50 protein-coding genes (1 of these 50 running past the window's edge) are annotated in these 57671 nt (G+C 47.6%); 30 read left to right on the top strand and 20 right to left on the bottom strand.

Features of this window, described 5'->3' with window-relative positions; translation table 11 throughout:
- A protein-coding gene (locus M4J38_RS19065) for a hypothetical protein (RefSeq protein ID WP_251761405.1) crosses the window boundary here: on the bottom strand, nucleotides 1–9 show its 5' portion. The gene continues 492 nt to the left of window position 1, outside the view; the window shows 9 of its 501 coding nt (coding positions 1–9); its start codon is at nucleotides 7–9; its stop codon lies off the left edge, out of view.
- 99 nt (nucleotides 10–108) lie between these two features.
- Between M4J38_RS19065 and M4J38_RS19060 the strand changes: the two genes are divergently transcribed.
- The 4 genes from M4J38_RS19060 (at nucleotide 109) to M4J38_RS19045 (ending at nucleotide 3835) form a co-directional block, all read left to right on the top strand.
- Nucleotides 109–1143, top strand: coding sequence for an LD-carboxypeptidase (locus M4J38_RS19060; protein WP_251761404.1), 1035 nt, complete (start codon nucleotides 109–111; stop codon nucleotides 1141–1143).
- Between the two features lie 9 nt (nucleotides 1144–1152).
- Nucleotides 1153–1596: a dUTP diphosphatase gene (dut, locus tag M4J38_RS19055; RefSeq protein ID WP_251761403.1), complete on the top strand. Its 444-nt coding sequence runs from the start codon at nucleotides 1153–1155 to the stop codon at nucleotides 1594–1596.
- Nucleotides 1597–1703: 107 nt separating this feature from the next.
- Entirely contained in the window at nucleotides 1704–2438 is a 735-nt protein-coding gene (locus M4J38_RS19050) for a DUF4292 domain-containing protein (protein WP_251761402.1), read from the top strand.
- Between the two features lie 26 nt (nucleotides 2439–2464).
- Nucleotides 2465–3835, top strand: coding sequence for a murein hydrolase activator EnvC (locus tag M4J38_RS19045; RefSeq protein WP_251761401.1), 1371 nt, complete (start codon nucleotides 2465–2467; stop codon nucleotides 3833–3835).
- 5 nt (nucleotides 3836–3840) lie between these two features.
- Here the strand turns inward: M4J38_RS19045 and bshA are convergent, their stop codons facing one another.
- Nucleotides 3841–4971: an N-acetyl-alpha-D-glucosaminyl L-malate synthase BshA gene (bshA, locus tag M4J38_RS19040; protein WP_251761400.1), complete on the bottom strand. Its 1131-nt coding sequence runs from the start codon at nucleotides 4969–4971 to the stop codon at nucleotides 3841–3843.
- A 211-nt stretch (nucleotides 4972–5182) separates the two neighbouring features.
- On the opposite strand from bshA, the gene M4J38_RS19035 reads away from it, so the two are divergent.
- The 7 genes from M4J38_RS19035 (at nucleotide 5183) to M4J38_RS19005 (ending at nucleotide 12302) form a co-directional block, all read left to right on the top strand.
- Nucleotides 5183–5557 (top strand): hypothetical protein, encoded by a 375-nt coding sequence (locus tag M4J38_RS19035; protein ID WP_251761399.1) that lies wholly within the window; start codon nucleotides 5183–5185, stop codon nucleotides 5555–5557.
- Nucleotides 5558–5562: 5 nt separating this feature from the next.
- Nucleotides 5563–6486: an LD-carboxypeptidase gene (locus M4J38_RS19030; protein ID WP_251761398.1), complete on the top strand. Its 924-nt coding sequence runs from the start codon at nucleotides 5563–5565 to the stop codon at nucleotides 6484–6486.
- Nucleotides 6487–6915: 429 nt separating this feature from the next.
- Nucleotides 6916–7857, top strand: coding sequence for a hydrogen peroxide-inducible genes activator (locus M4J38_RS19025; RefSeq protein ID WP_251761397.1), 942 nt, complete (start codon nucleotides 6916–6918; stop codon nucleotides 7855–7857).
- Between the two features lie 65 nt (nucleotides 7858–7922).
- A complete protein-coding gene (locus M4J38_RS19020) occupies nucleotides 7923–8534 on the top strand; it encodes a trimeric intracellular cation channel family protein (RefSeq protein ID WP_251761396.1) in 612 nt (203 codons plus the stop codon).
- 80 nt (nucleotides 8535–8614) lie between these two features.
- Complete coding sequence (locus tag M4J38_RS19015; protein ID WP_251761395.1) at nucleotides 8615–9469, top strand: polysaccharide deacetylase family protein; 855 nt, start codon at nucleotides 8615–8617, stop codon at nucleotides 9467–9469.
- A gap of 153 nt (nucleotides 9470–9622) precedes the next feature.
- Complete coding sequence (locus M4J38_RS19010) at nucleotides 9623–11506, top strand: TlpA disulfide reductase family protein (protein ID WP_251761394.1); 1884 nt, start codon at nucleotides 9623–9625, stop codon at nucleotides 11504–11506.
- A gap of 130 nt (nucleotides 11507–11636) precedes the next feature.
- Nucleotides 11637–12302 (top strand): Uma2 family endonuclease, encoded by a 666-nt coding sequence (locus M4J38_RS19005; RefSeq protein ID WP_251761393.1) that lies wholly within the window; start codon nucleotides 11637–11639, stop codon nucleotides 12300–12302.
- Between the two features lie 112 nt (nucleotides 12303–12414).
- On the opposite strand, the gene M4J38_RS19000 is transcribed toward M4J38_RS19005, so the two are convergent.
- From M4J38_RS19000 to M4J38_RS18970, 7 genes are all read right to left on the bottom strand, one after another.
- Complete coding sequence (locus M4J38_RS19000) at nucleotides 12415–13209, bottom strand: TIGR00266 family protein (protein ID WP_251761392.1); 795 nt, start codon at nucleotides 13207–13209, stop codon at nucleotides 12415–12417.
- Nucleotides 13210–13236: 27 nt separating this feature from the next.
- Nucleotides 13237–15498, bottom strand: coding sequence for a DUF3857 domain-containing protein (locus M4J38_RS18995; protein ID WP_251761391.1), 2262 nt, complete (start codon nucleotides 15496–15498; stop codon nucleotides 13237–13239).
- 9 nt (nucleotides 15499–15507) lie between these two features.
- On the bottom strand, nucleotides 15508–17382 hold the full coding sequence (locus M4J38_RS18990) for a transglutaminase domain-containing protein (protein ID WP_251761390.1): 1875 nt from the start codon (nucleotides 17380–17382) through the stop codon (nucleotides 15508–15510).
- 65 nt (nucleotides 17383–17447) lie between these two features.
- Nucleotides 17448–21038 carry an efflux RND transporter permease subunit gene (locus M4J38_RS18985; protein ID WP_251761389.1) on the bottom strand — a complete coding sequence of 1197 codons (3591 nt, stop codon included), beginning with the start codon at nucleotides 21036–21038 and terminating at the stop codon, nucleotides 17448–17450.
- Nucleotides 21039–21065: 27 nt separating this feature from the next.
- Nucleotides 21066–22229, bottom strand: coding sequence for an efflux RND transporter periplasmic adaptor subunit (locus tag M4J38_RS18980; protein ID WP_251761388.1), 1164 nt, complete (start codon nucleotides 22227–22229; stop codon nucleotides 21066–21068).
- Nucleotides 22230–22279: 50 nt separating this feature from the next.
- Nucleotides 22280–23704 carry a TolC family protein gene (locus M4J38_RS18975; RefSeq protein ID WP_251761387.1) on the bottom strand — a complete coding sequence of 475 codons (1425 nt, stop codon included), beginning with the start codon at nucleotides 23702–23704 and terminating at the stop codon, nucleotides 22280–22282.
- Nucleotides 23676–24329 (bottom strand): TetR/AcrR family transcriptional regulator, encoded by a 654-nt coding sequence (locus M4J38_RS18970; RefSeq protein ID WP_251761386.1) that lies wholly within the window; start codon nucleotides 24327–24329, stop codon nucleotides 23676–23678. The genes M4J38_RS18975 and M4J38_RS18970 overlap by 29 nt, the downstream gene beginning before the upstream one ends.
- Nucleotides 24330–24517: 188 nt before the next feature.
- Here M4J38_RS18970 and M4J38_RS18965 point away from each other — a divergent pair, with 188 nt between their 5' ends.
- From M4J38_RS18965 to M4J38_RS18930, 8 genes are all read left to right on the top strand, one after another.
- Nucleotides 24518–25168, top strand: coding sequence for a DUF502 domain-containing protein (locus M4J38_RS18965; RefSeq protein WP_251761385.1), 651 nt, complete (start codon nucleotides 24518–24520; stop codon nucleotides 25166–25168).
- A gap of 75 nt (nucleotides 25169–25243) precedes the next feature.
- Nucleotides 25244–26437 (top strand): hypothetical protein, encoded by a 1194-nt coding sequence (locus tag M4J38_RS18960; protein ID WP_251761384.1) that lies wholly within the window; start codon nucleotides 25244–25246, stop codon nucleotides 26435–26437.
- Nucleotides 26438–26538: 101 nt separating this feature from the next.
- Nucleotides 26539–27615, top strand: coding sequence for a zinc dependent phospholipase C family protein (locus M4J38_RS18955; RefSeq protein ID WP_251761383.1), 1077 nt, complete (start codon nucleotides 26539–26541; stop codon nucleotides 27613–27615).
- 160 nt (nucleotides 27616–27775) lie between these two features.
- Nucleotides 27776–28843, top strand: a complete 1068-nt coding sequence (gene serC / locus M4J38_RS18950; protein ID WP_251761382.1) for a 3-phosphoserine/phosphohydroxythreonine transaminase — start codon at nucleotides 27776–27778, stop codon at nucleotides 28841–28843.
- Nucleotides 28844–28894: 51 nt separating this feature from the next.
- Nucleotides 28895–30124, top strand: a complete 1230-nt coding sequence (locus M4J38_RS18945) for a DUF1015 domain-containing protein (protein ID WP_251761381.1) — start codon at nucleotides 28895–28897, stop codon at nucleotides 30122–30124.
- Nucleotides 30125–30361: 237 nt separating this feature from the next.
- Nucleotides 30362–31357: a lipopolysaccharide assembly protein LapB gene (locus tag M4J38_RS18940; protein ID WP_251761380.1), complete on the top strand. Its 996-nt coding sequence runs from the start codon at nucleotides 30362–30364 to the stop codon at nucleotides 31355–31357.
- Between the two features lie 142 nt (nucleotides 31358–31499).
- On the top strand, nucleotides 31500–32138 hold the full coding sequence (locus M4J38_RS18935) for a YceI family protein (protein WP_251761379.1): 639 nt from the start codon (nucleotides 31500–31502) through the stop codon (nucleotides 32136–32138).
- A gap of 248 nt (nucleotides 32139–32386) precedes the next feature.
- The gene (locus M4J38_RS18930) at nucleotides 32387–34171 is read left to right on the top strand and encodes a long-chain fatty acid--CoA ligase (protein WP_251761378.1); all 1785 of its coding nucleotides are present in this window, start codon (nucleotides 32387–32389) and stop codon (nucleotides 34169–34171) included.
- 2 nt (nucleotides 34172–34173) lie between these two features.
- On the opposite strand, the gene M4J38_RS18925 is transcribed toward M4J38_RS18930, so the two are convergent.
- Nucleotides 34174–35373, bottom strand: a complete 1200-nt coding sequence (locus M4J38_RS18925; RefSeq protein WP_251761377.1) for a DNA recombination protein RmuC — start codon at nucleotides 35371–35373, stop codon at nucleotides 34174–34176.
- 178 nt (nucleotides 35374–35551) lie between these two features.
- Here M4J38_RS18925 and M4J38_RS18920 point away from each other — a divergent pair, with 178 nt between their 5' ends.
- Nucleotides 35552–36925: a sensor histidine kinase KdpD gene (locus tag M4J38_RS18920; RefSeq protein ID WP_251761376.1), complete on the top strand. Its 1374-nt coding sequence runs from the start codon at nucleotides 35552–35554 to the stop codon at nucleotides 36923–36925.
- On the opposite strand, the gene M4J38_RS18915 is transcribed toward M4J38_RS18920, so the two are convergent.
- A complete protein-coding gene (locus M4J38_RS18915) occupies nucleotides 36926–37813 on the bottom strand; it encodes an AraC family transcriptional regulator (RefSeq protein ID WP_251761375.1) in 888 nt (295 codons plus the stop codon).
- Nucleotides 37814–38040: 227 nt separating this feature from the next.
- Here M4J38_RS18915 and M4J38_RS18910 point away from each other — a divergent pair, with 227 nt between their 5' ends.
- From M4J38_RS18910 to M4J38_RS18880, 7 genes are all read left to right on the top strand, one after another.
- A complete protein-coding gene (locus M4J38_RS18910; RefSeq protein WP_251761374.1) occupies nucleotides 38041–41187 on the top strand; it encodes a TonB-dependent receptor in 3147 nt (1048 codons plus the stop codon).
- A 30-nt stretch (nucleotides 41188–41217) separates the two neighbouring features.
- A complete protein-coding gene (locus M4J38_RS18905) occupies nucleotides 41218–42795 on the top strand; it encodes a RagB/SusD family nutrient uptake outer membrane protein (RefSeq protein ID WP_251761373.1) in 1578 nt (525 codons plus the stop codon).
- Between the two features lie 22 nt (nucleotides 42796–42817).
- A complete protein-coding gene (locus M4J38_RS18900; RefSeq protein WP_251761372.1) occupies nucleotides 42818–43897 on the top strand; it encodes an IPT/TIG domain-containing protein in 1080 nt (359 codons plus the stop codon).
- A gap of 79 nt (nucleotides 43898–43976) precedes the next feature.
- The gene (locus M4J38_RS18895; protein WP_251761371.1) at nucleotides 43977–45266 is read left to right on the top strand and encodes a cellulase family glycosylhydrolase; all 1290 of its coding nucleotides are present in this window, start codon (nucleotides 43977–43979) and stop codon (nucleotides 45264–45266) included.
- Nucleotides 45267–45272: 6 nt separating this feature from the next.
- The gene (locus M4J38_RS18890) at nucleotides 45273–47096 is read left to right on the top strand and encodes a sodium:solute symporter family protein (RefSeq protein ID WP_251761370.1); all 1824 of its coding nucleotides are present in this window, start codon (nucleotides 45273–45275) and stop codon (nucleotides 47094–47096) included.
- Between the two features lie 25 nt (nucleotides 47097–47121).
- Nucleotides 47122–48312, top strand: a complete 1191-nt coding sequence (locus M4J38_RS18885; RefSeq protein ID WP_251761369.1) for a glycosidase — start codon at nucleotides 47122–47124, stop codon at nucleotides 48310–48312.
- A 24-nt stretch (nucleotides 48313–48336) separates the two neighbouring features.
- Nucleotides 48337–49260, top strand: coding sequence for a tyrosine-type recombinase/integrase (locus M4J38_RS18880; RefSeq protein WP_251761368.1), 924 nt, complete (start codon nucleotides 48337–48339; stop codon nucleotides 49258–49260).
- Nucleotides 49261–49263: 3 nt separating this feature from the next.
- Here the strand turns inward: M4J38_RS18880 and M4J38_RS18875 are convergent, their stop codons facing one another.
- On the bottom strand, nucleotides 49264–49890 hold the full coding sequence (locus M4J38_RS18875) for a viroplasmin family protein (RefSeq protein WP_251761367.1): 627 nt from the start codon (nucleotides 49888–49890) through the stop codon (nucleotides 49264–49266).
- 44 nt (nucleotides 49891–49934) lie between these two features.
- Nucleotides 49935–50678 carry a TIR domain-containing protein gene (locus tag M4J38_RS18870; protein WP_251761366.1) on the bottom strand — a complete coding sequence of 248 codons (744 nt, stop codon included), beginning with the start codon at nucleotides 50676–50678 and terminating at the stop codon, nucleotides 49935–49937.
- 134 nt (nucleotides 50679–50812) lie between these two features.
- On the opposite strand from M4J38_RS18870, the gene M4J38_RS18865 reads away from it, so the two are divergent.
- Both M4J38_RS18865 and M4J38_RS18860 read left to right on the top strand, forming a co-directional pair.
- Nucleotides 50813–51142 (top strand): transposase, encoded by a 330-nt coding sequence (locus M4J38_RS18865; protein ID WP_251761365.1) that lies wholly within the window; start codon nucleotides 50813–50815, stop codon nucleotides 51140–51142.
- A gap of 22 nt (nucleotides 51143–51164) precedes the next feature.
- Entirely contained in the window at nucleotides 51165–52049 is an 885-nt protein-coding gene (locus M4J38_RS18860) for an IS3 family transposase (RefSeq protein ID WP_251761364.1), read from the top strand.
- 51 nt (nucleotides 52050–52100) lie between these two features.
- Here the strand turns inward: M4J38_RS18860 and M4J38_RS18855 are convergent, their stop codons facing one another.
- The 5 genes from M4J38_RS18855 to M4J38_RS18835 form a co-directional block, all read right to left on the bottom strand.
- Nucleotides 52101–52577, bottom strand: a complete 477-nt coding sequence (locus M4J38_RS18855; protein WP_251761363.1) for a hypothetical protein — start codon at nucleotides 52575–52577, stop codon at nucleotides 52101–52103.
- Between the two features lie 162 nt (nucleotides 52578–52739).
- Nucleotides 52740–53693 (bottom strand): Fic family protein, encoded by a 954-nt coding sequence (locus tag M4J38_RS18850; protein WP_251761362.1) that lies wholly within the window; start codon nucleotides 53691–53693, stop codon nucleotides 52740–52742.
- A gap of 193 nt (nucleotides 53694–53886) precedes the next feature.
- Nucleotides 53887–54276: a type II toxin-antitoxin system VapC family toxin gene (locus M4J38_RS18845; RefSeq protein ID WP_251761361.1), complete on the bottom strand. Its 390-nt coding sequence runs from the start codon at nucleotides 54274–54276 to the stop codon at nucleotides 53887–53889.
- Nucleotides 54261–54488: a hypothetical protein gene (locus tag M4J38_RS18840; protein WP_251761360.1), complete on the bottom strand. Its 228-nt coding sequence runs from the start codon at nucleotides 54486–54488 to the stop codon at nucleotides 54261–54263. Before M4J38_RS18840 ends, M4J38_RS18845 begins: the two co-directional genes overlap by 16 nt.
- A gap of 183 nt (nucleotides 54489–54671) precedes the next feature.
- Nucleotides 54672–54854 (bottom strand): SymE family type I addiction module toxin, encoded by a 183-nt coding sequence (locus M4J38_RS18835; protein ID WP_251761359.1) that lies wholly within the window; start codon nucleotides 54852–54854, stop codon nucleotides 54672–54674.
- Nucleotides 54855–54948: 94 nt separating this feature from the next.
- Here M4J38_RS18835 and M4J38_RS19730 point away from each other — a divergent pair, with 94 nt between their 5' ends.
- Complete coding sequence (locus M4J38_RS19730) at nucleotides 54949–55170, top strand: helix-turn-helix domain-containing protein (RefSeq protein ID WP_251761346.1); 222 nt, start codon at nucleotides 54949–54951, stop codon at nucleotides 55168–55170.
- 256 nt (nucleotides 55171–55426) lie between these two features.
- On the opposite strand, the gene M4J38_RS18825 is transcribed toward M4J38_RS19730, so the two are convergent.
- Both M4J38_RS18825 and M4J38_RS18820 read right to left on the bottom strand, forming a co-directional pair.
- The gene (locus M4J38_RS18825) at nucleotides 55427–56266 is read right to left on the bottom strand and encodes a lipopolysaccharide assembly protein LapB (protein ID WP_251761358.1); all 840 of its coding nucleotides are present in this window, start codon (nucleotides 56264–56266) and stop codon (nucleotides 55427–55429) included.
- A gap of 165 nt (nucleotides 56267–56431) precedes the next feature.
- Nucleotides 56432–57436 carry a YhcG family protein gene (locus tag M4J38_RS18820; RefSeq protein WP_251761357.1) on the bottom strand — a complete coding sequence of 335 codons (1005 nt, stop codon included), beginning with the start codon at nucleotides 57434–57436 and terminating at the stop codon, nucleotides 56432–56434.
- Nucleotides 57437–57671: the final 235 nt, after the last annotated feature.

Below are 57671 nucleotides of genomic sequence, written 5' to 3'. Positions count from 1 at the left end.
AGGCTTCATACTGATGGTTTTATGGTGATGTATTGATACAATTGTGTGTTCATCCGTATTTTAGTATTCCTGAAAGCAGTTTCGCTTTTAGCATCTTAAACGCCGGTTATGCTTCGTTCCGACTTTCTGCTCCGTTTTTTCACTGGTATTCCCTTCCTGAAAAAGGCGGAAGCGCTCCTTCCCTCCACCATTTTTTCGGAAACCGGTTCATGCGTTCAGCCTCCTTTCCTGCAAAAAGGGGACCAAATCGGCATTCCCAGTCCGGCTGGTTATATGTTCCCCGAAGAACTGGTTCCCGCGATGCGACTCATGGAAAGTTGGGGTTTCCGGACCGTGCCCGGAAAAGGCATCGGGCAACAATGGGGCAACATGGGCGGGCAGGATTTGATGCGGAAGAACGACTTCCAGGAAATGCTCGACAACCCTGAAATTAAAGCCATTCTCTGCGCGAGAGGTGGTTATGGACTGATCCGGTTCATCGATAAACTAGACTTTTCCGCTTTCAGGCGCCATCCCAAGTGGATCATAGGTTTCAGCGATATCACCGTGTTACATGCCCACCTGAACAAGCAGGTGCGGGCAGCCGCCATCCACGCCAAAATGTGCAACAGCATTCCTGCGGCATTGGCCGATGCGGACCCGGATGTACGAAAATCCATCCTGGCACTCCGGCCATTGCTTACAGGAGAAAGAATACCTTATGACGGGCCCATGCACCCCGCCAATGTTCCGGGGAAAGTCAGGGGCGAACTGGTCGGGGGCAACCTATCCGTATTGTATGGCATGATCGGCTCCGTTTCCATGCCTTCCACCCGAGGAAAAATCCTGTTCCTGGAAGACGCAGGCGAATACCTCTACCATTATGACCGGATGTGCTGGAGCCTCGAACGCGCCGGTATCTTCAAAGGATTAGCCGGGTTAATACTGGGCGGATTCAGGGTGAAGCCATCAGAAGACCCCAAAGAAGAGTTCCCGCTTTCCCTGCCGGATATCATGCTTGAAAAGGTGAAAAAATACCATTTCCCGGTGGCATTCGATTTTCCTATAGGCCATCAGAAATACAATATGCCCCTGAAATGCGGGGCTGTGCATGAACTGGTGGTGACCCAAAACGGGAGCCGATTACAGGAAATTTTACTTTAGTTTTGCCACATGCGTACACTTTCTGTAAAAATCATCAACCAATCCAAATACGATCTGCCCTCGTACGCCACTTCCGGCTCCGCCGGGATGGACCTCAGGGCAAACATAGAAACAGCGCTTGTACTTCAACCCATGGAGCGCCAACTGGTACCCACAGGCCTTTTCATGGAACTGCCCGACGGCTACGAGGCGCAGGTGCGGCCACGCAGCGGACTCGCCATCAAACAAGGATTGACCTGTCTCAACAGCCCCGGCACCATTGATGCCGATTACAGGGGAGAAATAAAAGTGATCCTGGTAAACCTGTCGGGGGAACAACAGACCATCCAACCCGGGGACCGTATTGCACAAATGGTGGTACAACCCGTTACACGCGTGGAATGGGAACCCGTGGCAGCCATCAATGAAACGGAACGCAACGCGGGTGGATTCGGTCACACCGGCAAGGCCTGATTTTTTAAGTTAGTACCATAAAAATGCTTCGTATAAAAAGGTTCCTGCTATTCTTTTGTTGTGTAACCGCGGTTTTCAGTTGCCGCTCCGCACGGAAACTACAAAACGTGATCGTACCACCGGATTCAACGGTGCGTATCCCCACGGGTAGCGCCCAAGCCGATTCCTCAGCCTTTATCAGAGAAGTATATGCGCGGCTCGGAGAGAAAAAGATCGATTTTGAACGTTTTTCCGCCAAAATAAAAGTGGACTTTACCGCTTCGGATGGAAAGAAAAATGAAGTGAACGCATTCGTGCGCATTCTCAAAGACAGCGCCATCTGGATATCCATCAACGCGGCGCTGGGCATCGAAGCGTTTCGTGTACTGATTACGCCGGATAGTGTAAAGGTGATGGACAAACTCAATAAAGAAGCTAAGATCCGTTCCCTTTCCTTCCTGCAGGAGATCACCAATATCCCCTTCGATTTCAATACCGTTCAAAACATACTGGTGGGCAACCCCGTTTTCCTGGATAGTAATATTCAGTCCTACAGCACAACACCCGACCAGGTATCCCTGTTGTACATTGGAAGCTGGTTCAAGAACCTGCTCACCGTTTCCAACCCGCAATTCCTGGTACTCAGCAGTAAAATCGACGACCTGAATACTTCCAGGAACCGCACCTGTGCCGTAACTTACAGTAATTACGAAGTGAAGGACGGAAGGTATTTTTCCACTTTCCGGAACCTGACCCTGGCAGAAAAAAAGAAGCTGGACATAAAGCTCGACTTCAAACAATATAGTTTTAACGAAGCTTTATCATTCCCTTTCAACGTGCCGAAAAATTATTCCGTCAATTAAGCGTTCAACGTTTATAAATCTATACTATGCCGGTTAAAATCTTGTACGTATTCGGATTCTTACTGCTCGCCTTTACGGCCAGCGCTCAGAAAACACGCAGCGAACTTGAAAAAGAACGCGCGTCCATACAACAGGAAATTGAAAATATCCGGAAAACACTGAACGAGACCACCAAGAACAGAAAATCATCCCTTGCGCAACTGGCGCTGCTTCAACGCAAACTGAAGCTTCGTGAAAAAGCGGTTTCCAACGTAAACCAGGAAATTCGGGTGATCAACAACGATATGTACCTCTCCGCCCTGGAGATAAGGAAACTGAAAGGAGAGCTGGATACTTTAAAGGCGCAATATGCGGAAAGCCTGGTGTATGCTTATAAGAACAGGAGCAACTACGATTTCATGAACTTCCTGTTCTCCGCCACCAACTTTAACGATGCGGTTAAAAGGGTCGCATACCTTAAATCATACCGCTCCTACCGGGAAAAGCAGGCAGAAAATATTGCCAATACACAAAACCTGCTTCAATCGAAGATTGATGGGCTGAAAAATACCCGTAAGGAGAAAGACGAAGTACTGGCCGCCGCCACCAAAGAAAAAGAAGTTCTGGCGGAAGAAAAGAAAGAACAGGATAAAGTGGTGGCAGGTTTCCGCTCCAAAGAAAAAGAGCTGAACCGTGAGATCGCGAACAAGCGGGCACAGGATAAAAAACTACAGAGTTCAATTTCCGCGGTGATCCGAAGGGAACTGGAAGCCGCGCGCCTGGAAGAAAGGAAAAGACAGGAAGAAGCGAAAAAGCTGGCCGCCGCTAAAGCAGCAGCGGAAAAAGCCGCCAATGCGGGAACGTCTAATTCAAATGCCACTAAGGATGTGGCGAAGAATGAAGTGCCGGAGAAAAAGACCAATCCCGTTACCAATACAGAATCCTCCGCGCCCAAACGCGCCCGCAGTGATTTCGAAATGACCCCCGAAGGCGTTATTTCCTCCACCAACTTTGAAAAGAACAGGGGTTCACTGCCCTGGCCGGTAGAAACAGGCACCCTGGTATATGGATTCGGAACACAAACATTGGCGGGTACACCCGTAACTTTCGTGAACGACGGTTATACGATTCATACCCCCATCGGCGCACCGGTAAAAGCCATTTTCGATGGTGAAGTGAGTTCGGTATATTTCGTGGACGTAAACACCAACTCACAGGTGGTGATCGTAAAACACGGTAAATACTTTACCGCGTATGGCGGCGTTACCAATCCTACGGTGAAAGCAGGGCAGGCGGTAAAAACCGGTCAAACGCTGGGACGCGTAGTCACCAACGACGAAGGCGTAGGTGAACTGGAATTCCGTCTCATGATCGAGTCAAAATTCGTGAACCCGGCCCAGTGGCTGAAAAGCAAATAAAAAAGTTAGGGTAAACATTTCACGAAGCGGTTGTACAACCGTTCGTATTGTGGAACGATATTACCGATATCGAATTGTTCCGCCTGTCCACGCGCATTCTGTCTGAATTGCTCCAGCATTTCTTCGTTGCTGAGTAGCTCGATGGCGAAGCCGCTCATTTCTTCCACATTACCGATGTTGCTGAGGAAGCCCGTTTTGCCATGGATATTGATTTCCGGCAGGCCTCCGGCATTCGTGGAGATCACAGGCACTCTTGTGGCCATGGCTTCCAATGCCGCCAAACCAAAACTTTCATACTCGGAAGTAAGGAGGAAAAGGTCGGAAATAGCCAGGATCTCTTCAATCTGTTCCTGCCTTCCCACGAACCGCATATCATCACAAAGGTTTAGTTCGCGGCACATGTTCTCTGCCATGGGGCGCTCAGGGCCGTCGCCAACGAAAAGTAATTTGCTGGGCACTTTCTCCCTGATCTTCGCGAAAATGGCCACCACATCCTGAACACGTTTGATCTTCCTGAAGTTGGAGGCGTGCAGGATGATCTTTTCGCCGTTCGGCGCGATCACTTTCCGGAAAGCATCGATCGGCTTTTTGGAAAAGCGGCTCACGTCCACGAAGTTGTGGATCACATCTATCTCCTTTTCAATTTTGAAGGAACGGTAGGTTTCGTCCCGGAGATTCTGAGATACCGCCGTGATGGCATCGCTCTCGTTGATGGAAAAAGTCACCACGGGCGCATAGGTTTTGTCCCTGCCCACCAGCGTAATATCGGTTCCATGCAGCGTGGTAATCACGGGAATATTCTTGCCGCTTTTCAGCAGAATCTGTTTCGCCATAAAAGCCGCGGATGCGTGGGGAATGGCATAATGCACGTGCAGCAGGTCTATGCTGTTGTTCGTGATCACATCCACCATCGTGCTGGCCAGTGCCGTTTCATAAGGAGGGAAATCGAACAACGGATACGTGGGTACCCGAACTTCGTGGTAAAATATATTTGCGTTGAATTCTATAAGCCTGACCGGTTGCTGGTAAGTGATGAAATGAACCTGGTGTCCCTTATCCGCCAAAGCCTTTCCTAATTCCGTTGCCAGTACGCCGCTCCCACCAAAAGTGGGGTAACAAACTATTCCTATGCGCATTTTTACAAATTGAGAGGGTAAAGTAAGTACAATTTTCAATACAAAATGTTCGGAACCCGCCATCCGTATTTTAGCGGAAGTGCAGCGCAGGAAAACACCGCGGTATCCATGTATTTAAACGATTGATCCTTTTGAACGCAAACCGCGTGCGATTTTATAGTAGATTTATCCCGGATTTGACAAACACCAAAAAGTCCTTCAAATAACAGGCATGAAAAAGATCATACTCATTTTTATCGCGCTCGTGGTGGTAGTGGTGGGTGGCATTATATACTGGCGCTATTACCGTGTTTTCGGAGAAGGTGTGAAAACCGGCGTACTGAACTATATGGTAAGAAAAGGCGATGTGTTCAAAACCTACGAAGGAAAACTGATCCAGGAAGGTATCCGTTCGCGAACGCCCGGGGCCATTCAGTCTTATGAATTTGATTTTTCGGTTACCGATCCAAAACTGGCGCAGCAACTGATGGCCAACAGCGGCAAGGAATTCGATCTTCACTATAAAGAATACCATGCGGCCGTGCCATGGAGGGGTTTCAGTGTGTTTATTGTTGACAGCATCGTGGCCATGCGTACCCAGAAATGACCCTTATGATGGAACAATGTAAAGCGCCCGCCCCTTTGCAACCTGGCGATACCATTGGTATGGTTTGTCCCGCAGGATTTATGGACCTGTCACGTATGGAAGATTGCTTCCGCGCTTTGGAACGCTGGGGCCTGAAAGTGAAAAAAGGAAGAACGCTGGAAAGCAGTTCCGACAACTATTTTTCCGGAACCGATGAAGAACGGCTTTCTGACCTGCAGGAGATGCTGGATGATCCCTCGGTTAACGCGATGCTCTTTGGAAGAGGCGGCTACGGCACCAGCCGGATACTGGATCAGATAGATTTCAGTTCCTTCCTGCGGCATCCAAAATGGATCGTGGGTTTCAGTGATATCACCGCCTTGCATTGCCACCTGCAACAGCAATTCAACATAGCGTCCATTCATGGCCCCATGGCCGCCGCATTCATAGGAGAAGGCGCGTCATCCGACTCCGTGCATACCCTGCGAAACGCCCTTTTCCGGAAAGGGTACGATTACGCCGTTGCGCCGAATGGGCTTAACCGGGAAGGGGTGGCCGAAGGCGTTCTTATCGGCGGAAACCTCGCACTGCTGGCGCACCTCGTGGGCACTCCTTCCGACCCGGATTATACCGGGAAGATACTTTTTATAGAAGATATCGGGGAATACCTTTACAGCATTGACCGTATGCTGATTCAACTGCAACGTGCCGGTAAACTACAAGGACTTGCCGGAATGATCGTTGGGGGATTTACGGACATGAAAGATACTACGCGTCCATTCGGACAAACCATCAAAGCGTTAATCCAGGAAAAACTGGAGGGCTATACCTTCCCTGTTTGTTATGATTTCCCCGTGAGTCATGGTGAACATAACTATGCATTGAAATGCGGACTATGGCACCGCCTGGAAGTGCGGGAAAAGGAAGTAAATCTGGTTACAGCAGGATAGTGGTTACACTGACCTTTTCCCCGAAAAATACCGTTGGTTATAACGGAAAACAACGGGGTTGTCATCGGTCTACCGCGCGTTTTCACCTTGCACCTGCGCAGGCTTCTTCATGCTGAATTTCATTTTAAAAAGCTGAAACAGTTTTTTAACTGTAAGAATGGTTGTTAAAATACCCAACTGCTAAAAGTAAACACCATTAAAAAGAGGCTCTCTCAAAAATTAAATGAACCCGCTGAGAATAGCATAAACGAAAATTATATCCATCAGAGGGACCCGAATAAAGAGAGGGTGTATCGCACTCTTGATACACCCTCTCTTTTCATTTATAGTTTTCTCATAACCGCGGAACAAGCCAAAATTGCACCCCTTTCAGCAATAACCCAAATTGATATTCACCATATCTAAATAGATTCGGTCTATATTTGCAATATGACACTCACGCAACTGGAATATATCGTAGCCGTGGACACTTACCGCCATTTCGCCACGGCGGCGGAACATTGTTATGTGACGCAACCCACGCTCAGTATGCAGATACAGAAACTGGAGCACGAACTTGGCATTAAGATATTCGACAGAAGCAAACAACCCGTGGTGGCCACGGATATCGGGGAAGAAGTGATTATACAGGCACGGAAAATCCTCAATGAAAGTAAGCTCCTGGAACAGATCGTAAGCGACAGGAAAGGGTTGTTGCAGGGAGAACTGAAACTAGGGATCATTCCTACGCTCGCGCCCTATCTCCTCCCCCTGTTCATTCCCCAGTTCACTAAAAAATACCCCTCCGTAAAGCTCAAAATATCTGACCTCACCACCTACCAGATCATTGAGCAGCTTCGCAACGGCAGACTGGACGCCGGGTTACTGGTGACACCGCTCAACGATGCCGGAATCAGGGAATACCCGCTGTTCTACGAGGAAATGGTCGCTTACGTTTCCCGCTCCAGCGCGGCTTTCAAAAAAACCTATGTACTGCCCGACGATTTAGACGGCTCCAAACTCTGGTTGCTGGAAGAAGGACATTGCTTCCGCACACAAATTATGAACCTCTGTGAATTGAAGAAACAATCGGCCCACAGTGTAAGTTTCGAATATGAAGCAGGCAGTATTGAAACCCTCCGCAAAATGGTGGAGATCAACAGCGGGGTCACTGTTCTGCCCGAACTCGCCACACTGGACCTTTCCGCCAAACAAATGAGCTTGCTGCGGCATTTCAAATCGCCGGCCCCCATGCGGGAAGTAAGCCTGGTGATCCACCGGGATTTCGTGAAAAGAAGGCTTATTGAAGTGCTGCGGGAAGAAATTCTGGCCGGGTTGCCCGCGAAGATCAAAAAGAACGGGGCGAAACGGGTGGTGCCGGTAATGAAGTAGTTTCTCGCAACGGCACTACGACGCAACGTTAAGCGAATGCTGAATCCATATATCTTTAAGTTAATATGCAAGTACCGTATTATATCGATCTGCTTGGAACATTTGTCTTTGCACTCTCGGGTGCACTGGCGGCGTATGGTAAATTATTGTACCGTGATCTTTTCGGGATATCTTTTACCGCCTTCATCACAGCGATCGGCGGCGGTACATTAAGAGACATCACCCTCGGGGTGCACCCGCTTGCCTGGGTGGCCGACGGCAATTACCTGATCGTGATCTTCCTGGGTGTACTCACCGCGGTTTCCTTCCGGAAAACACTGTTGCGACTCCGCAAAACCTTGTTCCTGTTCGATTCCATCGGTATCGGACTGTACACCATCCTCGGCGTTCAGAAATCACTCAGTTTCGGCGTACATCCTTTGGCGGCAATCATACTGGGCATGTTCTCCGCCGTATTCGGCGGGGTGATCCGGGATACCCTGGTGAACGAAATCCCCCTCATCTTCCGGAAAGAAATATACGCCACTGCGTGTCTTGCGGGCGCGATCGTATTTGTAGTGATGAACCGGTTCGGCATCAGTGCCAACATCAGTTCCATCACCGGTATCCTGGTGATTATCGCCATCCGTATCGTTTCCGTTCAATACCGCATCTCCCTTCCAAGGATTGAAGACTAGATTTTGATTACCGTTAACAACAAAAATTTGCATCATCCATTCCTTCCAATGTACCTTTACGGTCAAATCAGTATTGGTATATGGACCACCCCGATGAAGGGCTGAAAGGCAGTCGCTTCCCCTATCTTATCCTCCTGCTCCTCGTGTACGGAGCATTTTCCTGTAAACAACCGCTCCGCAAAATGGCCGGGTTCTCCGAACAGGCTGTAGATTCCCTTCAGGCCTCCGTTCCCGATGGAACTTTGTTGCCAACAGATACACCCGACCACCGAAAAGTGATTTACCTGAGTTTTGATGATGGTCCCAACAACGGCACGCGTGTGGTCCACAACATCCTTCGGCAGGAGCAGGTTCCCGCTACCTTTTTCCTGATCGGCATACATGCTTTTGGAAGTCCTTTTCAGCATAAAATGCTGGAAGAGTTGAAACAGGATCCATCTTTGCTACTTTGTAACCACAGCTTTACCCATGGCTTCAGGAACAAATATGAACTGTATTACAACCACCCGGATTCCGTAGTGAAAGATTTCAGGCGGAATGCGGACAGCCTTCATTTTTCCAACAACATCGCCCGGACCCCCAGCAGCAATATCTGGCGGCTTCCGAAAGTTTACGGCGACTATTACAAAAGAAGAAAACCGGCCGCCGATTCCCTCTCCAACGCCGGCTTCCAACTCGTGGGCTGGGATTGGGAATGGAGCTACAACAGCAAATTCGAGTTAAAGCAAACCGCAGACGAACTCTTTAACGAGATCAGCGGTCTTTTTAAACAGAACGGCACGAAAATAAAGGACCATCTTGTGCTGCTCGCGCACGACCATACCTTCACCGATGCCACGGATTCCACGCGCCTGATCAGCTTTATTCAGAAAGTGAAGGCCTCCGGTGAATACCGGATCGCATTGCTGAACCACTACCCTGGTTTGGAAAACTAACACCCTCATTTTGCCATTGCAAAGTTCCCCTACCGGAAAATCACCAAGTTTCCCGGCGTGAATACACCGTACCCGGTGGCACCGCTATAGCGGTGCCACCGGGTACCCGTTTTTTTCCGTACATTCGGGGATACCATTAACTTATTTAGCACCATGAAAAAACTCCTTGCGGCAGCGTTGCTCGTATTTCCGGGCACCTCCCTTCTTGCACAACAACCCACGTATTCAGCGCTTACCATTCTTCCTGAAGAGCCTACACCCGGCAGTACCATCACCGTCAATTACAATCCGAAAGGAACCCCGTTGGAAAAATCAAAACAAGTTTCGTTATCGTATTACACTTTTGGGAAGAAATCGGTAGCCGATGATATCGTACTGAAAAAAAGCGGTTCTTCCTGGACCGGAACCTTTATATTGCCCGATTCCGGTGACGCCTTCGTACTCAAACCCTTCAGCGGAAAGGATGTGGACGGCAACGATAAAAAAGGTTATGCCTTTTTTGTATTCGAAAAGCCCGGAACACCACTCAAAGATGGCTACAATTCAATGAGCAATATTTACAGCGGGATGGCCTGGCAAACTGGTATTGAACCCGACAGTAAAAAATCTGCGCATTACAAGCACAAATTCTATGAAGGTTCCGAGTTAAAAAACATGAAGAAATTCAGTGAAAAACTCGATTACCTCACGTATAAAAAAGATACAGCCGGCGTATTCAACCTGTTCAGCACCATGCCCGCCGATACTTCCGCGAAAGAGCAGGATTACAGCCAGGCCGCCTACCTTGCCGGCAGAATGAAGAACAAACCTGTTGCTGCATTGCTGGCCGAAGTACAGAAACTGAAGTACCCCGATGGCATGATGGTCAAACAGGAAGTGTATAAGGAGTACAATGCCGCCAAATCGGTAAAGGATAAGCTGGCTGTGATAGAAGCTTTCAAAAAGAAATATCCGGGAGACGCCACCGCGGAAATGATGGCTTCGAACATGCAGGCCAATCTTACCATGATGATCGCGAAAGAAAATGGTATCGATGCGGCAATAGCCAACGTTCCAGCTTCTTCAAAAGGCGCCGCGCTGGCCAATACGTACAACAGCATCGCCTGGCAGAATTGTCTCGCAGACAAAGACATTGATAAATCCGCTGAACTCTCTGCAAAATCTCTCCAGATTATACAGGATGAAATGCGCACCATGGCCGCCAAGCCGGTGAATATGCCGCCTTCTCAGTACAAACAAAACCTGGAGCAGAGCTATGGCATGTTTTCCGATACTTACGCGTTCCTCCTGCACAAACAGGGCAAACACAAAGACGCCCTGAAGTACCAGGAAATAGCCATTCAGACCAATAAAGACCCCGAAATGCTGGAGCGCTACACTTTGTTCCTTGAAAAAGCAGGCAATCCCGCAAAGGCATTGAAAGAACTGGAAGCCAATGTTAAAGCAGGCAACCAGACATCGGCGATGAAGGAGCAACTGAAACGCCTGTACGAAGCAAAAGGTAAGAACGATTTCGACACTTACTTCACCGCATTGGCAGCAGAAGCCAGGAAGAAAAAAATGGAAGAAATCCGCAAAAGTATGATCGACGAAGCAGCCCCCACTTTTGCACTAAATGATGTTTCCGGGAAAAAAGTAAGCCTGAATGAACTGAAAGGAAAAGTAGTGGTGGTGGATTTCTGGGCCACCTGGTGCGGCCCCTGCATCGCTTCTTTCCCCGCCATGAACAAAGCGCAGAACAAATACAAAGATGATCCTAACGTTGTTTTCCTTTTCGTGAACACCTGGGAAAACAATGTGGAAGATAAAAAGAAGAACGTGGAAGACTTTATGAAAGGCAAACCCTACGCTTTCAATACTATTCTCATGGACAATGAAAGCACGATGGTATCCGACTTTAAAGTAAACGGCATTCCTACGAAATTCGTACTGGATAAAAACGGCAGAATCCGTTTCAAAGCGGTTGGCTTCAACGGTAAAGAAGAAGAAACTGTAGAGGAGCTTTCCACCATGATAGAACTGGCAGGAAAATCATAAGCGTTTAAAATAGTTATTGGAGAAGGATCACAGCAATGTGGTCCTTTTTTATTTTCAGAAAATATGTACATTTGATTTCCCACCACAAACAAACGCCACCACTTATTTATTCATTTAAACCAACTGTTCCATGAACGAGTTTTTTGAACCCGTGCTGGCGCTGAAAGATGGCGTTGCCCTGCACGAAGAGGATGGCATCGTACACAAATCCGTAACGTACTGTACGGAGGAAGAGTACCTTCATTTCGACCAATCTTGTGTCCACAAACATGAGTATTTTAACGGGTGCCTGGTACAGATGCCTGGCGCTTCTTACGAACACAATTCCGTAGTCGTAAACTTGATCTGGTACCTGCAAAGCCTTTTAAGGGAAACCAATTTTATCACCATGCCTTCCGACATTAAAGTAGCGGCGCCGGATATGCGCACTTTCTTTTACCCCGACGTGAGCATCATCAAAGATGCACCCGTTTTCAGGAAGGGTGATTTCGATGTGGTACTGAACCCCGTGGTTGTGATTGAAGTATTGTCTAAAGGCAGTAAGGAACGCGATTTCATTCTGAAGTTTGAAAAATACAGTCAGATTCCATCGCTGAACGAATACATTGTGGTGGATTCAAATTCCTGTTATGTACGGGTGGCCAAACGGCCGGAAACAGGAGATTGGCGCTTCGGCGATGCGATTATCGATATCAATGGGTCTTTCCACATTGCCGCCATCGATAAAGAAATTCCGCTCAATGAAGTGTACCGGAGGGTGGTATTTAAGAAACGGAGAAAAAGACCAGGCCTCTGAGTGTATTAATGCAAGCTGACGCTGAAATAAATACTAGATAAAAAAGAAAAGCCATAGGTGATACTCCGTTGTATCGCCTATGGCCCCAGATTTCTTTTATTACAATGCGGTCCTACCATCCATCTCCATCCAGCATGTTCCCCATTCTGCCGAGGATACTGCCTTCTTCCTTCCTGTTCACCGTTCCGTAAGAGATAATTCTACTTGCCAAACGACTGATCGGCAATGTTTGTATCCACACCTTTCCTGGACCGCGCAATGTCGCAAAGAACAAGCCCTCTCCTCCAAAAATAGAATTGCGGATGCCGCCTACAAACTGGATATCATAGTCGATGGTTTGGGTGTACGCCACCAGGCAGCCTGTATCTATTTTCAGCATTTCGCCGGGCTGGAGTTCCCTTACCAAAACGTGTCCGCCCGCATGTACGAACGACATGCCATCTCCTTCCAGCTTCTGCATGATGAATCCTTCGCCGCCAAAAATACCGGTACCGAGTTTGCGCTGGAATTCAATGCCAACACTAACGCCTTTGGCGGCACAAAGGAAAGCATCTTTCTGACAGATCACTTTTCCACCCAGTTCAAACAGGTCGAGCGGAATGATCTTCCCGGGATAAGGCGAAGCGAAACTTACTTTCTTTTTCCCGTAACTGGCATTGGTGAAGGCGGTCATGAACAAACTTTCACCGGTGAGCAGGCGTTTTCCCGCAGACATCAGTTTACCGAGGATGCCGCTTCCCTGCTGCTGGGAACCATCGCCAAAGATGGTCTGCATCTGGATGCCATCGTCCATCATCATAAAACTTCCGGCTTCCGCCACAGCAGTTTCCTGGGGATCCAGCTCCACTTCCACATACTGCATTTCTTCCCCGTAAATCCTATAGTCTATTTCGTGATTCGTGCGCATGATTTTTTTTGCTAAAATACCTAATTCCTAAATTTTTTTGAGCAGTAACTTCTGATCTTTGAAGGCTACGGCTTTGTCCATCATTTCCAGCAACGCCGGCCATTCTTCGGCTTTCAGGAAAGATTTCCGATACCCTTTTTCTATTTTAAGGATCAGCTTGTTTCCTTCTATATTTCCCTTAGCACTGAACCAACCCGTGGCATTATTCACCGTGGTTTGTATGTTATCAAGCCCTTCCACAGTGTACCCTTTTGGAATCTCCAGTTCCACCACATGCATAAAAGAACGCGCGTAGGGCATATAAACATCATCTTTGCGGTTGCGTTGCTCATCTTTGATGTCCAGTTGTCCGCCCACCAATGCGCCCAGGTCGATCAGGTAGTTTTCTCCTGCACGTTTTGTAATGTTATCCAGTTTGAATTCCGTATCATAAATGAATTCGGGTTGCGTATGGCGAATTCCCGATTGCTTCACTTTCCATTGGGTAACGGCAACAGGTTTCACACCAAACTGGTCGTTGATTTCCTGCGTAAAAACTTCCTTCATCCCCGCTCTGGCTTTCTTCATGGCCAATTTGTATTCTTCGGCCAACGCTTTTGTTTTGCGGTTGGACTCCAGGTCCTCCACGAAGTTCTTTTCCAGACCAAAGGCGGCTCTTTCTTCGTTGCAAAAATCCTCATACAAAAGCAGCTCTTGTTGCATCGGCGCTCTGAAATGCCCGGTAAGTACGGTGTTTCTTTTTACGTTCACCTGTGACAGATCATTGTCGGGGAAACTCAACTGAAGATGCTCCAGGTGATGATTGTTGATCGCTTTTTCGAAGGGGACCGTCACCTTTCCGGTACCCATGGCCTGTTTCTGGTAATTCTTCCATACTACCCTGGTACTGAGGCCAGGCGCTTCCTGGTTCTCATAATGGTAAGGCACCGCACCCGCGTTGGTAAACAGGGTTTCCATGGAGTACAACTGGTCGCTGCTCCTGTAAGGTTTGATCATTATAGTGAGGTCGGAAGACAGGAAAATATCTTCTTCCCTCGGACCATATTTGGACGTAAAGGCATACACTTCGGGTTGCAGACCGAACATCTTCAACAACTCACTATATACCAGCAGACAATAGTTTTCATTGATAGAACGGGCATTCGCTGAAGGGTCCACAGGGCGTATTTCCTTTTTGTCCTCATCGTCATAAAACAATACGTAACGCATGGCGTAGAAGATATGAGCGGCAAGGCTGTCGTCAGGAATTTTTCCATTCTTTTTCTGATAAGACCTGAGTAACCCGTTCACATTGGTGTAAAGCATCGTGAAGGCGCCCATCGCTTTTTGTGTGGCCATATTGGTCACGTCCGCTGCAATCTCTTTGTACAGTTCCTCCCGGTCCACTTTATCATTTAAGTTCCCTGGTTTTTGGCGCGGCGTTCTTGTTACGGAATTTTTCATCAGTCCACCGACACCAGGAATCAGGTGCAATCTTATGATAGGCAATTGCCTGTAACTGGAAAACCAAAGCCCTGTGGGGTGGGCATTCACATCGGCGACACTGGCGGAAAACTCCCAGTCGTCTTCCAAATCCGATACCTTCAATTTAGGCGCGCCATTCACACTGATGTGCTCCAGCGCGAACTTTTTGCTGACGATGCCATGCAGGGAGTAATGCAGCACGGGCACCTCGTCGGCCAGCACATAAGCCAGCGGAAGCGTTCTTGCACTGGCAACATCATTGGCGCGTTTGTACAACTGAATATAATAATCCAGTATATCGCCAATTTCAAGTCCGGGAATAGCCAGTTTTGCTTCGCGGTTCTTTTTTTCATCCACTGTGAATACCGTTTCATCGGCATCCACTTCCTTCATGGACCCATCCGGTTTGATGATGCGCACCCCCACAAAAGAGATCACATCACTTTTTTCAAAGCTTGATTTTTTGCCTTCATATGCGGTATAGTTGATGGAGGAATAACTCTCCAACGCAGCCTTGTCCTGTATTTTAACCCGTTCCCTGAATGTACGGACGATTGTTTTCTCTTTTGAAACGGCCATGGAGATGCCATAGTAGTGGACCTTATTCCGGGCACTGGCTTCCACTTCATTGTGGCGCGCGATCACCACATAAGAAAACTTCTTAGCGCTATCGGGCACTTTTGTTGCTTTAAAAGCTTTGATGTCCCAGTTCCATACTTCATTACGAACTTCCTCCGAACGTTTTTTGTACTCCTCTTTTGAGCTTTGTGCGCATAGGGATAAAACGGAAAACAGAAGGGTCAGTGATCCAATAAACTTTTTCATGTAAAGGGGTTATGATCGGGTAAGAATAACTTGTTCGTTGTAGTATTTTTTCAGTGCGGAAATGTCTTCGTTCCATTGAACGATGTTTTTTAACGGCAGGCGCGTTTGCGATAAACTGATCTTCTTTTTGTACAGCAGGCCGCCTTTTTCAGCCATGGCCGTGATGGTGATCGCATAGCCTGGTCTTTGCACTGAAAAGGCTTTGGGCGTTGATTTCAGTGTATAGCCTTCCGGGAAGGAGAAGAAGGTTTGTTGTTCAATATTGTATTTATAGGGAAACTCATAGTCGGCGGTCCTTTTGGTGGTATCGATGCTTGCTGAAGCGAATTCTTTCCTGAAATCCGGCTCAAAATATATTTCTTTTCCGAAGGAAGAAGCGGCCTCTTTCCATTCGAATGTATACCCTCCGTCAAGGTTACCAGACCAATTGTCCAGCGAAGGCTTCTTCAGCCCGGACAATACAAATCCTTTGCGGTTCTCGCGGAAATAATCTACCAGCATTTTCTCCTGCTCCTCTTTAGAAAAGGAGTGCAGGGCCGAAAGCAACCCTGATTTCGATTCGCCGCGCCAGGTGAACTTTGTGTTTCCTTTAAAGTCGGTTCCATTGATCACAATTTCGGAAACCTCTGATTTCGTATTCTGGGTGAAATCTCTTTCGGGAACTTTTTCGAGAAGAAATCCTTCCCCGTCTTCTATTAATACCTGCCGCCCCTGGATGCGTTGCGCATACTCTTCCCATCCGATGAAACTTTCCGTGCCATCCAGGAAAAAAGTTTTCCCTTCTGATTTCACGGCACAGATCATGTGATTGTCCACGCACAACGAAGGCGTACTGTAATCGTAAGCGAGGTGGTTCGTGCCGATCCAGCACAACCGCGCATCCACACCGGAAGCTTTCAGCAACGACCGGGTAAGGTTAGCCATACCCTTGCAATCACCATATTTTTTCTGCAATACCTGCTCCGCTTCCATGGGCCTGAATCCGGCGATGCCGTTCTCGAACGCGATGTAACGGATATTGTCCTGCACCCAATGCAAAACCCGTTTCATTTTTTCAACCGGATCGGTGGCGCCATTGGTTATTTCACGGGCCTTCGCTTCAATAGCCGGCGTACTGATGGTTAACCCCTTTACCAATGAATGGTACCATTTGTATTGATCCGGCAAAGTGGCAAAGTACTTTACGGTACCCGTTTCCACCGCGGCTTCCTGGGTAAGCAACATCAGGTGGGGATACACATGGCTGGGACCCGGCATGCCCGGCTGTTTTTTCTGCGCCGGAATATTTTTCAATGTATAGGTATGTACCTGTGCGCCTGTGTTTTTCCCTGTACCGGGTTGTACCGATTTTTCAATGGTTACGCCCTCCATGTTGCGCTCGCGTATTTCCAGTTTCATCCAGGCGGGAACAACGATCTCCACTTTTTTCATTTCCACCGGAAGGCTTTCGGGGAAATAGACCGTGGTGAAATACTTGGGATCGAGAATGGTTTTTTTGAGCTCCACCGCTGTTTCAGAACCTTTCTTTTCCAGCGGAACCTCAAAAAAATACACCCTTGCATCGGAGAAGAAAATATCATCTACGGAATAGTATTCGTCCCGCACTTTCAAGCCTTTCAGTTTTTTCCCGGAAACATGCACTTCCGCCGCGTCTACACGACTTTGCTCATTGTAAAACTCCACATAAGGAACAACCCCACGGGTGGCGTCGCACCTGTACCTGGTAAAAAAATGCTGTTTCACATGAACGGGATTGTCTTTATCGCCCTTCGCGAATTCGTACCGTTCAATGCGTTCGGCCATCACAATATCATCATCCGGGGTTTGCGCGGTAACCGTAAAAGATACCACGGAAAGGAGTAAGGCTAAAAAAGGAGTTTTCATATATCTCGCGTGAAATGCAATGATATATGAAAACTCCTTAATTGTTCAATTATTGTGCGGAATATTTAGAACCAGCTTCCGGTCCATTTCTTACCCACGGCACCGCCAAGTCTTCTTTCCCTTCTGGCCACGGCCCTTCTGTGCGCGAACATGGTGATGAACATCAGTGGCAGGAACAGGAGGGTGAACGGCGGAATGCCCAGGAACGATACCCATTTGCCCCCGTACATCCTGCGCATGGGCCTTTTCAGGCGCTCCGCGATAAGGTACATACTGGGCACGATCAGCAGGGTCATGAAGAACGCCAGGATCAACCCGAATATGATGGTCCAGGAAAGTGGTTTCCAGAACACGGCGTTGTCGCCTCCGAAGAAGATGTTCGGGTTCAGTTCCGAGAACATCCTGATAAAGTCGATGTTGAAGCCCACCGCGATGGGGATGAAACCGAGGATAGCGGCCACCGCCGTAAGCAATACGGGGATGATCCTGGTTTTACCGGCTTCTATTACCGCATCCCTGGTTTTGACACCACGCCCACGGAGTTCATCGGCGAATTCAATCACCAGGATACCGTTTTTCACCACGATACCCGCAAGCCCCACGATACCGATACCCGTCATTACAACCGAAAGCGTCATCCCGGTGATGGCGAAGCCCAGCAATACACCGATGATACTGAACACGATCTCGGTAAGGATGATCACTGGTTTACTGATGGAGTTGAACTGGAGCACGAGGATAAAGAGTATCAGCATCAGCGCGATCAGCATGGCGTTTCCGAGGAATGCGCCCGTCTCGGCCTGTTGTTCCCCTTCACCTGTTTGTTTGATGGTCACACTTTCGGCAGGTTTGCGGAAACGATCAATATATCCTTTGATCTCCTGGTTCACACCGGTAGGCGTATAGCCCTGGGTGAGCAATACATTCGACGTAAGGGTAATGGTCCGCTTCTGTTTTTTGCGGATCACACTTCCAAGGGTACTGGTGTAGTCCACTTTCACGAGTGAACTGAGCGGAATACTTTTGAAACCACCCGTGGCCATATCGCGGAAATAGATGTTCATGTTCAGCAGGTCCACGAGGTTCTTGCGTTGCACTTCCAGGTTGCGGAGCTGTATTTTGTATTCTTCTTCTCCTTCTTTGATCTTGGTGAGTTCCCTTCCGAAGAGGGCGGTACGGAGTTGCATCCCGATCTGGGCCGTGGAAACACCTTCGCTCAGGGCGCGCTCCCGGTCAATAGTAAGCGCTATTTCCGGGTTGGTGAGGTCCACGTCCATTTTCAGTTCTTCCACACCCGGAACACGGATGGAGTCGAGGTAGTTCTTCAATGCCACGGAGGTTTTGATCAGGTCATCGAAGTTCTCGCTCGCGATCTCAATGTTTACGGGCGGCTCGGTGGGCGGACCACCCTGCTCCTGGTCAACGGATATTTCAGCGCCGGGAATCCCTTTCATCACGGCACGGATGGAGTCAAGATAAGGCGCGGAGGATCTGCCATGTCTCTTTTCGAATTCCACGAAGGAAACCTGGATACGTCCTCTTTCTGGACGCGTACTTCTGTCGCCGCTCATCGGATCACTCGCGCCCACGGCGATATTCGTGATCACACTTTCCACCATCGGGTTCTCTTTGCCGTTTTCCATATCCAACACCTTATACACCCTTGATTCGAGTTGTTTGGTGATGGAATCGGTGTACTTCACATCGGTACCCACAGGCAGTTTGAGGTACACAAAAATCTGGTTGGGATCGCCGCTGGGGAAGAACACCACCTGCACCCTTCCCGTGGAAGTGGCGATGCCGAATACGATAAACGAAAAGATCAGCAATCCGAAGGTGCCTACCAGCAGCCAAACGGGGCGCCAGCCTTTCAATGCCCAACGCAGCGCCGTTTCATACCTGCGCATGATGCCCGGCAATACCTTGTTCTGGAAAGAATGGATCCAGCCATCCAGCACATATACGTTGAAGATGGACAATATTACAATGAACAGGATCAGGTTGCCAAGGAAAGTAAAGCCAAAGAGATCAAGCAGTATGCCGATCGCCACGGCGATCCAGAACAACGGCTTTCTGAAAATATCCGACTTCTTCTTCACGTGCCCGTCTTCCGGATGGTTCATGAAGTCCACGGCGAACACCGGGTTCATGATGAACGCCACGATCAGCGAAGCGGATAGTGTAAAGATGAGCATCGTTGGCAGGTAGATCATGAACTTACCAATGATGCCGGGCCAGAACAACAGGGGAATAAAGGGCGCCAATGTGGTGAGCGTTCCCGATAATACCGGCACGAACACTTCTCCCGCGGCCATTTTCGCGGCCCTGACAGGCGACATTTTACCTTTCGCTTCCACGAATATCCGGTGCGTGTTTTCAATCACCACGATGGCGTCGTCCACGATGATGCCCAACCCGAAGAGCAACGCGAACAATACGATGAAGTTCAGGGTAACGTTCGTACCCACGATAAGATCAGCGGCCGGCAGGAACATGAAGGCCACGAACATACTCAGCGGTACCGAAAGCGCCACGAAGAACGCGTTGGTAATACCCATGAAGAACATGAGGATGATGAGTACCAGGATGAACCCGATCACAATGGTGTTCACCAGTTCGTTGAAAGAAGTGCGGGTGAGCTTACTCTGGTCACCGGTGATCACCACGTTCAGGTTTTCCGGGTAGTAATTCTTTGTAAGGTCATCCACCACTTCCTTCACTGCATCGGAAGTTTCAATGAGGTTCTCCCCCGATCTTTTGATGATGTTGAGGGTGATTACTTTTTTACCATTCAAGCGCGCATAGCTCTCTGTATCCTTGATGGTATCCTTTACGGAAGCCAGGTCACGGAGATAGAGTGGCGCTCCGGTGGAGTTTCTTACCACGATCGCTTCAATATCTGCAGCTGTTTTAAGTTGTCCTTTTAACTGCAATGTGCGTTTCATGTTGCCCACTTCCAGCTGTCCGCCGGAGATATCCATATTTTCGCGGGCCACGGCGCCGGCGATATCATCGTAGGTCACATTGGCGGCCTGCATCCTGTAATTGTCCACGTTAATCTGGAACTCTCTTTCAGGCGCGCCTACCAGGTCCACACGGTTGATCATGGGCAGTTCTTCCAGCCTGTCCTGTGTTTCGTCGGCCATTTCCTTGAGCTTCATCAGTTCAAAGTCGCCGCTGATGTTCACGTACATGATGGGCTGGTCGGAGAAACTCACTTCCTGCACGGTGGGTTCCTGGGTGAGATCGGTGGGCAGATCGGTTTCTGCTTTGTCCACCGCGTCTTTCACTTTTTGCAACGCGATATCCACTTTCACATCGGTATCAAATTCCACCATGATGGCCGAGAAATCCTGTACGGAAGTACTGGTCACTTTAGTGATCTTCGCCCCGGTGATGGATTTGATCTGTTTTTCGATGGGTTGCGTTACCAGGTTCTCCATATCTTTTGGTGAGTTCCCCACATACACCGTTTGAATGTAAATGGTAGGGATCACGATATCGGGAAACTGTTCTTTGGGCAAGGTTCTGAAGAGCGTCACACCTACTACTGAGATGAACAGCATCAGCAGGTAGATGGAGGTCTTGTTGTTAATGCTCCAGGAGGTAGGTTTAAACTGCTTAAACTTACCGGATAAACTTTCTAGATGGCTCATGTATGGGCGAATAAGTTATGAGTTGAATTACTTGGCTTCCGTGGTAATGGGTTGGCCATCGTACAGGCCCTGGAATCCTTCTGTTATCAACACATCTCCGGGTTGGAGACCACTCTTCACTTCCAGTTTGTTGGCATACAGTTCTCCCACGGTAACGGTGCGTTTGCGCGCCACCATTCCTCCTTTCTCTTTCACGGCCACAAGTACAAATTTGCTGGTTTCATCGTTCTGCAAGGTGTTCACGGGAATGGTGATGGCGTCTTTGTTGCCATAATCCTTGATGCGCACCTTGGCCACCTGGTTGGGCCGCACCTTGGAGTTTCCGGGCACTTTGGCTTCGATGTAGAAAGAACGCGTGGCGGGATCAATCACCGAGCTCACCACATTCACATTGGCTGTGATGGTGCGGTCGTTATCGTCGGGTAATACGATTTCCACCTGGCTGCCTTTGGTCACGCGTCCGAGGTAATTTTCAGGTACGTTGGCCACCAATTTCAGGCTGCTGGTATTGACGATGCGGATCTGCGGACCGGTAGCGCTCATGCCGGTGAAAGCCTCTCCCACACGCACGTTCACCACATCCGCCACACCGGATGTAGGGGCGGTAACATTCATCAGACTGATCTGGTTCTCGAAAATAGCGATGTTCTTTTCAAGGCTCTCCACCTGTGTTTTGGCGGTGAGTACGTTCTGGTAAGCGCCAATGCCTTGGTCCCAGAGGTTTTTGGTCCTGTTGTAAGTATCTCTTGCTGTTTCAAGCTGCACTTTCAGCGGGGCGATCTGCTGGCGGATCTGCTGGTCATCCAGTCTTGCGAGCAGTTGTCCTTTTCTTACCGCGTCACCCTGTTTCACGAACAGGGCCTTAACGATACCGCCCTGCCCGTTGGGAGGGGCCACATAGGCGGAGTTCTCCGCATCCACGGTTCCCTGCAATTCTATGAAGTGAGAGAACGCCTCAGTCTGAATAGGACTCACGCTTACCAGTTTGACGTTCTTGGATTTACCGGCGGCGGTATCCAGTTTACTGATCTCCTGTTCCAGCGCGGTGATCTTATCCGATATTCCCTGCTGTTCTTTTTTCAGTTTATCCAGTTCGGCCTTTTTTCCGGCAAGCTCATCTTTGGTAGCGCTTCCGCAGGAATAAAGGAACAATGTAACCCAAAGCAGCCCGTAAAAGTGCTGTTTCTTCATGTTATAATATTTAAGGATCATAGCGATTTGATTGGTTGGCGTTGAATAAATTAGAGTTTTCCTAAAGAGCGTTGGTAACTGATTTTGGCGATGATGGCGTCGTACATGGCCTGGAAATAATTGGACTGAGAGGTCTGCAGGTCGTTCTCCGCCTGGATCAGTTCGAAACTGTTGCCCAGTCCCTGTTCAAATTTCAGTTTGGTCGAATTGTACACTTTCTCCGCCAGGTCAATGTTGCGTTGTTGCTCATCGAAACTGAGCAGCGCGTTCTTGAGTGATTCCCTGTTTATGGTTTGTTGCAGGTCGATCACCCGCTTCAGGTTTTCCAGGGAGTTCTCCGCTTTTTCAACCTGGTACATCGACTGTTTCACCTGGTACCTGCGCTGGAAGCCATCGAATATGGGCACACTGATGTTTACGCCCGCGTAACCGGTACTGTACCAAAACGCGTCTTTGCTGAAGATGAATTTTTCCGCCTGCGCCTGCCTGGTGAAATTCCCGATCAGGGAAACCGTTGGGATATAGCGGAGTTTGTATCGTTTCAGGTCAAGTTTCTGCAATTCGAGAGAAGTCTGCAGCAATTGAAACTCTTTCCTGTTTTCGTATTGAAAAGCATCGTCCAGGATGCCCGCCTTCACTTCATCAATCGTGAGGGAATCTTTCAGCACCAATGTATCCACCTGCGGAAGACCGAGGGCATATTTTAATGCCGCATAAGAAAGGTGAATACCGTTCCTTATGGTGGTTTGCATGGTCTTCAGGTTGGAAAGCTGTACCCTTGCGCGGTCCACATCCAGTTTTTCGATGAATCCTTCCTTGAACATGATCTCGTTGTCGCGCACCAGTTTCTCAATACGCTTCACGCCATCGTTCACGAATTCCAGTTGTTTTTCCGCAATCAGTACGGCGTAATATCTTTTGTAGGCGGAGTCTTTCACATCTTCTTTAGACAATTCAATGTTCTTCTTCGCAAAATCAATGGATGCCGCCCGGGCCTGTAAGCCTACAAATACATCAGGCTGAAACAGCAACTGGGTAAGGGTTACGCCGGCGCTCGCGTTCCAGGGCTGCTGGAAACTTACCGGGCGCAATACGGGAGACGGCACATCCGTAATAGGACCATTGCTGCCCTGTACACCTTCATCCTTCAAAACCTGGTACACGGCGGAAGATGTTCCGTCGGGGAAAAGGAAGATGGGGAGTTTGTAAAAATACTGAGCGCCTATATCTCCCTTGATCTGTGGAAGCGCCTGCCCCAGGATACCTTTGTTCATGGCTTCCTGGATTTTCAGGTCGAGTTCTTTGTTTTTGAGGTCAATTACGTTCTGGTAAGCGCGGTCAACGGCTTCCTGAACTGTGAGTTCATGTTTTGTTTGCGCGAAACTGGAAGTAGAAAAAACAGCGGCCATCAGTACGAACAGGAAGAGGGGCTTCCTGCCGGCATGTTTATGGCTTTGCTTCATAAGTCGGTTCATTGTGCGTGCTTTTTTTGGTGCGTTCCGATTTGTATTTCAGAATGAGTTTATATCCTTTCATAGAGACCACCCCATACAGGAAGTGCTCCAGTATTTCCTTTTGCAGTTTCGCGATATTGTATTTGGATATGGGGAACAATTCCTGGTCGAACACCATGCCCATACAAAAGCCCATCCGGTACCTTGAAATGATATCCACCTCAAGTTCGGGGCGATACAATTCTTCTGCGATCCCCCTGCGGAGATTGCTACTGATCATATTGAGGAGAAACTGCTCCTTGAAAACCTTAAACCTTTGGAAAGCGGAGAAATGAAATCTTTCGAGATCGTAAAAAACAGTGGGATTAATGTCACTGAAGGTACGCTCAACCTGTTCCAGCACAATAAATATCTCGTCAATTGCATTCCGGGCCTCGTGAAACCCTTTCATACAATCCTCTTCGGAACGGGCGATCTCCTCTTCAATTACCGCATCCACCAGCGCGTCTTTATCGGCGTAGTACTGGTAGATGGTTTTTTTGGAGACCCCCAACTGGTTGGCGATCTCATCCATGGTAATCGTGCGGATGCCAAAGCGCTTGAACAACTCTTCGGCCTTGCCCCTGATTCTGTCTTTTACTTCCATTACTCAAAAATCTGCCCAAAACTATGGAAACTTTTTACGTCACCAAAGTTTCCCATCATTATTTTTTGCCACTCATGGAAGAAGAGGAAGTAAAAGAAAGCGCAAAGCAAAACGGCCCCAATTCAAAATCCAAAATTCAAAATTCAAAATCTCCTCTACCTTTACCCCGCATTACAAACAAACGTTGCATGGACAGTAAAAAACTACGTCAGTTGAGCAGGTGGCACTGGAAACGGATCATCCAGTATTTTTTCCAGGGCATTATCATCCTTGCCCCAATCACCATCACCGTTTGGGCGGTTATCTCCCTGTTCTCCTTTATTGACAGCCTGGTACCGGGCCTGATTCATCGTGTAGCACCAGGACTGTTAAAAACGGATGCGACCGGGCAACCGGCAAATATACCCGGACTGGGTTTTATCCTGGTGGTACTTATTGTGTTTCTTGTAGGATATGTTTCAAGCTTCTTTGTAGTGGGCAGGCTCGTGGATATTTTCGATAAGATACTGGAAAGAACCCCGGGCATCAAGTTTATCTACAGTTCAGTAAAAGACTTTTTTGAAGCGTTCGCCGGTGATAAAAAGAAGTTCAACCGTCCGGTGCTGGTTTCCCTGGACAACAATGATGTTTGGCAGGTGGCTTTTATCACCCAGGACGACGGACACCAGTTTGAATTGCCCGCTCACGTAGCCGTGTATGTGCCTTTTTCTTATTCCATTGCCGGAAAGGTGTACTGGGTACCTGCGGAACGGATCAAACCCCTCCCACATGTGAATGCGGGTGATGCGATGAAGTTCGCCATCTCCGGCGGCGTCACGCATGTAGAAGAAGGACACTGATTTTTTTGCAACATTGCGGCAATTATATTTTGCAACATAGTTTCATTTCATACATTTGCAACCTAATTGCATTTTATGAAAAGATACTATTACGCTATGGGCCTGGCGGCCCTTGTCTTAACCTTCAGTGCCTGCCGGAAAAATGACAACGACGCTCCGGTAGAAAAAGAAAACAAATTTGTGCGTATCCTCGTATCGGATGACGCTTCCCCGTCGCTCACGTTGCTGGATCCCGCAACAGGTTCACAGACCCCATTTACCGGCTCCGGACCGTTGCTGGCGCTTTATCCCACAGGAAGCGGCCGATTTGCAGGTGTGGTGAACAGTTCCGGCAACCTGGTAAGTTTCTTCGACAGTGGCGTGGAAGCACATGACGACCATGCACACCTGAAAGGAACGCCCAAATGGGCCCTCACCACTTCCACCCGTGTAAAACCCGCCCACTTCAAAGCCTGGGGCAACCATATTCTCGCCTTTAACGACGGAGATGGTTCTTTAAGCGCGGTAAAAGAATCTGACCTGCATACACAGGCTGCCACCAGCACCATCAATGCCGGGACGGCGCACCATGGCGCCATGGCCATCTTTAACAACGGAACCATTGCCGTTACCTTGAAAACGGGTGCCGTGGCGGGAAGCTTACCCGAAAAAGTAAAGGTAATCGATGCATCCGGCAACACGCTCCATACCGGTACAATCTCCACCGCGGGTATGCACGGCAATGCAGGCAATGGTACCCTTGCGGCTTTTGGCGCACCGGAAGGCATCCTTACCATCACCGATGCAGGGGTAGAAAAACTGATCCCCTATCCCGATGGAATCGGCACCAACTGGCTGAGCACACTACACTACGGAAAAGCATCTGCAAAATTCATCGGTGTAAGGGCGAAGTTCGGAGTGTTCCTCATCGACCCTTCTTCCAATACAATCTCCGCGCTGTACCAGTCGGACAAAATTAAATCCGCCTCCTTCGACGCGGCCGGCCGGAACGTGATCATCCTCGAAGAGAACGGTACCCTACGGTTGTTCAATCCCGTAAGTAAGACCCAGATCGCCTCGGCGAACATGACACAATTGGTGTTCCCCGCCACTGGTGGTCCGGCCTATACTTCCAGCACCAAATATGTGTACCTCACCAACCCGGAAAAAGGTGAACTCTACATGCTGCGTACAACGGACCTTACACTTTTTAAAACCGTGAACATCTCAGGCAAACCTGGAAAAATCGCGATGATCGGCGCAGATCTTGATAAGGAAGACAACGACTGATAACATAGCGTAGACAAAAATTTGAATGCAGGAAGACTTCCTATTATGGAGGACCTTCCTGCTTTTTTTATAAAACCCGCCCCCTGAAAGATTTTCCAACTTTGGTTGCTGAAAATTCAGGTGTTTTCAACAGAAAGAATACCGTTGTTTTCTCCCTTCAACACCGTTATTTCACGATTGCCTCCTACTCCATCGCAAACGATCTTTGGGGCATGAAAAAAATACTGATCTGTTGCTGTTTTATTTTGTGGGTCCACTCCGATCTTATGGCCTGGGGCTTTTATGCGCACCGTTTGATCAACAAGCATGCGGTATTCCTCCTTCCGCCTGAAATGATCGTATTCTTCAAACCGCACATCGGCTACCTCGAAGAAAGGGCCACGGCACCGGACAGCAGAAGATACATGGTGCAGGAGGAAGGGCCCCGCCACTACATTGACCTGGACCATTATGGTACTTATCCTTTCGATTCCCTACCCAGGAAATGGACCGCGGCCAGCGAAAAATTCGGGCAGGATATCCTGAACGCGCACGGCATTGTACCCTGGTGGATCCAAACCATGCTGGCCAGGCTAACCAAAGCCTTCAGCAACAAGGACCCGGTGAACATCCTGAAAACGGCGGCCGAACTGGGTCACTATATCGCCGACGCGCACGTGCCCTTGCACACCAGCAGCAACCACAACGGGCAAAAAACAAATCAACACGGCATCCATGCATTCTGGGAATCCAGGATCCCCGAACTGCTGGCTGAAACGGAATGGGACCTGCTTACCGGGAAAGGTTTCTACATAGAAGATCCTTTTCGTTTTACCTGGCAGTTTGTATTGGAGAGCGCGGGTGCGGCAGATAGTGTATTAAACTTAGAAGCACTGCTGAACCGCTCTTTTCCGCAGGAAAGAAAATTCGCTTTTGAGTTCAGAAACGGGCAGCTGATCAAGCAATACAGTTCAGACTATAGCATTCAATACAATAAAAGCCTGAATGGCATGGTGGAGCGAAGACTAAGGTCCTCCATCCATGCAGTGGCCTCCTTCTGGATCACGGCCTGGACAGAAGCCGGGCAACCCGATCTTTCTATGCTGGAAAAACCCGCCTGGTCGGAGGCGGAAAGAAAAGAAATGGAAACCCTTCAGGCTTTTTGGAAAACACCATTGGCGGGAGCTGGCTGCCATTGATGGAAGATCATAAAAATTGCCCCGGATTTTTTGGGCAATACTTTATCTTTGGCCCGCCGTTGTATTTCCTGCCGCCATTATTAACCTGAACAGCCGAAGTTTTCAATGAACTGATTATCAGAGGCATGTTTTGACAAACAGTTCTTTTGACCTAAAATTTATGGTACACAATTTTAACGCGGGGCCATCTATTCTGCCAGCTGAAGTTTTCAAACAGGCGTCTGAAGCCATTCTTAATTTTAACGGGACAGGACTATCCATCCTGGAGATCGGACACCGGACAAACCTGTTCCAACCGGTACTCGATGAAGCCGTATCGCTCACGAAGGAACTGATGCAACTGAATGCGGACAAGGAAGTATTGTTCCTGCACGGCGGCGCCTCCACACAATTCATGCAGGTGCCCATGAACCTGCTTCCCCAGGACGGAACAGCGGTTTACCTCGATGGAGGTGTATGGGGTTCCAAAGCCATCAAGGAAGCAAAGCATTTCGGCAACGTAGTGGTGGCCGGCAGTTCTAAAGACAAAAACTACACTTATATCCAACGCGACTGGCAACTGCCGGAGACGGCGGCCTATTTCCACTATACGACCAATAATACCGTTGAAGGAACCCAGATGCACTTCGTTCCCGATGTACCCTTCCCCCTGGTGGCGGACATGAGCAGTGACATCATGAGCAGGGTGATGGATTTTAATCAATTCGATCTTATCTATGCCGGTGCGCAGAAGAATGTAGGCGCGGCAGGCGTGAACATGGTGATCGTTGATAAGAAATGCCTGGGAAAAACAGGCCGGACCATTCCCACCATGCTCGATTACCAGCAACACATCAGTAATGGTTCCATGCTGAACACACCACCTGTATTCGCGATCTATGTTTGCATGCTTACGCTCCGGTGGTTAAAAGCACAGGGTGGCGTTCCGGCCATAGAAAAGAGAAACAATGAAAAGGCAACGCTACTTTACAATACACTGGATGCACTTCCCCTGTTCAGGCCAACCGTTGTGAAAGAGGACCGCAGCCTGATGAACGTAATCTTCGTTATGGATGACCCGGAAGCAGAAAAAGAATTCCTGGACACCTGCAAAAAAGAAGGTATCGTCGGCATTAAGGGACACAGAAGTGTAGGCGGGTTCCGCGCCTCTCTTTACAACGCATTGCCATTGAGCAGTGTACAGGTCCTGACAGAAGTGATGCGCCATTTCGCCGACCGGAAAGGCTAAAAATCATTATGTTTACCCGCTGAAAAAGTTTTCCATTCTCAAAACAACACTATGGCCAATATTGCTCCTTTTAAAGCCCTCAGACCACAGGCTCAGTATGCCCGACAGGTAGCGTCGCGCCCCTACGATGTACTGAACAGCCAGGAAGCGAAAGTAGAAGCGCAGGGCAACCCTTATTCTTTTTTGCACATTACCAAATCTGAGATCAGTCTGCCGGAAGACACCGACATTCACTCCCAACCCGTTTACGATAAAGCCAAACAGAACCTCGAGGCTTTTATCCAGCGCGATGTGCTCTTCAGAGAGAACAAGCCCTGCTATTATATCTACCAGTTGATCATGAACGGACGCAGCCAGACCGGTTTGGTATGCGGCAGCTCCGTGGACGATTACGAGAACGACATCATCAAAAAACACGAATTCACCCGCCCTGAAAAAGAACAGGACCGCATCAACCACATCAAAACATCAGGCGCGCAAACAGGCAATGTATTCCTGGCCTACCGCAATGTGGACGAGATTGATGAACTGATCGAAAAGTGGAAAAAAGACAAATCGCCCGTGTACGATTTTGTGGCTGAAGATCAGATCCAACATACCATCTGGGTGATCAATGATGATAAGACCATTCAGAACATCACCGATCTGTTTGGCGCGAAAGTTCCCTGCACTTATATTGCCGATGGTCACCACCGTGCCGCTTCGGCCGCTAAAGTTCGTGCGGCATTGGGGAACAAATCAACACCGGAAGCCGATTTCTTCCTCACCACGCTGTTCCCGGCCAGTCAACTCGCTATCCTGGATTACAACAGGGTCGTGAAAGACCTGAACGGACTTACAGCCGATGAACTGCTTAAAAAACTGGAAGATCATTTTACTGTCGCGCCCGCCAATGAAGCGGTAAAACCAACAGCGTTGCATACGTTCGGCATGTACCTCGGTGGTAAATGGTATACCCTTACCGCCAAACCTGGTTCCTTCACGGAGGATCCGATCGGCATACTGGATGTCACTATTCTGCAGGAAAAAGTACTTTCTCCCATACTGGGCATCGTGGACCAGCGTACCGATAAACGCATCGATTTCGTTGGCGGTATCCGTGGTGTACAGGAACTGGAAAAAAGAGTGAACAGTGGCGAAATGGCCATCGCCTTTAGTCTTTATCCCGTTTCCATCCAGCAACTTTTCGATATTTCCGATAACGGAGAGGTGATGCCACCGAAAAGCACCTGGTTCGAACCTAAACTGAGAGATGGATTGCTGACGCACCTGATCTATTAGGCATGGCTTCCGAAGAAAAATGTAAAGCACAACGCTTTGGATTTTTCGGAACCATTAAGATTCCTCTGCGCACCTGTTTCGGGAGCAAAATATAACTAAACAAAAGAGACTGTATCTAACCTGGTACAGTCTTTTTCGTGTTATTAAAACCCGACGGCATACCCGGTTCCTCTTTCATCCACATCACCACCTTACCCATTCACGGCTGAACCAGCAATTTTCATAACTTCACACCCTATGAAATACAAAGGCTTACTTCTGTTGCTGTGCATATTATCTTCCCACGCGTTCTCCCAATCGGTGCAGGAACTCGCTGAAACCGCTCGCACCTTCACGCGCCAGCGCGATTACGCCAACGCGATACTGGTTTTGAACAGGGCAGTATCTATTGCACCAAATGACCATACATTACAACGGGATCTCGCTTACAATTATAACCTTCAGGGCGATATCAAAAAGGCCAGGGAAATCATCATGCCGCTCACGGATAAACCGGATGCCGATGAAATAACGTTCCAGGTGGCAGGCAACATTATTAAATCTTTTGAAGATGTAAAGGAGGTAGACAAACTCTACAAAAAAGCCCTGAAAAAATTCCCTGAAAGCGGACCACTGAACAGTGAATACGGCGAGTGGCTTTATGCCAAACAGGATTTTTCCGCCATCAAATACTGGGAAAAAGGCATTCAATCGGCCCCATCCTATCCCATGAATTATTACCATGCGGCGAAATACTATTACTTCACTACTGAAAAGGTGTGGGGACTTATTTACGGTGAGATTTTCGTGAACCTCGAAAGTTTTTCCGCCCGCACCGCTGAAGTAAAGAACATGCTGCTGGAAGGTTATAAAAAGCTTTTCGTGGAAACCGATCTTACGAAATTCGCCAATAAGAACGCTTTCGCAGAGGCATACCTTTCCGCCATGCAACAGCAGACCAGTCTTGTCACCAAAGGCATCCACCCGGATGTACTCAGCATGATCCGAACCAGGTTTATCCTCCAATGGTACCATACCAACGAACAAAAATTTCCCTTCCGCCTGTTTGATTACCACCGGCAGTTGCTGCGTGAAGGATTGTTTGAAGCGTACAACCAATGGATTTTCGGCGCTGCCGACAACCTCGATCAATACCAGCGGTGGACACAAACGCATGCCAAAGAAGCCGCTGATTTTACAAAGTTTCAGCGCGGGAGAGTCTTCAAAGTGCCCGAAGGGCAATATTATAAATAGGTATCCTCTCAATCATCCCTCATCGTTGGTACGGAATTTGGAAACCAGGTTTGGAAGGTTTAACAAAATTTATTTTCAATGTTCAAACACTGAATTAAACTTTCCATTACTTTTGCTGTTACAAAACCGAAAATAATCAACCATGAAGCAAGTTCTTTTTCCCGTTGCCGTAATCGCCATTATGGCATCCTGCAACAACGCTCCTGACGCAGACAAAGCCGCTACAGGAGACTCTACTGCCGCAGCCGTTGCTACCGGCGCGAATTTCGCGATAGACACCACCAGTACCGTGGAATGGCTGGGTACAAAACCCGTTGGCCAGCACAATGGTACCATGAAGATCAGTTCAGGTTCTTTTGCCGTAGAGAATGGCAACATCACAGGCGGAAGCTTTGTAATTGACGTGAACTCTCTTACAGACCTGGACCTGAAACCAGAAGATGGAAAAGAAAAACTGGAAGGCCACCTGAAAAGTGCCGATTTCCTGGACGTTGCTAAGTACCCCACTGCAAAATTTGAAATTTCCAGTGTTGAACCGCTTACCGGCGACAGCATTTCCACCCACAAAATCAGTGGTAACCTTACTCTGAAAGACAGTACCAAGAATGTAACCTTCCCAGCGAAAGTTACCCTGAGCGAGACTGAAGCCACCGCAACGGCCAACTTCAATATCGACAGAACACAATGGGGCCTGTTCTATGGTAACGATAAATCTTTGGGCGATAAGTTCATTCGTCCGGAAGTGAACATCAAATTGAACATCAAGGCTACCAAGCAATAATTTTTCCGATATACTGACCTGAGAGGGCGCATCAACATCATGATGCGCCCTTTTTATTTTGTGCCCCGGGAAGCATAGCCGCGCCAATTCATTTCCGGAACATCAGCATTGTTAATAGTTCAAAAGCTCATTTTCAAAATTGCGCAACAGGCCACTGAGATTTCCTTTTTCAATAAATTTCCCGTAAATTCAATACAGATGACGGACCGATATAAGAAGCCAAAGATTATTCATCAAGAACGATTGATATGAAGCCCCAAAGACTATTCGATTGCATTGCCTGGCAATTAGAGAACGCTCCGCAAGAGGCCATGCTGGCCGGAAAATACAACGGACAGTGGCGGAAATTCAGCACGCAGGAAGTACATGATACCGTGGAACAGCTGGCAGCGGGACTAATCGCCGAAGGTGTTTCCGGTCATGATATGAGCATTGAACGCAGGGATAAGGTCGCCATCATCTCTAAAAACCGGCCGGAATGGATGATCGTGGACCTTGCCGTGCAGCAAACAGGCGCTGTACTGGCTCCCATCTATCCCACCATTAACCTCCAGGAACTGGAGTTCGTACTGAACGACGCGGAAGTAAAAATGATCTTCGTGAACGATGCAGATCTTTTTGAAAAGGTGCAAAGCATCCGGGAAAGACTTCCCAACCTCCAACATATCTATACTTTCGAACATGTGGAAGGAGCGGTACATTGGGCCACTTTACTCGATAAAGCCACGCCTGAAAGTCTGGCTGAAATCTCCCGCAGAACCGCACAGATCGGATACGAGGACCTCGCTACCATCATTTATACTTCAGGCACCACGGGTACCCCTAAAGGCGTTATGCTGAGCCACAAAAACATCCTGAGCAATGTGATGAACTGCCTGGAGGTATTCGATGAAATTGATATCCGCGGACAGCGGGCACTGAGTTTCCTGCCCCTGAACCACATCTTCGAGAAGATGGTCACCTACGTTTTCCTGTATACCGGCATTTCCATTTATTATGCGGAAAGCATGGAGACCATCGGCGACAACCTGAAAGAAGTTAAACCCGCCGTGTTCACCACTGTTCCCCGTTTACTGGAAAAGACCTACGAAAAGATCATGGCCAAAGCGCAGGAACTGAAGGGCATCAAGAAAGCACTTTTTTTCTGGGCGCTCGGACTCGGTACCCGGTTCGAACTCAACACCAACCAGGGCTGGTGGTACAATCTGCAATTAAAGATCGCCCGGGAACTGATCTTCAGCAAATGGCAGGAAGCCCTGGGCGGCAACATCAAAGCTATTGTGACCGGGGCTGCGGCCTGCCAGGTAAAACTGCTGAAAATCTTCACTTCCGGCGAGATCGTGGTCATGGAAGGATACGGCTTAACAGAAACCTCCCCAGTGATCAGCGTGAACAGGTTTAAAGAGCAGAACCGGATGTTCGGTACCGTTGGTCCGCTGATTAAAGGCGTCGACGTCAAATTCGAAGAAGACGGTGAAATCTGCTGCAAAGGTGACAATGTGATGATGGGTTACTACAAACGTCCCGACCTCACCGCAGAAGTGATCACCGACGGGTGGTTCCATACCGGTGATATCGGCTGCATAATAGACGACCGCTTCCTCAAGATCACAGACCGGAAGAAAGAAATCTTCAAAACCTCCGGCGGTAAATATGTAGCGCCTCAACCCATTGAGAACAAAATGAAAGAGTCCCGCATGATCGAACAGATCATGGTGGTGGGCGCCGGGCAAAAGTTCCCATCAGCCCTCATTGTGCCGGCCTTCAACATCCTGCGCGAGCAGTACAAACAAAAAGGACGCACTTATCCGGGTAATGAAGCCGTCATCAAAGATCCGGAAGTGGTGGAGCAGATCAAAGACACCGTTGAACGTTACAACAAACTTTTCAACCATGTGGAACAGATCAAAAAAGTAGAGCTCCTTCCCAAAGAATGGACGGTGGAAAGCGGTGAACTAACGCCCACCCTTAAACTCAAACGAAAAGTGATCCTTGAAAAATATGCCGACGTGATCGATAAAATTTACAACTAAACCTAAACGTCTCCCGCCTCCGGGAGGCGTTTATTGTTTTTGATCCCTAACTGCCGGAGTTGTTCCGCCTGCGACAACAGGTTTCCTTTACCCGAACCCAGTTGCTTCCGCGCATCTTCCCACTGCTGCTTCGCCTTATCCAGCTGTGCGCCTACTCTATCCACGTTCTCCACGAAGCCAGCCAGTTTATCATACATCCTGCCGGCGCGTTCAGCGATTTCGAGCGCATGGGTATGTATGGCGTCGTTCTGCCAGATATCATAGATCAGTTTCATCGCGGCGAGCAGGTTGGTAGGACTGATCAGCAATACCTTTTTTGAGTAGGTGTATTGCCACAACGCCGGATCCGTTTGCAACGCCGCGATATACGCCCCTTCCACGGGTACGAACATCATTACAAAGTCCAGGCTGTTCACCACATCCTGGTAGGACCTTAGGGATAATCCATCAGCATGGGCACGCATGGAGCGGACCAAATTCCTGGCCGATTCATCCCTGTCTTCTTTCGTTGCGGCGTTGCACCATTGTTCATAGGCCAGCAATGACACTTTCGAATCGATCACCACGGCACGCTTATCCGGGTACCGCACGATCACATCAGGCTGGATAAGCTTTCCTTCCAGGTTCTCGTGCCGCTCCTGCACAAAATAGTGTACCTGCTTCTGCAGGCCCGCATGTTCCAGGATACTTTCAAGGATCATCTCTCCCCAGTTGCCCTGGGTTTTGTTCTGGCCACGCAAGGCGTTCGTAAGGCTATTGGCCTGTTCACTCAGGGTGTGGTTCAATTCCATCATCTGGCGGATCTGTTCGCGCAGTGATATCCGGTCACCCGCATCGTACTTTAAGCGGACGTCAAGGTCCTGGCGGAACTGGTTGATCTGTTGCTGTACCGGTTCCAGCATAAACCTCAGTTGTGTTTCCTGCACCCTGTTGAACTGCGCCGCTTTTTCCTCCAGCACTTCACCCGCAAGCGTACGGAAATCCTGCTTCAGGTCTAGTTCCCGCAGTTTCCTCTCCTTTTCTTCCAATAATACATTCGTTTCTGCCAACGCCTTTTCCGCGTGCAACAACTTTTCACTCCATTTTGCGGTTGCCCGCCACCAGCCCACCACCACCAGTAGCAGCAGCGCCAGCAAAACGATACTTAACAATTCCGGGAATACCATGCACCAAAGATAGATGCCGTTTGAATACGGTTTCAAAATCCTCTGGGAGAAAATCACCGTATATCCTAAGTATAAACACTGAAAAAAGTGTATAATAAACACTGAATGTTTTACGATTCGGACAAAACCCTGTATATTTCGTTTATCCCATGAAATAGCGCCTTATCCTGGAAGCAACCTATCCTGTGGACCAAACCCACCAACATCTGACCGTATGAACCGACTGGAAGCGTTGAACGACCAGGTTTCCTCATGGGGGAACGCGCCTGATCTTCCCGAATACATGCGTAGAAAACTGCGCATATTTAATATCCTGAATATTTTCGGCCTGCTGACGGGCCTCTTCATCCCATTGGCAGGTATTCTGAATCATGATGAACTGCCCTGGGAGGCGTGGGTGGTAGCTTTCTCGCCTGTTCCCATCAGTTCCATCGTTTTATGGCTTACAGGTAAAAAAAAGCACGCCGCCGCTTTCACCCTCTATTTTCTCTTTTACCCGCTTTTTACGGCGCTTATGTATTTCAGGCAAACGGATCTTGGCCTGGAGTTATTCTTCATCTTATATGGCGTCCTCTCCGTATTCTTTTTAAACAGGCTTAAAACGGTAATTCTTACCTGTTCCTATTGTTTTCTTGGTTACCTTCTCTCTCAAATACTTCCGCAACAAGGCTCCATCAGGTTAGTAGACATCAACCCTGCATTTTTTATCGCTAACCAGATTCTTGCTGGATTCCTTATTTTTTACGCATTGTTCCTGATCAAAAACGAAACAGTTTCCTTTGAAAGTCAGCTCAAACAACAGGCAAGAAAACTCGCATCCAGAAATGTTGAAATCAGGAAACAGGCCCAGGAAATACGTGAAAAAGCCGACCGGCTTGAAGTACAGACCCAGGAACTGGCGGAACTGAACAAGCTGAAAAACAAACTTTTCTCCATCGTGTCCCACGATCTCCGCAACCCGGTTTACGCTTTACGCAATTACTTCACCATGGCCCGTCAGTACGATTTCTCGGGAGAAGATGTAAAAAAAGCATTGCCCGATATTGTAAACGACCTCAACTATACCACAAACCTGCTCGAAAACCTGCTCACCTGGTCGAAGGCACAGATCACCGCCTCGGAAATACATCCTTCCCGCGTTGATGTAAAAGAAATGACAGAACAGGTTTTGATGCTGATGCGCCTGCAGGCCGAAAACAAAAGAATCCGGCTCGAAAATAAAATCGCCGCCTGTCCACCGGTTTTCGCGGACCCCGACTCCGTTCATCTGGTACTGCGCAACCTTATATCCAACGCCATCAAATTCAGTCCGGAAGACAGTTTCATTGAGATTGGCGCCAGCGCAGAAGGAAAAATGGTCCGTGTTTTTGTTCAGGACCAGGGAAAAGGGATGAGCGCCGAGGAAGTCGAACTATTGATGAAGGGAGAACAATTTACAGTTGAGGGTACTTCCAGCGAACAGGGTTCAGGACTTGGACTGCTACTCTGCCGTGAATACCTCGCGAAGAACAATGGAAGGCTTTTTATTGAAAGCGAAAAAGGAAAAGGCAGCCGCTTCTCCTTCCTTGTTCCCGCATTGGCAAACTGATCAGAAAAAAGCCCGCACGCCGGTAGAGGTGTAGGCTTCCCTGAAATCGCGGGGAGTACAATCTTTTTTCTTCCGGAAGATGCGGTTGAAATTCGACATGTTATTGAAACCGCATTTGTAGGCGATCTCGTTCACACTTTGTGTGGTTTCTATCAACATCCGCGAAGCGTGCCCCAGGCGGATATCATTTAAAGTGTCAATAAAAGTTTTCCCGGTCCGTGCCTTGAAAAAACGGCTGAAAGCCACATCCGTCATCGCTGCCAGGCGGGCACATTCGGATAGGGTTACATTTTTATCGAAATGCGCATTCAGGTAATGCATTACTTCCTTCACCCGGCGGCTGTTGAAACTGAACGATTCCATGTTGCTGAAAGAAACATCCGACAAGGTGCGCATGTTCCGGGAAATGGACAGGTCGTGCAGGATCGACATCAGCTCCAGTACCGAATCAAATCCATGCTTCTGCGGCAGTTCCATTAAACGCGGCATAATGGCCGTGGTGGTTTCGCGGGAGAAAAGAATGCCTCTCAGGGAGCGCTCAAACATCGCGCGGATAAAACTCATCTGGTTGCGTTGCAGGAAATGTTCGTCGAACAAGTTGCGGTGAAACTGGATGGTCACCTCCTTGATCTGCGCGCTGGTACACTTGTGTGTGAACCAGCCATGTTGCAGATCCGGTCCCACCAGTACCAGTTCAATATCTTCTATCTCTTCAATGTGATCCCCGATCATCCGTTTCGCCCCTGGCGCGTTCCATATGAAGTTCAGTTCAAACTCCTGGTGGTAATGCAAGGGGAAATCGAACTTGTTCTTGGTGCGTGAGAACACCGTAAAACAATCACTTTGGGTGAGTGGGGTAATTTCCCTCAGCAGTTCTGTTTTCATCATATTGCAAGCTTAACCGCTAATGAAGGTATAAAAAAGTATTTCCTTTCAGTAAAAAAGTATTATTCATCGATTATAATGATTAAAATATAAAGTAATAACAATCAACTATTTAAGAATATAAATCGGCTTTCGAATTTTTAAGGATTGAATTTTCATTCATATCTGCTAAATAAGTATCATTATTTTCCCCGGAATACGGATACATTTGGTTCAAACACGATTGCTATATGAGAAATTCTTCATTACGAAGAGTGATACTTACGCTATGCGGCGTTTTTATCCTCCTTCTTTCCTATGCGCAGGAAAAGGTTATAACCGGGATCATATCCGATGAAAAAGGCACACCGCTCGCCAATGCCACCGTTAGCGCAAAGGGGCAGAAAAAGTCGGTAACCAGTAATGCAAACGGCGCCTTCAGCATTACCCTTCCACAAGCCACCACCACACTCTCCATTTCTTATGTGGGCATGCGTACGCAGGATATCGCGATTGGAAACCGTTCGAATATCCTTGTAACACTGAATGTGGCCGAAGACAAAATGAACGAGGTGGTGGTGATCGGTTACGGCACGAGACGCCGTGGCGACATCAGTTCCTCCATTTCCACCGTTACAGAAAAGGACATCAAGGACCTTCCGGTTTCGGGTATCGATCAGGCACTGCAGGGAAAAGTAGCCGGGGTTACCGTTACCAACAACACCGGTCAGCCCGGTGGCGGCGTTTCTGTGAAAGTACGCGGTGTTACCACCATTAACAGCAACGATCCGCTGATTGTAATAGATGGCGTTCCTTTCTTCAGCAATACACGTTCCAGCGCGGGTTTTGCAGGTCTTGGCGGTGCCGATGGGCAAACCGGCAATAGCGTGATGGCCACCCTCAACCCCAACGATATTGAGTCGGTGGATATCCTGAAAGATGCGTCAGCACAGGCCATTTACGGATCACAGGCCGCCAATGGCGTGATTCTCATCACCACCAAGAAAGGGAAAAAAGGAGAAGGTAAGATCAACTACGATGTATATGTTGGTCAGGCCAGAATAGCTAACCGGCTCGACCTGATGAACCTCCGAGAGTTCGCGCAGTACCACAATGAAGTGGCCGTTAATCCCATAGAAGAGTTCACCAACCCTGAACTCCTGGGTGAAGGTACCGATTGGCAGGAGGCGATGTTCCGCACCGGTCAGATCCAGAACCACCAACTGAGTTTCTCGGGCGGAAAAGACAAAACGAATTACTATTTGTCTATGAACTATTTCGACCAGACAGGCACTTTGCTGGGATCCGATTTCAAAAGATATTCCACCCGTTTCAACCTCGATCATCAACTGAAGAACTGGTTGAAAATGGGTGTAAGCGCGAATGCTTCCCGCAGCATCCAGAACATCACGCTGGCGGATGCGGCACCCGGCGCGATATTCGATGCCACCATCCTCAATCCGCTCACACCACTCAAAAACCTGGACGGTACCTGGGGTGCAGGCAACAGTACGGATATGGGCGGCTTCCGTCCTGATATCGGGAATCCCATCGCGGAAAGCCATTTCAGGGGTACCAAACTCACGAATACACAGGTGTTCGGCAACATCTACGCTGAAATCCTCTTCCTCAAAAACTTCAGTTTCAGGAACGAAGTTTCCTATTCTCTTGGGTTGAACAACAACCTCGCCTACCAGCGTTCCGGCAATATCGGCACACGGGCGCTGCAAAGCCAGCTTTTCGACAGAAGAGGTAACAGCTACTATTATGCGCTCAGGAACTATGTAAATTACAACAAGTACTTCGGTAAACACGGCATCACCGCCACAGCGGGCCACGAAGCACAATACTCTTATTACGAAGAGATCGGCGGTAAAAAAGTAGACCTTCAGAACAATATTCTCGACCTGAACAGCGGCAACAGCGACAAGGAAACCTGGGAACTGAACGGAGGAAAGAACCAGTGGGCCATGGAATCCTATTTCGCAAGAGGCACCTATGCTTACGATAACCGCTATGCGCTTTCCCTAAGTATCAGGGCTGATGGCTCCTCCAACTTCGGACCGAACAACAAATGGGGCTACTTCCCCGGTGCATCTTTCGCCTGGACGCTCACCAACGAACGTTTCGCCGCGAACATCACCAACACGGTCAATAACCTGAAAATCCGTTTGGGCTATGGACTTGTAGGCAACCAGAACCTGCCCAGCGGCGCACAGAACCCACCCTATACTTCCGCCATCGGCTTCTGGCCCGGCCCCGTAGGATTCGGCAATTCCAGCTACCTCAACGGCATCACCAACCCGGACCTCAGTTGGGAATCCGTGGAAACGAAGAACCTCGGTATCGACGCGTCGTTCCTCAACAACCGCATCGATCTTACGGTAGATGTATACCGGAAAACCACCAAAGATATGTTGCTGTTCCTCACCGGCCCAAGACTTATTGGCGTAGGCGATCAGTGGGATGACCTGAAAGCACCCATCGGGAATGACGGACAAATGTCCAATACCGGTATCGATATCAGCATCAACTCCCAAAATATCCGCAAAGAAAATTTCACCTGGAGAACCAACCTCATTTTCTCCCACTTCAAAAATAAACTCGACAAAATGGCGAATTCCACCGCCGGCCTTACCGGACGCGTGTATTTCGACAACTACACCCTTACCTATACCAATCCCGGTTATGCGGTAGGTTCTTTCTTCGGACTTGTAACCGATGGACTTTTCCGCACACAGGAAGACCTCGATAATAGTATGCCGCAATTCGGTTATACCGTAAAAGAATCGGAAACCTGGTTCGGCGATGTTCGCTTCAAGGACATCAGCGGCCCCAATGGCAAACCCGACGGCATCATTGACGCAAGTGATATCACTTATATCGGAAGCCCGCTGCCGAAATTCACTTTCGGCCTTACCAACAGCTTCACCTACAAAGACGTTGACCTGTCCATCTTCCTCCAGGGCAACCAGGGATCGAAAATTTTCAACTTCCTCCGCTGGCGCCTGGAGAAGAACGACAACGCCTATTTCAACCAATCCAAAGCAGTGATGGACCGCTATACCACTTCCAATACCGATGGCTCCGTTCCCCGTTACGTGATCGGTCAGGTGAACAACATCGCCATGAGCGACCGCTACGTGGAAGATGGCTCCTACCTCCGCATCCAAAACATTACACTGGGCTACAGGCTTCCCAAATCCATTATCGGGAAGGCCGGTATCGCGAACGTACGGTTCTACGCCTCGGTACAGAACCTAAAAACATTCACGAAGTACACCGGGCTTGATCCGGAAATCGGTGCCTTCAACAACAACATCCGCCTCATGAATGTGGACATGGGCCACTACCCCGTTCCACGCACCTTCACCGTAGGCGCCAATATTGAACTTTAATTTCCCTGCATCCGCTTAAACATTGCAGTTATGAAAAAAACAACGCTTTACGCACTGGGCATCGCGGCTATCACGATGGCATCATGCAAAAAAGATTTTATAGAACGCAGTTCACTCGATGGTACCACTTTATCCAATTTTTACAACACGGAAGCTGAAGTAAGAAGTCTGACCAGTACACTCTACGGCTTACCCTGGTCCGGCTACGAGAACCGCGCCATGGATGCCATCGGCGATGTGATGGCCGGCAACGAATACACCGGCGGCGGCAATGCGGACGATGCACCATTCCTGAACTTCACCCTTGCCTCCACCGCAGTTCGTGTGGCCGATGCCTGGAAAGTATTCTACAAAATAGGTGGCTGGACCAGCGAATACATGAAAGCGCTGGAACAGAAAAAGGCCATGGGCGGGAACGCTACTTTTCTTGATCCCGCTATCGCTGAATGTCATTTCTTCCGGGGAACCGTGTACTTCTTCATAGCGAGAATTTGGGGACACGCGCCTATTGTAACGGATCCAGGACAAACCGCGTTAACCGGCAACTTCAATATTCCCCGCTACCTGAAACAGGATGTACTGCGCTTTGCGCTGGAAGAATTGCAGGCCGCGGAAGCCGGATTGCCCGAAACCGATCCCGTGCCCGGCAGGCTCACTAAAAATTCCGCCCGTGGCATGATGGCCAAACTCTACCTCTACAACAAAGATTATGAGAAGGCCAAGGCCAAAGCCTGGGAAGTAATCAGCTCCAACAAACACGACCTGGTGCAGGACTACGCAGGTATGTTCAACTCGAGCAGTTTCAACAACAATATTGAATCGCTTTTCTCCATCCAGCACCAGCTTACTTCCAACCCATGGGGTTCGGGGAACCAGAAAAATCCGGATCGCGGTCCATCCAACCTGCAAACCGATGAAGCGGCGATGTGGGAACTCTATATTCCATCCATGGATATTCAGGACGCCTACGAATTCGGTGATATCCGCCGGAAAGGTTCCATGATGGAGCACGGCTGGAGCAAAGCGGAATGGAAGCCGCAATCTTCCAACGGCACCTACAATTCATTTATGGCGAACGGTTATAAATACGATACCATCCAGCCCGCGGGTGGCATGGGCGGACAAAAAAACGATACGCGTACCAACATCGCGAAATACGTTGTGGGACCCGGTAAAAAATACGGCGGAGAAGCTGTATTAGGTATGAATACCGGCATCAACACCATGGTACTGCGTTACGCCGATGTATTGCTGATTTACGCGGAAGCCGTATTGGGTACCAGCGCTTCCACCAGCGATGCAGAGGCTTTGAAAGCATTCAATAAAGTACGGAAACGTGCGCAGCTTTCTGAAAAAACATCCATTACCGCCGAAGATATCCTGAAAGAAAGAAGGGTGGAATTCGCTTTCGAAGGCGATTACTGGTTCGATATCCAGCGCCAGGGCTTCGCGAAAGCGAAACAAATCATAGAAGCGCAGAATAGGGGCAACAAAGAATACCCCTTCTACGTGACCAACTTTACGGAAAGAATGATGTACCTGCCCATCCCGGCGGGGGAGATATTACAAGATCCTGAACTGGCGAAAGATCCCGTTCCCTACTATTGATCATCTTCAAAAAATATTGAATATGCGCACAAGCACTTTTTATAAACTAATCGTTCCGTTGTCCATACTTTTCTGTTGCATCTTTATTTCCTGCAAAAAGGATGAGGATGGACGTCCCGACAACGCACCAGGCACGCCCACCTTTACGGCCATCACGCCCACCGAAGGTGGTGGCGGTACACTGCTCACCCTTTCAGGAGCGGGTTTGGGTGATATCCGCACTATCGTATTTGACAACCAGGATGTGCCCACAGCCGTTCAGCCTACGCTGAATACCGATAAGAACATTCTTTTCCGCGTACCTGATACCGCTTTCGGCGGACCGCAGCACATCATTCTTACCAACAGCGCAGGGAAAACATTGTCGGTGCCATTCAACGTAATCGCCCTTCCAAGTGTTTCAGATGTTTCCAATTACAACTTCACCGCAGGCACCAGGCTTACGCTTACAGGCAACAACCTGGATGATGTTTCCACCGTAACCATTACCGGCACCAGTGACGCCGCCACCATCGTTTCAAAATCAAGAAAAACAATGGTGATAGATATGCCTGCTACCAATATGAACCGCGGTACGCTTGACATCACAAACGCCTCCGGAAAAATAACCACCACACAGGAATTCGTGAACGTCGACAAGGCCCTGCTCATTTTCACCGACGCATACGGTCCTGATTTCAGTGACAACTCCTGGGGCGACGGCGCTTTTATTTCCAGCACCGAATTCAAATCGGGAACCAAATCCGTGGCCAAAACCTACGCCAAAGGCAACTGGCACCTGATTGGATTCGCCAACTGGTGGCCCCGAGTAGCCTACTCACCCGACTACAAATACCTGAGCTTCTGGGTAAAGGGCGCTTCCGCAGACCACAGCCTGTACGTGTATTCCCTTCAGCAGGAGCCCGACAAAGACAATGAATCACTCGGCTATAAGGTGGACATCCCCGCCAATACCTGGAAGTATTTCAAGATTCCGCTTACCGAAGCGAAACTCTGGGGCGCAACCCCTTCCGGAACTTTCTCCGTACTCCGGTTCAGGATACATGGCCCGGATAACGCGAATGAAACCTTCCATTTCGATGATATCATGCTGGTAAAATAGCTTCAGAAAGGATAAAATAACTGACCACATCGCTACCGCTTTACAAAAGGAGCAAACTAAATTTGGAGAAAATCTGAAGATGAAAAAACTACTGTTATTGGCACTGCTACTGGCCGGCATTGCTTCCGTGGAGGCACAATTCGTAACCGTACGTAACCACCAGTTCATATTGAACGGTCAGCCCTACTATTATATCGGCACCAATTACTGGTACGGTTCTTTACTTCCGCTGGAAAAAGATTTGAACCGGGGTATCAACCGCCTCCGGCGGGAACTGGACCAGCTAAAAGCCCTGGGCGTAACAAATTTGCGGGTATTGGCCGGCGCTGAAGGAGAAGGATTGGTACAGGGCGTGGAACGTGTGGGCCCGGCACTGCAACCGGAGAAAGGAAAGTTTAATGAAGGGGTGTTGAAAGGGCTGGATATATTGCTGGTGGAGATGAAGAAAAGAAATATGAAGGCTATCGTTTTCTTCAGCAACAACTGGGAATGGAGCGGTGGATTCATCCAATACCTGCGGTGGAACAATGTGATCAGCGAAGAAACTTTCCGCAAAAAACTGGATTGGGATGAACTTCGCGATGTGGTGAGCAAATTCTACTCCTGCGCACCCTGCCTGGAAGATTACAACAAACACATGAACGTGGTACTGAACCATACCAACCACCTCACCGGTAAAAAATATACGGAAGACCCCACCATCATGGCCTGGGAACTCGCCAACGAACCGCGTCCCATGCGTCCGGCTGCCAATGAGGCTTACGCGAAATGGATCGCCGACGTTTCAGCTGCCATCAAAAAGAAAGCGCCCAAACAACTGGTGACCCTGGGACACGAAGGCACCATCGGTACCGCCGACGACGAATTGTACGAACGCATTCACCTGGACAAGAACGTTGACTACCTCACCATTCATATCTGGCCCAAAAACTGGGGCTGGTTCACCCATACGGATTCCACAGAGCAGGTGAAGAACGCCTACAAACTGAGCGCGGAATACGTGGAGAAGCATGTACAACTGGCGCGAAAACTGAAGAAACCGTTAGTAATAGAAGAATTCGGCTGGAACCGAGACAGTATGGTGTATTCCCACAAGGGGGCTACTGCTACCCGTGATGAATACTACCGCCAGATTTTTTCCGAATGGTTAAAACACAAACAAACAGGCGATGTAATTGCCGGGGCAAATTTCTGGGCCTATGGCGGAGATGCGCGGCCCATACCCGGACAGGACTTCAAAAAGAAAGGCGACGAATGGATGGGTGATCCACCCATGGAACAGCAGGGATTGTATTCCGTTTTCTCTTCCGACAGTTCCACGTTGAAGCTCATCCGCTCGTTCACCAAGCCAGTAACCGACCAGCGCTAAACCCGCATGAAACTCCAACCCATCGACCTTGACATCGTTGTTTCCTACCTCATCCTGATGGTGATGATCGGCTGGCTCATGCGCAAACGTGCCCGCGTGAACAAAGAGAGTTACCTCATGGGCGGAAAAAAACTGCCCTGGTACATGCTTGGACTGAGTGACGCTTCAGATATGTTCGACATCAGCGGCACGATGTGGATGGTGGCCCTGTGCTTTGTGTACGGCCTGAAAAGCATCTGGATTCCCTGGTTGTGGCCGGTCTTCAACCAGGTATTCAACATGATGTTCCTGGCCAAATGGCTGCGGCGGTCCAACGCCAATACCGGTGCGGAATGGCTCGCCACCCGCTTCGGCACCAGCGGCAGGGGTGTTCGTGCCTCGCACAACATCACCGTTGTTTTCGCATTGCTCGGCTGCCTGGGCTTCCTGGCCTACGGCTTTATAGGGTTGGGTAAATTCATGGAAATTTTTATTCCCTGGAACCTGGTATCCGCTTATGTTCCGTTCGAGGTGAGCCCAGGGTATGTTCCACATTTTTACGGTATCGTGTTCACCCTATTCGCGATGTTCTATTCCATATTGGGCGGCATGCACAGCATTGTATTGGGCGACGTGATCAAATACATTATCATGACCGCGGGCTGCATCGTGATCGCCGTGATCGCCATGAAACACCTGCATGGAAATGAGTTGCGTGTACCCGAAGCATGGCGCACACCATTTTTCGGCTGGGAACTGAACATGAACTGGACCGGCATATTGGAAGACGCGAACAGAAAGATACAGGAAGATGGCTTCGGCCTGTTCGGTATTTTCTTTATGATGATGCTTTTCAAAGGAATTTTTGCAAGCCTTGCAGGCCCGGCGCCCAATTACGATATGCAGAAAATACTTTCCACGCGTTCGCCTAAAGAAGCATCTAAAATGACAGGATTCGTATCCATCGTATTACTTCCGATCCGTTACTCGATGGTGATTGGCCTTACCGTATTGGCGCTGCTGTATTTTCCGCAACTGGGGATATCCGCTCCGAACGGAACGGATTTTGAAAAAATCCTGCCTGCAGCCATCAACAATTTCCTTCCCGCAGGTTTACTCGGCCTCGTACTTACCGGGTTGCTCGGCGCGTTCATGGGTACTTTCTCCGGAACACTTAACGCAGCACAGGCGTACATTGTAAACGACATCTACCTCAAGTATGTTCATCCGCAGGCATCCAACAGGCGCATTATTTACATGAATTACCTGATGGGTATTGTAGTGGTAATCGCCGGTATTGTCCTGGGCTTCTTTGCGAAAGATGTGAACAGTATACTCCAATGGATCGTGGGCGCACTCTACGGTGGGTACATCGCCGCTAATGTGCTGAAATGGTACTGGTGGCGCTTTAACGCGAACGGATTCTTCTGGGGCATGATGGCGGGCATCGCCGCGGCACTTGTATTCCCGCTGCTGTTCGACGGGCTGCCGCTTTACAAATGGCCGCTACTCTTCCTCATCTCCATCGCCGGCTGTATCATCGGAACATACACGGCCCCACCTTCTGATGAAGGTACACTAAAAGCTTTTTACAGCACCGTGAAACCCTGGGGCTTCTGGAAGCCCGTGCACGATAAAGTAATGGCTGAAAACCCGTACTTTATTCCCAATAAAAGATTCGGAACCGACATGTTCAATGTACTCCTCGGTATCATCGCCCAATGCTGCCTGACATTACTACCTATGTATATTGTTCTGGGTATGCAGGCGCCACTCTGGGCCGTTATTCTTATCCTTGCCGTTATCATCTTTATCCTGAAAAGAACATGGTGGAATAAACTGGAAAACTAAATGTATCACAAGCAAATGAAGTTTTATGAGCGCCGATTTTGAAAGCAGGCTGAACATGTTGCACGGGGAGTACGAGAAGCTCATCAACCGCCCCAATGTGAAAGAGGAACACGGAAACGGTGTGTTTTACAGGTACAGATATCCGGTACTAACGGCGGCGCACACCCCCATTTCCTGGCGGTACGATCTGAAAGAAAACAGCAATCCCTTTCTCATGGAACGCTTCGGGATCAACGCGGTTTTCAACGCCGGCGCTATAAGATTCGATGGAAAATATATACTGGCGGCCCGTGTGGAAGGCGCCGACCGTAAATCATTTTTCGCCCTGGCAGAAAGTGACAATGGTACAGAAGGCTTCAGATTCCGCCCCTTCCCGCTTCTGTTACCGGAAACCGTTCATCCCGATGTGAACGTATATGATATGCGCCTTACACAACATGAAGACGGATGGATATACGGACTTTTCTGCACGGAACGCCGGGATACCTCCGCACCGGTTTCCGACCAGTCTGCGGCTATTGCCCAATGTGGCATCGTCCGCACGAAGGACCTCGACAACTGGGAACGCCTGCCCGACCTGGTTACGCCTTCGGCACAACAAAGGAATGTGGTCCTTCATCCTGAATACGTTCATGGCCAGTATGCGTTCTATACCCGTCCCCAGGACGGATTCATTGAAGCGGGAAAAGGTGGTGGCATCGGGTTCGGCCTGTGCCCAGATATCAGATCACCGCATATTGAGAAGGAAACGGTAATTGATCCCAGAATCTACCATACCGTTTATGAAGCGAAGAACGGCCTTGGTCCGGCACCGCTTAAAACCCCAAAGGGATGGCTGCACCTGGCCCACGGTGTACGGCACACCGCCGCCGGACTTCGTTATGTGCTTTATCTATTTATGACCGCATTAGACGATATTACCAGGATCATCCATAAACCAGGGGGGTATTTTATGGCGCCGGAAGGGGAAGAAAGGATTGGAGATGTTTCGAACGTACTGTTCTGTAACGGATGGATTGAAGATGAAGATGGCCGCATATTGATTTACTACGCCTCCTCAGATACAAGGATGCATGTGGCGGAGACCACTATGGAGCAATTGATAGATTATGTAACGAATACGAAAGAAGATACTTATACGAGTGCAGGTTCGGTTCGATCTGTATTAAAAATTATTACGGAAAACGAGGCTGTATTCAGCAAAAGTATGTTCTAATCGAAGGCATACCGTTTCAGAGAAATGCAATATCCTAATCCTACTATCGTCTACGGGCGACCGAAAAACTATGTACCCATTATTGAACGCGCATGTATAAACGTAAGCGGGTTTGCTGCGTTGTACAAGGAGATGGAGCGTGCGATCAGTGTGTCAGGCAAAAGCAAGAGTACGCTTACCAATTATGCGCGTCAACTGGCGCACCTGGCGCTTCATTATGAAACACTTCCCACTGATCTTGATGCGGATCAGGTAATGGATTACCTGCACCAGTTGTTGCAAAACAGATCACTTTCTGTATCCTTCTTTAAATTTACCGTATTCGGTATGCGTTTCGTTTGTAAACTTCGCGGACTGGAATACAAGCAATTCGGTCTGCCGGAGATTGAGCGGCCTAAAAAACTCCCTGTAGTATTGAATGGTACGGAGGTAAAGCTACTGATGGCGGCCTGCACACAACTAAGGAACAAACTCCTGATCGGACTTTTATATGGCTGCGGGCTTCGTTGCAGCGAAGTGCGTCAACTCACCATTGCAGACGCTGACCTTGAGCGCAGGATGCTGCATGTTCGTCAGGGCAAGGGCAGTAAGGACCGATACGTTCCCCTTGGAAATATGATTGTTCGCGGCATTGCTGCACACCTGTCTGCCGAAAAACCAGTCAAATATCTTTTTGAAGGGAAAACAGGAGAGCCTCTCTCACAACGAGCGACCCAAATGGCTGTAACTCAGGCGGTGAAAAAAGCCGGTATTCATAAACCGATTAGTACGCACACCCTTCGTCATACCTATGCCACGCACCTGTTGGAACAAGGGCTTGATATCGTAACCATTAAATCTTTGCTGGGACATTCGAATATAGAAACCACGATGGTTTACCTGCACATCGCCCGTATTCCCCCAAGGACGGCATTTAGTCCGCTGGATACACTTTACGACCAGCATTGAGCGTTATTTTCTTCCAAAATCCGCCGGATTTTCGCCCCATGCTTTTGTTTCCCATTTCAGAATCTGGTTGGGGTAATCATGCTCTCTTAACCATTTCTCCGCACGATCGATCATATCGAACAAGGTTTTGTTCTTTGCACTTCTTGTGTGGTTGGTGCGTGCTTTTTTCTCTTTCACCCAGCCTATCGCATTTCTACTGTCTGAATAGATTGGAAGATCCGTTCCATTTTTACGGCACAGCGCGAGTGCGTGTACGATTGCCAGAAACTCAGCGATATTGTTGGTACCATCTTCCAGTGGTCCCACCTGAAACAATTTTTCCCCGGATCCGGTATGTACGCCCTGGTATTCCACCATTCCTGTGGCGGTATTCCAGGCACCATCTACAGCGATGCTTTCCTTCAGGGGCATGCCTATACGTTCTAACACATCATTCGGGAGTTGCGCTGTAATTTTCTTCCCGATATAGTCATCGCTTTTATTTTGTAAGGCTTGTTCCGCGAGTTCCAGCGAGGGGAAGGATTTATATACTGCATTGGGAAAACCATCTATCTGCGCTTTACAATCATTCCATGAATCAAAAATGCCTTTGGTTCTGCCTTCCCACACCACGTAGTACTTTTTTTTCATAGATTATCTTTAAGCAGAAACGGGTTTTATTCACAAAGCAGGCTTTAATAAAGGGCTCTCTCTGCTTTTCTTGCATCAATTTCAAAGCCTGATGACCTTAGTCTTTCAAGGAGTTTGTAACATACTTCACGTATATGCTCTTTAAATTCGAGGTAAAGAATACCATTGGCGTCGGAGGGAATTTCCAGATCGCCCTTTTTGAGTATAACTGTATTCTTTCTCCCTATAGCAGCGATAAGCATTCCCATTTCGAGGACAACGTTCTGGCGGGCCCGAGGCCGGGTATTCTCCTGCCCTTCTGATTTTGAATAACCAAAATCATCTGGCGTGAGCAGTACGATACCAAAATTAGCAGCACCGTTTTTTCCTATCTGCGCTTCCAGTGCTTCGATGATGGTGAGCCCGCCACCGCTGGTGTTCGCGAGTACAAATGGTTCCAGCCCCAGCTTTAGGAGCATAAGTTCCATTTGTTCTTTCGAGGCTATATCATGGCCATGAACAAGGAATATTCTTCTTAAATCATTTACTTCGGGAGAAGGATAAACAACCCTGTTTTTATCTTCGATAAAATCACTGAGGGATACTGTTTCGAGCAGCGCCAGTATTTGCTTTTTTGCACTGGGTGTTCCCTGAACAAGTATGGATCCGGTAGAACTGTACCATTGGATGATACCACCATTTATTGTTTTAAATCTTGCGCCTTCAGGGAATTCTTCCCATCGTCCGGGCAGGTTGAGTGAGGTGATAGCTGTTTTAAAATCTTCTGGCGGGCCATAGAATTTATTCATAGCGAGAAGGTTTAGCAAGAAATGGATGCAAATTTAGGAAACTTTATAGTCCACGCAAAACCTAATAATGTCTTAGCCCCCTAAATATCCGGACTGATTTTTCAAATCAGTTTAGAACGTAAATTTAGGTTGTTATGAGCATTACACGAAGCAGTTGGAGCATTGAACAGAAGCTCCAGATCATTCAGGAGGCCGACGAGTATGGCCTGACAGAAACATTACGCAAACACAACGTAGCCCAGTCTCTTTTCCATCGCTGGAAGCGCGAGTTCAACCGGAACGGGGTGGACGGCTTAAAGCCAAAGTACCGCACGGTCTATCCGGCAATTCGTAAACTCCAGCAGGAAAATGAACGTCTGAAACGCATCGTTGCCAATCAGGCGCTGGAGTTGGAGTTTAAGACCGAGCTTTTAAAAAAAGCCATTGAACCAACAGGATGCCAGAAGCTGTATACAGCTCTTTGAAAGTAAGATAAAAGTTAGTCGGATGTTGCGATGGACAGGCATCAGCAAGAGTAGTTATTACTACAAGCGCAGTACCGGAAGGCGGGGCCGCCTTCCTTCCACGCACACCAACCTGCTCGATGGCTCTACTATTGGTAACAACAGTGTGGTGATTGCCATCAAGTTCATGCTAGGTATGGAGTTCAGTGACTACGGTTACCGAATCATGACCAGCTATCTTCGCCTGGAAGGGTTTATTATCAATGCCAAGAAGGTGTACCGGCTGATGGGTGAACAGGGCTTGCTTTACAATAGCAAAATCCAGGTTCACTCAGCAAACAGGAAATTTGTTCAGTATTACACCCAGCAGGCTGATGCTCCGATGCAACAGCTGTGCATGGACATCAAATACCTTTATATCCATGGTGCAGGTCGGAACGCTTTACTGCTGACCGTGCTGGACGTTTATAGCCGGAAGATACTGGGACAGCTTCTGGGTTGGCGGATGCGCAAGGAGCAGGTGAGGTGGCTGCTAAGTCAGGTGCTACAAAAGCAGCCAGCCAATGGCATTACCCTCCGCAACGACAACGGCAGTCAGTTCATCGCAAACATGGTCAGGGATTACCTCAAGGACCAGGGAGTAAGCCAGGAGTTCACCCATGTGGCAACGCCGGAAGAAAACGCCTTCATAGAAGCATACCATAGCATTGTCGAAAGAACGATTGAGCGCCGCTACCAATTTGAATCCATTTACGACGCCGGTCTGGTGATGTACCGCTGGAAGGAACACTACAATGACCGCAGGCTCCATGGCAGTCTAGGCAAGAAAACACCGCAGCAGGTCTGGGACGACTATTACGTGGGTTTTGATCCTCTTAGGCAACCATCAGCCGCAAAGCCGGAGGCGGGGCAAATTTGCCGAAAGTAGGAGTAAAACAATCAAAAAAAGACTAACCAATATCGAACTTTTGTCCAGTTTTTAAGGGGCCGAGACAATTGCTTCTAAAATCATGCTCTCGTCACGAAGTAAATATCCAAGATCTTCAGCTACCACATTTTTATTTTTTGCTTTCGCCAACCCATCTCTTAAAACGTCAATTCCAACTTGAGGATTTTCTTTTGCGAAATATAGTTCATAGTTACCAAAACAGTCCGACGCAACTGCCGGAATTACTGACTGATTTTGCTCGTCCACGTTTTCAACGAATAAATGTCCGTTTGAGTTCATTTTCACAACAGTCCCAGCGACTCTTTCCGGTGTCAATATTAAAAGGTAACAATCAACAGTCTCGCCTACTGAAACCTGAAATGCTTTAACAAAATAAGTATTCTCGTCTTCCGGCAAAAGCCCTAATGATGTCGGCTCAATAACCCAATCAAGAATATTATCATCGACCTGATTTAATACCACAAAAATTTCAGTCTTAATATCAGAGTAAATGTCCTTTATCTTCATTTTGATGTCAAATGGCTTTGCCCATAACGGAAAGGCTTTGCGATGGGCGGGAGCTTGGAAACATTCACAGTCTTGCCGAGATTGAATTTACTTAGAAAACTAAACATCACGTTTACCGTCTTACCCGGCTATTGCAAAACTACTGTTAGGCACAGTATTTCATTATTTTCTTCTGTAAGTCGTCTTATTCAAACTCCCAACCTTCTCTAACAAACCTCGCTCAATCCCCTTTTTAAGGTCTCGACTTGCCGTTGCTGAAGAAATGTCTTTAAATAAGCTCATATAATCCTTTCTCGTAAACTCCATGGGTCCATTTTCCAGAAAGTATGCTAACCGGTCTTCGTCTGTTAAAACTCGACCTTTGTAATTTAAAAGTCCAGACAACGAATTATTGATCACTTTAAGCATATATTCTATGAATAAAGTTGACTTGCCAGTCTTATCGCTTTCTGATAATGATCTGTAATACTCGCCCTGCGTCTGGCTGATTAAAGTCTCGAAGGGCAGATATTCAAATACCGGATAAGAATTCATTAATATCAAAGTTTGCCAAAGCCGACCCATTCTGCCATTGCCGTCCAAAAATGGGTGAATAAATTCCATTTCATAGTGAAAAACGCAGCTTTTTATCAATGGCAACTCGTCAGACCGTTTAACGTAAGTAAAAAGATCTTTCATGAGGAAAGGGACATTTTCATATGGCGGTGCTAAATGTTCAACCTGTCCTCCCTTCACAATTCCAACACTTTGCTTCCTATATTTTCCAGCCTCCTTAAGTAACCCTCTCATTAACACCTTATGAGCAGCCAGAAAACTTTTCTCAATGCCAGGATCATAGTTCTGCAGGTTGTCATATACCTCAATTGCGTTCAATACCTCAGTTACATCCTTTTGCGGTCCTATGATACGCTTGTTCTCTATCAAAGCCGTTATTTGCTCTTCGGAAAGCGTATTGCCCTCAATACTCAAAGAAGAATATATTGTCTTTATTCTATTCTGCTTTCGTAATTGAGGTGATTGTCGATTAAGGAAATTTGCATTTATTTCTCCAATTTTTTCTGATATCTCAGAAACAAGTCGGAGTATTTCACTAGTAATGTCGTAAGGAGGTGTCATGATAGCATCATTTGATACTATCAAAGATATGTAAATTTGGGTGTCGCCGAAATATTGTGCCTAACGTAAAGGCTTACTGATGGACGGGAGTTTAGAAACGTAAACAGTCTTGCCGAGATTGAATTTATTTAAAAACAGAACACCACATTACCCGTCTACCCGGCTATTCAGTAAACTAGTGTTGGGCGTTCGCCTAGCCTACAAGATCAAGTCCATCAATACGGTCAAAATGTTTTCTATTAAGTGTCGCTAAAGGGAGATTATTAGCAATTGCAGTGGCAGCAATAAAAAGATCCGGAATATCAATTTGCTTTCTTTTCCGTTTTAAGTCAGAATTTAAATTAACAGCAATCCGGGAAGCTGCTTTGTCAAACGGCAAAACCTGAATTTTTTCAAGTAAATTATCCCAAAATGACAATTGACCTAACAAAGCGCCTCTATAAATTTCATACTCTGTTATAGCAGAAATGCAATAGTCGTAACCTTGCTCAACAAGGGAAACAAGAAAAGAATTCGATTTATCTGTCTTCCTAAATAAATCAATTAGAACAGACGTGTCTACGACTATTATTTTGTTCGCCATTGGGAAATTTCCATTCTTGCTTTATCAATCTCATCAAGCTGCTTTTTATTAAATGTGGGTGCATTTAATAAAAAAGTCAACATATCAGGCGATTTAGAAGTAGAAGCAGCTTTCTCCTCCACTTCATTCTTGAGTCTAACCCATTGTTTTTTAGGCAGTTGTTTTACCAACTTAACCAACTGGTCGTAACCTATATCTATTTGCGCTTGCATAATGTCAAATGTAAGAAATTTTCCAAATAGGAACGGGGTAAAGGTGACGCCCAACGGCAAGGCTTTGCGATGGACGGGAGTTTGGAAACGTTCACAGTCTTACCGCAATTGAATTTACTTTGAAAATTGAAACATCACGTTACCCGTCTTACCCGGCTATTGCAAAACTATTGTTGGGCGAGATTAAGCGTCAAGTATATAAAATGTCAACTTATTATCCTCTGGTGCTACAATAATCTTTTTCCCTGTTCTAAAACCAGCCTTCTCAAGCCATTTACCAGAAAGTCTAATTTGAGCCACAAACGTGCAATCATAGGTCCTTTGCCTAATTTCAGAGTAAACCTTTGTCTTTCTCACTTTCTCCATCTTGTCAAATTTTATATGACAAATCTAGCGATCTTTCTTGAACTGTCAAATAAAATATGACGCTTTTATTTAGCAAATAAACCAAATTAGCATAGTGAATAAGATACAACTACAAACAAAAATTGGTCAGAGAATAATTGAATTAAGAACTCAAGCTGGCTGGAGTCAAGCTGACTTAGCAAGGGCTTGTAGTAAAGATCGTCAAGCAATTGAAAAGATTGAAAACGGCAAGGTGAATCCAACTATATTTTCCCTTTATGAAATTTCAACCGCGTTAAACATCCCTCTGTCAAAGTTGCTTAGCGGGATTCAATAAATGAGGAGCATTGCAAAAAACGAAATACTGTAATATCACAAACACCAAAAAATTTAGGTCTTCCAATATTTTTTCTTAGTCCAGAATAGAAAATTAAATTTTTGCTGTTCATAAATTTTCGCCCAACGGTACGGCTTACTGATGGACGGGAGTTTGGAAACGTAAACAGTCTTGCCGTGAATAAATTTGCTATAGGAAATGAACATCACGATTACCGTCTTACCCGGCTAGCAGTAAACCGATGTTGGCTGCCGTATTACTTGTTAATGTCTGCTTTCATATTATCAGCATACTTTGTCAGCATTTTATTTTCATTGGGCTGCCCTTGAAGTATCTCATACCACTTATTAAAATTAATCTTGTCCCTTTGTGTGTAATAGTACTGTAAGATATTATAGCAATTTTCAGCGTTATATTGCTTGTCTTTTAAGGTCTTTAGTGATGTTTGAAATTGATTTTCGGCTTTATCAACTTTGTTGTTTTTGGCAAGCGTGTAGATATACTCTTTGTTAACATATGCGTCTGCTGAATTAGTTTTTATTTCCTCTTCCAAAATCAATTCGGCTTTGTCATATTGTTTCAGGCAGTTGTAGGAAAATGAGAGTTCAACCGCAAGTCCCTTAAACTTTGGATTTATTTTTTCAGCCTTTTCTAAATACGTCAATGCTTTTGCACATTCGCCCCAGCCGTTATACATATAGCCCCAACGATAAAGTCGTTCAACAGAATTTGTATCAGTTTTGTAATATTTAAGCCATTGGGGAATTGGTTCAATTTTAAGTTCGTCAAATTTGTTGTCTGGTATGAATGCGATTAAAATGTTGTTTGGCTCAAGCCTAACTTTCATATTTGCACTGTCAAGTTTTTTTGGCAGAAACTCTCCTGAAGGTGATACTTTAAATGTTCCTTCGTAATTAAGCGTCAAACCTGCTTGTGGGTCAATATAGATAAAGCCATAAGCATACGCACTGTCTTTGTCTGGCTTAAACGCAACCCATTTGTCTTCACTTTGCACAAAGCGCTTGTCAAAATTTAATAATGTTTGAGCGCTTATTTTGGTCGTTAAAAGAGTTGCAAGGATTAGAAAGTATTTCATAGTTCTGAAGTGTCGATTAATATGGCAGCCAACGGTACGGCTTACTGATGGACGGGAGTTTGAAAACGTAAACAGTCTTGCCGTGAGTGAATTTCTTTGAAAAACTAAACATCGCGTTTACCGTCTTACCCGGCTATTAGTAAACCGCTGTTGCACGCTGGCTGGTCAATCCTTGTCAATAATATCTCGCACCTTCTGTTGTAAAAGCTCTTTGTCTGGTAAATACAACTGATATTTTGAAATAAATATTTTATTTGTTATCCCTCGAATAGCATATTCAACAAAAATATCGTCTTTATGAGCTGAAAGAATAATACCAATTGGAGGATTGTCACCTTCAACATTCTGTTCAATCTCATAATAATTGAGGTACAAATTCATCTGTCCTATGTCATGATGTGCAACCTCATCAATCTTTAAATCTATAAGCACGAAACATTTTAATATCCGATGATAGAATACCAGGTCAATATAGTGATGCGTATTATTCACAGTCACTCTCTGCTGTCTGCCAATAAAAGCAAATCCTTTCCCTAATTCAAGCAGAAAATTCTGAAGATTGTCTATGATTTTTTGCTCAAGATGCCGTTCGGACAAACGCTGGTCCTCAGGAATATTTAGAAACTCTAAAACATACGGGTCTTTTATTATATCCTCAAAGTCCTTTACTTTATGACCTTCTTTCGAGAGAGCCAACACACCCTCTTTGTCTTTACTTAGTGCGATCCTCTGATATAGCGCCGTGGATTTATGGCGTTTAAGTTCCCGCACAGACCAGCCCTCAGCTTCTGATTGCTTTTCATAAAATTGCCGCTCTAAGCCATCGTTAATCTTTAGTAATTCATAATAATGTGACCATCCCAATTTGTGTGACAGTGTCTCACAAATTGGGTAAGCCACATAAAATGCCCTCATGTAATGAAGATTTGAACGGGAAAATCCCTTTCCCAATCGAATGGTCAATTCTTTGGAAAGTTCAAGAAGCAATTTTGCCCCATATTCCGCCTTCAACTTTCCATCTTGCTCAAAATCAATGATATACTTACCAATATGCCAATAAGTATTTAAGATCTCATTATTGATCTGTTGAGCAATTTTGCTCCGCTTTGTTGCAACAAGGTCAGAAATATTTGCGACAAGCTTAGAATATTGCGTCCTGTCAAATGTCATATCAGTAGGTTCCTTTTTCACTCGCCGAAGATATGAATTCGCCGTCGAAATTTTAGCCTTTCGCCAGCCTTGGAAAAGCTTGCGTGCAACGGTACGGCTTACTGATGGACGGGAGTTTAGAAACGTAAACAGTCTTGCCGCGATGGAATTTAATTTGAAAAATGAATAACACGTTTACCGTCTTACCCGGCTATTAGTAAACCGCTGTTAGCGGTTCGTTGTTGTTTCCGTTTTA

The organism is Parasegetibacter sp. NRK P23 (genome assembly GCF_023721715.1).
GTDB lineage: Bacteria > Bacteroidota > Bacteroidia > Chitinophagales > Chitinophagaceae > Parasegetibacter.
This window is presented reverse-complemented; position numbering and strand designations above follow the sequence as displayed.

Excerpts from the sequence above, each read along its gene's own strand:
- M4J38_RS19060 (WP_251761404.1), top strand. The coding sequence starts at position 109 with ATGCTTCGTTCCGACTTTCTGCTCCGTTTTTTCACTGGTATTCCCTTC.
- dut (WP_251761403.1), top strand. The coding sequence starts at position 1,153 with ATGCGTACACTTTCTGTAAAAATCATCAACCAATCCAAATACGATCTG.
- M4J38_RS19045 (WP_251761401.1), top strand. The coding sequence starts at position 2,465 with ATGCCGGTTAAAATCTTGTACGTATTCGGATTCTTACTGCTCGCCTTT.
- bshA (WP_251761400.1), bottom strand. The coding sequence starts at position 4,971 with ATGCGCATAGGAATAGTTTGTTACCCCACTTTTGGTGGGAGCGGCGTA.
- M4J38_RS19035 (WP_251761399.1), top strand. The coding sequence starts at position 5,183 with ATGAAAAAGATCATACTCATTTTTATCGCGCTCGTGGTGGTAGTGGTG.
- M4J38_RS19030 (WP_251761398.1), top strand. The coding sequence starts at position 5,563 with ATGATGGAACAATGTAAAGCGCCCGCCCCTTTGCAACCTGGCGATACC.
- M4J38_RS19025 (WP_251761397.1), top strand. The coding sequence starts at position 6,916 with ATGACACTCACGCAACTGGAATATATCGTAGCCGTGGACACTTACCGC.
- M4J38_RS19020 (WP_251761396.1), top strand. The coding sequence starts at position 7,923 with ATGCAAGTACCGTATTATATCGATCTGCTTGGAACATTTGTCTTTGCA.
- M4J38_RS19015 (WP_251761395.1), top strand. The coding sequence starts at position 8,615 with ATGGACCACCCCGATGAAGGGCTGAAAGGCAGTCGCTTCCCCTATCTT.
- M4J38_RS19010 (WP_251761394.1), top strand. The coding sequence starts at position 9,623 with ATGAAAAAACTCCTTGCGGCAGCGTTGCTCGTATTTCCGGGCACCTCC.
- M4J38_RS19005 (WP_251761393.1), top strand. The coding sequence starts at position 11,637 with ATGAACGAGTTTTTTGAACCCGTGCTGGCGCTGAAAGATGGCGTTGCC.
- M4J38_RS19000 (WP_251761392.1), bottom strand. The coding sequence starts at position 13,209 with ATGCGCACGAATCACGAAATAGACTATAGGATTTACGGGGAAGAAATG.
- M4J38_RS18995 (WP_251761391.1), bottom strand. The coding sequence starts at position 15,498 with ATGAAAAAGTTTATTGGATCACTGACCCTTCTGTTTTCCGTTTTATCC.
- M4J38_RS18990 (WP_251761390.1), bottom strand. The coding sequence starts at position 17,382 with ATGAAAACTCCTTTTTTAGCCTTACTCCTTTCCGTGGTATCTTTTACG.
- M4J38_RS18985 (WP_251761389.1), bottom strand. The coding sequence starts at position 21,038 with ATGAGCCATCTAGAAAGTTTATCCGGTAAGTTTAAGCAGTTTAAACCT.
- M4J38_RS18980 (WP_251761388.1), bottom strand. The coding sequence starts at position 22,229 with ATGAAGAAACAGCACTTTTACGGGCTGCTTTGGGTTACATTGTTCCTT.
- M4J38_RS18975 (WP_251761387.1), bottom strand. The coding sequence starts at position 23,704 with ATGAACCGACTTATGAAGCAAAGCCATAAACATGCCGGCAGGAAGCCC.
- M4J38_RS18970 (WP_251761386.1), bottom strand. The coding sequence starts at position 24,329 with ATGGAAGTAAAAGACAGAATCAGGGGCAAGGCCGAAGAGTTGTTCAAG.
- M4J38_RS18965 (WP_251761385.1), top strand. The coding sequence starts at position 24,518 with ATGGACAGTAAAAAACTACGTCAGTTGAGCAGGTGGCACTGGAAACGG.
- M4J38_RS18960 (WP_251761384.1), top strand. The coding sequence starts at position 25,244 with ATGAAAAGATACTATTACGCTATGGGCCTGGCGGCCCTTGTCTTAACC.
- serC (WP_251761382.1), top strand. The coding sequence starts at position 27,776 with ATGGTACACAATTTTAACGCGGGGCCATCTATTCTGCCAGCTGAAGTT.
- M4J38_RS18945 (WP_251761381.1), top strand. The coding sequence starts at position 28,895 with ATGGCCAATATTGCTCCTTTTAAAGCCCTCAGACCACAGGCTCAGTAT.
- M4J38_RS18940 (WP_251761380.1), top strand. The coding sequence starts at position 30,362 with ATGAAATACAAAGGCTTACTTCTGTTGCTGTGCATATTATCTTCCCAC.
- M4J38_RS18935 (WP_251761379.1), top strand. The coding sequence starts at position 31,500 with ATGAAGCAAGTTCTTTTTCCCGTTGCCGTAATCGCCATTATGGCATCC.
- M4J38_RS18930 (WP_251761378.1), top strand. The coding sequence starts at position 32,387 with ATGAAGCCCCAAAGACTATTCGATTGCATTGCCTGGCAATTAGAGAAC.
- M4J38_RS18920 (WP_251761376.1), top strand. The coding sequence starts at position 35,552 with ATGAACCGACTGGAAGCGTTGAACGACCAGGTTTCCTCATGGGGGAAC.
- M4J38_RS18915 (WP_251761375.1), bottom strand. The coding sequence starts at position 37,813 with ATGATGAAAACAGAACTGCTGAGGGAAATTACCCCACTCACCCAAAGT.
- M4J38_RS18910 (WP_251761374.1), top strand. The coding sequence starts at position 38,041 with ATGAGAAATTCTTCATTACGAAGAGTGATACTTACGCTATGCGGCGTT.
- M4J38_RS18905 (WP_251761373.1), top strand. The coding sequence starts at position 41,218 with ATGAAAAAAACAACGCTTTACGCACTGGGCATCGCGGCTATCACGATG.
- M4J38_RS18900 (WP_251761372.1), top strand. The coding sequence starts at position 42,818 with ATGCGCACAAGCACTTTTTATAAACTAATCGTTCCGTTGTCCATACTT.
- M4J38_RS18895 (WP_251761371.1), top strand. The coding sequence starts at position 43,977 with ATGAAAAAACTACTGTTATTGGCACTGCTACTGGCCGGCATTGCTTCC.
- M4J38_RS18890 (WP_251761370.1), top strand. The coding sequence starts at position 45,273 with ATGAAACTCCAACCCATCGACCTTGACATCGTTGTTTCCTACCTCATC.
- M4J38_RS18885 (WP_251761369.1), top strand. The coding sequence starts at position 47,122 with ATGAGCGCCGATTTTGAAAGCAGGCTGAACATGTTGCACGGGGAGTAC.
- M4J38_RS18880 (WP_251761368.1), top strand. The coding sequence starts at position 48,337 with ATGCAATATCCTAATCCTACTATCGTCTACGGGCGACCGAAAAACTAT.
- M4J38_RS18875 (WP_251761367.1), bottom strand. The coding sequence starts at position 49,890 with ATGAAAAAAAAGTACTACGTGGTGTGGGAAGGCAGAACCAAAGGCATT.
- M4J38_RS18870 (WP_251761366.1), bottom strand. The coding sequence starts at position 50,678 with ATGAATAAATTCTATGGCCCGCCAGAAGATTTTAAAACAGCTATCACC.
- M4J38_RS18865 (WP_251761365.1), top strand. The coding sequence starts at position 50,813 with ATGAGCATTACACGAAGCAGTTGGAGCATTGAACAGAAGCTCCAGATC.
- M4J38_RS18860 (WP_251761364.1), top strand. The coding sequence starts at position 51,165 with ATGTTGCGATGGACAGGCATCAGCAAGAGTAGTTATTACTACAAGCGC.
- M4J38_RS18855 (WP_251761363.1), bottom strand. The coding sequence starts at position 52,577 with ATGAAGATAAAGGACATTTACTCTGATATTAAGACTGAAATTTTTGTG.
- M4J38_RS18850 (WP_251761362.1), bottom strand. The coding sequence starts at position 53,693 with ATGACACCTCCTTACGACATTACTAGTGAAATACTCCGACTTGTTTCT.
- M4J38_RS18845 (WP_251761361.1), bottom strand. The coding sequence starts at position 54,276 with ATGGCGAACAAAATAATAGTCGTAGACACGTCTGTTCTAATTGATTTA.
- M4J38_RS18840 (WP_251761360.1), bottom strand. The coding sequence starts at position 54,488 with ATGCAAGCGCAAATAGATATAGGTTACGACCAGTTGGTTAAGTTGGTA.
- M4J38_RS18835 (WP_251761359.1), bottom strand. The coding sequence starts at position 54,854 with ATGGAGAAAGTGAGAAAGACAAAGGTTTACTCTGAAATTAGGCAAAGG.
- M4J38_RS18825 (WP_251761358.1), bottom strand. The coding sequence starts at position 56,266 with ATGAAATACTTTCTAATCCTTGCAACTCTTTTAACGACCAAAATAAGC.
- M4J38_RS18820 (WP_251761357.1), bottom strand. The coding sequence starts at position 57,436 with ATGACATTTGACAGGACGCAATATTCTAAGCTTGTCGCAAATATTTCT.